Origin of the sequence: Sphingomonas sp. CL5.1 (genome assembly GCF_013344685.1) — a bacterium.
Taxonomy (GTDB): domain Bacteria; phylum Pseudomonadota; class Alphaproteobacteria; order Sphingomonadales; family Sphingomonadaceae; genus Sphingomonas.
Window position 1 is genome coordinate 2,452,538 of sequence record NZ_CP050137.1, and the last position, 57,671, is coordinate 2,510,208.

Annotated in this window: 52 protein-coding genes (2 of these 52 running past the window's edge); 18 read left to right on the top strand and 34 right to left on the bottom strand. The window is 63.4% G+C overall.

Annotation, left to right across the window (positions count from 1 at the left end; all coding sequences use genetic code 11):
* Both F9288_RS11895 and F9288_RS11900 read left to right on the top strand, forming a co-directional pair.
* Positions 1-69, top strand: partial view of an SDR family NAD(P)-dependent oxidoreductase gene (locus tag F9288_RS11895; RefSeq protein WP_174836986.1) — the final stretch only. 852 nt of this gene lie to the left of the window's left edge; only the last 69 of its 921 coding nucleotides appear in the window; the start codon falls outside the window, past its left edge; its stop codon occupies positions 67-69.
* A 5-nt stretch (positions 70-74) separates the two neighbouring features.
* A complete protein-coding gene (locus F9288_RS11900) occupies positions 75-527 on the top strand; it encodes a MaoC family dehydratase (protein ID WP_174836987.1) in 453 nt (150 codons plus the stop codon).
* Between the two features lie 59 nt (positions 528-586).
* Here F9288_RS11900 and F9288_RS11905 read toward each other — a convergent pair whose 3' ends face one another.
* A complete protein-coding gene (locus F9288_RS11905) occupies positions 587-1,789 on the bottom strand; it encodes a Rieske 2Fe-2S domain-containing protein (RefSeq protein ID WP_174836988.1) in 1,203 nt (400 codons plus the stop codon).
* A 309-nt stretch (positions 1,790-2,098) separates the two neighbouring features.
* Here F9288_RS11905 and F9288_RS11910 point away from each other — a divergent pair, with 309 nt between their 5' ends.
* Positions 2,099-4,507 (top strand): TonB-dependent receptor, encoded by a 2,409-nt coding sequence (locus tag F9288_RS11910; protein ID WP_174836989.1) that lies wholly within the window; start codon positions 2,099-2,101, stop codon positions 4,505-4,507.
* 150 nt (positions 4,508-4,657) lie between these two features.
* Here F9288_RS11910 and F9288_RS11915 read toward each other — a convergent pair whose 3' ends face one another.
* Both F9288_RS11915 and F9288_RS11920 read right to left on the bottom strand, forming a co-directional pair.
* Positions 4,658-5,479, bottom strand: a complete 822-nt coding sequence (locus F9288_RS11915) for an SDR family NAD(P)-dependent oxidoreductase (RefSeq protein ID WP_174836990.1) — start codon at positions 5,477-5,479, stop codon at positions 4,658-4,660.
* A 46-nt stretch (positions 5,480-5,525) separates the two neighbouring features.
* Positions 5,526-6,401, bottom strand: coding sequence for an alpha/beta hydrolase (locus F9288_RS11920; RefSeq protein WP_174836991.1), 876 nt, complete (start codon positions 6,399-6,401; stop codon positions 5,526-5,528).
* 125 nt (positions 6,402-6,526) lie between these two features.
* On the opposite strand from F9288_RS11920, the gene F9288_RS11925 reads away from it, so the two are divergent.
* A complete protein-coding gene (locus F9288_RS11925; RefSeq protein WP_174836992.1) occupies positions 6,527-7,336 on the top strand; it encodes an IclR family transcriptional regulator in 810 nt (269 codons plus the stop codon).
* On the opposite strand, the gene F9288_RS11930 is transcribed toward F9288_RS11925, so the two are convergent.
* From F9288_RS11930 to F9288_RS11950, 5 genes are all read right to left on the bottom strand, one after another.
* Positions 7,291-9,249: an NAD(P)/FAD-dependent oxidoreductase gene (locus tag F9288_RS11930; RefSeq protein WP_174836993.1), complete on the bottom strand. Its 1,959-nt coding sequence runs from the start codon at positions 9,247-9,249 to the stop codon at positions 7,291-7,293. The genes F9288_RS11925 and F9288_RS11930 overlap by 46 nt on opposite strands.
* Positions 9,250-9,442: 193 nt before the next feature.
* Positions 9,443-10,231, bottom strand: a complete 789-nt coding sequence (locus F9288_RS11935; protein ID WP_174836994.1) for an enoyl-CoA hydratase/isomerase family protein — start codon at positions 10,229-10,231, stop codon at positions 9,443-9,445.
* Positions 10,232-10,233: 2 nt separating this feature from the next.
* On the bottom strand, positions 10,234-12,414 hold the full coding sequence (locus F9288_RS11940) for an acyl-CoA dehydrogenase (protein WP_174836995.1): 2,181 nt from the start codon (positions 12,412-12,414) through the stop codon (positions 10,234-10,236).
* Positions 12,411-14,066 (bottom strand): AMP-binding protein, encoded by a 1,656-nt coding sequence (locus tag F9288_RS11945; protein WP_174836996.1) that lies wholly within the window; start codon positions 14,064-14,066, stop codon positions 12,411-12,413. Before F9288_RS11945 ends, F9288_RS11940 begins: the two co-directional genes overlap by 4 nt.
* A 78-nt stretch (positions 14,067-14,144) precedes the next feature.
* On the bottom strand, positions 14,145-15,488 hold the full coding sequence (locus F9288_RS11950; RefSeq protein ID WP_174836997.1) for an MFS transporter: 1,344 nt from the start codon (positions 15,486-15,488) through the stop codon (positions 14,145-14,147).
* A gap of 129 nt (positions 15,489-15,617) precedes the next feature.
* On the opposite strand from F9288_RS11950, the gene F9288_RS11955 reads away from it, so the two are divergent.
* From F9288_RS11955 to F9288_RS11965, 3 genes are read left to right on the top strand one after another with little or no spacing between them, the layout of a single operon-like run.
* Positions 15,618-16,499, top strand: a complete 882-nt coding sequence (locus F9288_RS11955; protein ID WP_217482507.1) for an NAD-dependent epimerase/dehydratase family protein — start codon at positions 15,618-15,620, stop codon at positions 16,497-16,499.
* 34 nt (positions 16,500-16,533) lie between these two features.
* Positions 16,534-17,478: a zinc-binding alcohol dehydrogenase family protein gene (locus tag F9288_RS11960; RefSeq protein ID WP_174836998.1), complete on the top strand. Its 945-nt coding sequence runs from the start codon at positions 16,534-16,536 to the stop codon at positions 17,476-17,478.
* The gene (locus F9288_RS11965; protein ID WP_174836999.1) at positions 17,468-18,580 is read left to right on the top strand and encodes a phosphotransferase family protein; all 1,113 of its coding nucleotides are present in this window, start codon (positions 17,468-17,470) and stop codon (positions 18,578-18,580) included. Before F9288_RS11960 ends, F9288_RS11965 begins: the two co-directional genes overlap by 11 nt.
* Here the strand turns inward: F9288_RS11965 and F9288_RS11970 are convergent.
* From F9288_RS11970 to F9288_RS11995, 6 genes are all read right to left on the bottom strand, one after another.
* The gene (locus F9288_RS11970) at positions 18,577-18,954 is read right to left on the bottom strand and encodes a VOC family protein (protein ID WP_174837000.1); all 378 of its coding nucleotides are present in this window, start codon (positions 18,952-18,954) and stop codon (positions 18,577-18,579) included. The two genes, F9288_RS11965 and F9288_RS11970, sit on opposite strands and share 4 nt — an antisense overlap.
* Positions 18,951-19,349, bottom strand: coding sequence for a Zn-ribbon domain-containing OB-fold protein (locus tag F9288_RS11975; RefSeq protein WP_174837001.1), 399 nt, complete (start codon positions 19,347-19,349; stop codon positions 18,951-18,953). The genes F9288_RS11970 and F9288_RS11975 overlap by 4 nt, the downstream gene beginning before the upstream one ends.
* Positions 19,346-20,431, bottom strand: coding sequence for a thiolase family protein (locus tag F9288_RS11980; RefSeq protein WP_174837002.1), 1,086 nt, complete (start codon positions 20,429-20,431; stop codon positions 19,346-19,348). Before F9288_RS11980 ends, F9288_RS11975 begins: the two co-directional genes overlap by 4 nt.
* Positions 20,432-20,529: 98 nt before the next feature.
* Positions 20,530-21,024, bottom strand: a complete 495-nt coding sequence (locus F9288_RS11985) for an aromatic-ring-hydroxylating dioxygenase subunit beta (RefSeq protein ID WP_174837003.1) — start codon at positions 21,022-21,024, stop codon at positions 20,530-20,532.
* Positions 21,021-22,316: a Rieske 2Fe-2S domain-containing protein gene (locus F9288_RS11990; protein ID WP_174837004.1), complete on the bottom strand. Its 1,296-nt coding sequence runs from the start codon at positions 22,314-22,316 to the stop codon at positions 21,021-21,023. Before F9288_RS11990 ends, F9288_RS11985 begins: the two co-directional genes overlap by 4 nt.
* On the bottom strand, positions 22,316-23,884 hold the full coding sequence (locus F9288_RS11995) for a class I adenylate-forming enzyme family protein (protein ID WP_217482508.1): 1,569 nt from the start codon (positions 23,882-23,884) through the stop codon (positions 22,316-22,318). Before F9288_RS11995 ends, F9288_RS11990 begins: the two co-directional genes overlap by 1 nt.
* A gap of 241 nt (positions 23,885-24,125) precedes the next feature.
* On the opposite strand from F9288_RS11995, the gene F9288_RS12000 reads away from it, so the two are divergent.
* A complete protein-coding gene (locus tag F9288_RS12000; RefSeq protein ID WP_174837006.1) occupies positions 24,126-24,911 on the top strand; it encodes an aldolase/citrate lyase family protein in 786 nt (261 codons plus the stop codon).
* A 34-nt stretch (positions 24,912-24,945) separates the two neighbouring features.
* On the opposite strand, the gene F9288_RS12005 is transcribed toward F9288_RS12000, so the two are convergent.
* The 5 genes from F9288_RS12005 to F9288_RS12025 are packed head-to-tail and all read right to left on the bottom strand — an operon-like array spanning position 24,946 to position 32,173.
* Positions 24,946-26,292, bottom strand: coding sequence for an MFS transporter (locus F9288_RS12005; protein WP_174837007.1), 1,347 nt, complete (start codon positions 26,290-26,292; stop codon positions 24,946-24,948).
* 4 nt (positions 26,293-26,296) lie between these two features.
* A complete protein-coding gene (locus F9288_RS12010; protein WP_174837008.1) occupies positions 26,297-27,649 on the bottom strand; it encodes an MFS transporter in 1,353 nt (450 codons plus the stop codon).
* Positions 27,642-29,177, bottom strand: a complete 1,536-nt coding sequence (locus F9288_RS12015; protein WP_174837009.1) for a class I adenylate-forming enzyme family protein — start codon at positions 29,175-29,177, stop codon at positions 27,642-27,644. The genes F9288_RS12010 and F9288_RS12015 overlap by 8 nt, the downstream gene beginning before the upstream one ends.
* A gap of 47 nt (positions 29,178-29,224) precedes the next feature.
* Positions 29,225-29,995, bottom strand: coding sequence for an enoyl-CoA hydratase-related protein (locus F9288_RS12020; protein ID WP_174837010.1), 771 nt, complete (start codon positions 29,993-29,995; stop codon positions 29,225-29,227).
* 18 nt (positions 29,996-30,013) lie between these two features.
* Entirely contained in the window at positions 30,014-32,173 is a 2,160-nt protein-coding gene (locus tag F9288_RS12025) for a TonB-dependent receptor (protein WP_174837011.1), read from the bottom strand.
* A gap of 339 nt (positions 32,174-32,512) precedes the next feature.
* Between F9288_RS12025 and F9288_RS12030 the strand changes: the two genes are divergently transcribed.
* Positions 32,513-32,833, top strand: a complete 321-nt coding sequence (locus F9288_RS12030; protein ID WP_174837012.1) for a 2Fe-2S iron-sulfur cluster-binding protein — start codon at positions 32,513-32,515, stop codon at positions 32,831-32,833.
* A gap of 17 nt (positions 32,834-32,850) precedes the next feature.
* Here F9288_RS12030 and F9288_RS12035 read toward each other — a convergent pair whose 3' ends face one another.
* From F9288_RS12035 to F9288_RS12060, 6 genes are all read right to left on the bottom strand, one after another.
* On the bottom strand, positions 32,851-34,206 hold the full coding sequence (locus F9288_RS12035) for an MFS transporter (RefSeq protein WP_174837013.1): 1,356 nt from the start codon (positions 34,204-34,206) through the stop codon (positions 32,851-32,853).
* A 122-nt stretch (positions 34,207-34,328) separates the two neighbouring features.
* Positions 34,329-35,450, bottom strand: coding sequence for a S9 family peptidase (locus tag F9288_RS12040; RefSeq protein WP_174837014.1), 1,122 nt, complete (start codon positions 35,448-35,450; stop codon positions 34,329-34,331).
* A 22-nt stretch (positions 35,451-35,472) separates the two neighbouring features.
* Positions 35,473-36,705, bottom strand: a complete 1,233-nt coding sequence (locus F9288_RS12045; RefSeq protein WP_174837015.1) for a CaiB/BaiF CoA-transferase family protein — start codon at positions 36,703-36,705, stop codon at positions 35,473-35,475.
* A gap of 10 nt (positions 36,706-36,715) precedes the next feature.
* Positions 36,716-37,876, bottom strand: coding sequence for a 2-methylaconitate cis-trans isomerase PrpF family protein (locus tag F9288_RS12050; RefSeq protein WP_217482509.1), 1,161 nt, complete (start codon positions 37,874-37,876; stop codon positions 36,716-36,718).
* A 7-nt stretch (positions 37,877-37,883) separates the two neighbouring features.
* Positions 37,884-38,426, bottom strand: a complete 543-nt coding sequence (locus tag F9288_RS12055) for a VOC family protein (protein WP_174837016.1) — start codon at positions 38,424-38,426, stop codon at positions 37,884-37,886.
* Positions 38,426-39,595, bottom strand: a complete 1,170-nt coding sequence (locus F9288_RS12060; RefSeq protein WP_174837017.1) for an alpha/beta hydrolase — start codon at positions 39,593-39,595, stop codon at positions 38,426-38,428. Before F9288_RS12060 ends, F9288_RS12055 begins: the two co-directional genes overlap by 1 nt.
* 106 nt (positions 39,596-39,701) lie before the next feature.
* Between F9288_RS12060 and F9288_RS12065 the strand changes: the two genes are divergently transcribed.
* Positions 39,702-40,586, top strand: coding sequence for an enoyl-CoA hydratase/isomerase family protein (locus tag F9288_RS12065; protein ID WP_174837018.1), 885 nt, complete (start codon positions 39,702-39,704; stop codon positions 40,584-40,586).
* Here the strand turns inward: F9288_RS12065 and prpB are convergent.
* The 4 genes from prpB to F9288_RS12085 all read right to left on the bottom strand — a co-directional run bounded on the left by prpB (position 40,569) and on the right by F9288_RS12085 (position 44,103).
* The gene (gene prpB, locus F9288_RS12070; RefSeq protein ID WP_174837019.1) at positions 40,569-41,471 is read right to left on the bottom strand and encodes a methylisocitrate lyase; all 903 of its coding nucleotides are present in this window, start codon (positions 41,469-41,471) and stop codon (positions 40,569-40,571) included. The two genes, F9288_RS12065 and prpB, sit on opposite strands and share 18 nt — an antisense overlap.
* A gap of 1 nt (position 41,472) precedes the next feature.
* A complete protein-coding gene (locus tag F9288_RS12075; protein ID WP_217482510.1) occupies positions 41,473-42,459 on the bottom strand; it encodes an MDR family oxidoreductase in 987 nt (328 codons plus the stop codon).
* Positions 42,460-42,529: 70 nt separating this feature from the next.
* The gene (locus F9288_RS12080; protein WP_174837020.1) at positions 42,530-43,363 is read right to left on the bottom strand and encodes an IclR family transcriptional regulator; all 834 of its coding nucleotides are present in this window, start codon (positions 43,361-43,363) and stop codon (positions 42,530-42,532) included.
* A gap of 140 nt (positions 43,364-43,503) precedes the next feature.
* Positions 43,504-44,103, bottom strand: coding sequence for a VOC family protein (locus tag F9288_RS12085; RefSeq protein WP_254620858.1), 600 nt, complete (start codon positions 44,101-44,103; stop codon positions 43,504-43,506).
* Between the two features lie 455 nt (positions 44,104-44,558).
* On the opposite strand from F9288_RS12085, the gene F9288_RS12090 reads away from it, so the two are divergent.
* Together F9288_RS12090 and F9288_RS12095 are read left to right on the top strand one after the other, a co-directional pair.
* Positions 44,559-44,963 (top strand): hypothetical protein, encoded by a 405-nt coding sequence (locus F9288_RS12090; RefSeq protein ID WP_174837021.1) that lies wholly within the window; start codon positions 44,559-44,561, stop codon positions 44,961-44,963.
* A gap of 530 nt (positions 44,964-45,493) precedes the next feature.
* Positions 45,494-45,640, top strand: coding sequence for a hypothetical protein (locus F9288_RS12095; protein WP_174837022.1), 147 nt, complete (start codon positions 45,494-45,496; stop codon positions 45,638-45,640).
* Positions 45,641-45,851: 211 nt separating this feature from the next.
* On the opposite strand, the gene F9288_RS12100 is transcribed toward F9288_RS12095, so the two are convergent.
* Positions 45,852-47,351: a class I adenylate-forming enzyme family protein gene (locus F9288_RS12100; RefSeq protein ID WP_174837023.1), complete on the bottom strand. Its 1,500-nt coding sequence runs from the start codon at positions 47,349-47,351 to the stop codon at positions 45,852-45,854.
* A 98-nt stretch (positions 47,352-47,449) separates the two neighbouring features.
* On the opposite strand from F9288_RS12100, the gene F9288_RS12105 reads away from it, so the two are divergent.
* Genes F9288_RS12105 through F9288_RS12115 form a run of 3 tightly spaced genes read left to right on the top strand, consistent with a single transcriptional unit; the run spans position 47,450 to position 50,690 of the window.
* A complete protein-coding gene (locus F9288_RS12105; protein WP_174837024.1) occupies positions 47,450-48,727 on the top strand; it encodes a MaoC family dehydratase N-terminal domain-containing protein in 1,278 nt (425 codons plus the stop codon).
* Complete coding sequence (locus F9288_RS12110; RefSeq protein ID WP_174837025.1) at positions 48,724-49,512, top strand: enoyl-CoA hydratase-related protein; 789 nt, start codon at positions 48,724-48,726, stop codon at positions 49,510-49,512. The genes F9288_RS12105 and F9288_RS12110 overlap by 4 nt, the downstream gene beginning before the upstream one ends.
* Positions 49,509-50,690, top strand: a complete 1,182-nt coding sequence (locus tag F9288_RS12115; protein ID WP_174837026.1) for a DUF1679 domain-containing protein — start codon at positions 49,509-49,511, stop codon at positions 50,688-50,690. Before F9288_RS12110 ends, F9288_RS12115 begins: the two co-directional genes overlap by 4 nt.
* On the opposite strand, the gene F9288_RS12120 is transcribed toward F9288_RS12115, so the two are convergent.
* The 4 genes from F9288_RS12120 to F9288_RS12135 are packed head-to-tail and all read right to left on the bottom strand — an operon-like array spanning position 50,691 to position 54,446.
* The gene (locus F9288_RS12120) at positions 50,691-51,467 is read right to left on the bottom strand and encodes an SDR family oxidoreductase (protein ID WP_174837027.1); all 777 of its coding nucleotides are present in this window, start codon (positions 51,465-51,467) and stop codon (positions 50,691-50,693) included. It lies immediately after the preceding gene.
* Positions 51,464-51,817, bottom strand: a complete 354-nt coding sequence (locus F9288_RS12125; RefSeq protein ID WP_174837028.1) for a hypothetical protein — start codon at positions 51,815-51,817, stop codon at positions 51,464-51,466. The genes F9288_RS12120 and F9288_RS12125 overlap by 4 nt, the downstream gene beginning before the upstream one ends.
* A 17-nt stretch (positions 51,818-51,834) precedes the next feature.
* Positions 51,835-53,286: an aldehyde dehydrogenase gene (locus F9288_RS12130; protein WP_174837029.1), complete on the bottom strand. Its 1,452-nt coding sequence runs from the start codon at positions 53,284-53,286 to the stop codon at positions 51,835-51,837.
* The gene (locus F9288_RS12135) at positions 53,283-54,446 is read right to left on the bottom strand and encodes a cytochrome P450 (RefSeq protein ID WP_174837030.1); all 1,164 of its coding nucleotides are present in this window, start codon (positions 54,444-54,446) and stop codon (positions 53,283-53,285) included. The genes F9288_RS12130 and F9288_RS12135 overlap by 4 nt, the downstream gene beginning before the upstream one ends.
* Positions 54,447-54,573: 127 nt before the next feature.
* On the opposite strand from F9288_RS12135, the gene F9288_RS12140 reads away from it, so the two are divergent.
* The 3 genes from F9288_RS12140 to F9288_RS12150 all read left to right on the top strand — a co-directional run.
* Complete coding sequence (locus F9288_RS12140; protein WP_174837031.1) at positions 54,574-55,125, top strand: TetR/AcrR family transcriptional regulator; 552 nt, start codon at positions 54,574-54,576, stop codon at positions 55,123-55,125.
* A gap of 73 nt (positions 55,126-55,198) precedes the next feature.
* Positions 55,199-57,541 (top strand): TonB-dependent receptor, encoded by a 2,343-nt coding sequence (locus F9288_RS12145; RefSeq protein ID WP_174837032.1) that lies wholly within the window; start codon positions 55,199-55,201, stop codon positions 57,539-57,541.
* 129 nt (positions 57,542-57,670) lie between these two features.
* On the top strand, position 57,671 holds a 1-nt sliver of the coding sequence (locus tag F9288_RS12150) for a FadR/GntR family transcriptional regulator (protein ID WP_174837033.1). The gene runs 782 nt beyond the window's last position; just 1 of its 783 coding nucleotides falls inside the window; the start codon is cut by the window's right edge — 1 of its three bases falls inside, at position 57,671; the stop codon falls past the right edge of the window.

Consider the following 57,671-nt stretch of genomic DNA (forward strand, 5'->3'; position numbering starts at 1 on the left):
GAGATTGGCAAGATCCTTGCGACGGACTTGTTCGGCACGCGAGCGCCCGGCCTCCGGATGGGAGGCTGAGCGCGATGACGACCTTATTGAGCCGCGAGACACTGCCAGGGCTGGTCGGCAAGACGCTCGGGCCAGGCGACTGGGTCGAAGTGACCCAGGAGCGCATCAACGAGTTTGCAAACGCCAGCGGCGATCACCAGTGGATTCATGTCGATGTCAAGCGCGCCAAGACCGGCCCGTTCGGCACCACGATCGCGCACGGGCTGTTGACGCTCTCGATGATCGCGGCCCTGAACCAGGGCATGTTCAAGTTCGACGGGTTCAAGATGGGCCTGAACTACGGATATGAAAAGGTGCGCTTCCCGAGCACGGTGCCGGTGGGATCGCGGCTTCGCGTCACCGCCAAGATCCTGAGCTTCGAACCCGTAGGGCAGATGTTCCAGACGATCGTCGAATACACCGTCGAGCGCGAAGGGGCGGACAAGCCGGCCTGCGTCGCGCAGATGGTCTTCCGGCACGTACCCTAAGCTTTCCGCGAGACACGTCGAGGCCGCCGATCGCCTAGCGATTGGCAGCCTCGCTACGTTCAGGCTGGTTCGGAAACGGCTTGCCATTCCTCACCCGCAGGGACCACCCGATCGACGGGAAGCGCGTCGTCGGCCGTCCATTCCCCATGATTGGGGGCCAGAGGTGGCAGGCCCTCCCGCTGGTTGCGCAGCGCCCGCAACAGCAACATTCGCGCCTGGACGATCGCCACGTCGCTCGACGACGGATGCTCGCGGGTGCGATCGACGATGGGGCTCATGCTCACCTGGACGACGATGTCCTCCTCGAGCAGATTATCGGTGAAGCCAGTGAAATGGCCCGCCGCCATGGCGGCCCGATCCTGTCCCCAATTGTCCTCGCGTGATCCTTTGAAAGGCGCGAAGTTCCGCGGATCCAGCCGGTCATTGCCGATCAGCGCCTGAACGCGCGGAGACTTGTTGTCGAGAACAAGCGATTCCGAGAAGTAGCCGAAGAACAGCAAATGGTGCGTGTCATCCACCGGCACGCCGATGAAGATTGATCCTTCGTTGCGCCCCGTACCGGGCACGAGGTTGACAAAAGGCGCGACGAACTGCGTGGTTCGCACATAGGTCGAATCGTCTTCCATCGGTCTTACGGCGGAAGCGCTGAGTCCGAACGGGGTTCGCGCGATCTCGTATCGTGGCGCCACCGCCTTGAGTGCTAGTCCGATCGTGGCACCGCCGGAGACGCTGGCCGCAAGCCGCGGCACCCAGCTCTGGTGCAGCGTGCCGACATGCGCGGAATCGAGCGAGCCCTCGACGCCCTGCAGCCAGTTGCAATCGACCTTGGTGACCGTCATCCAGACATGGTCGTCTGGCAGGCTGAAGAAGGGCAGTTTGGGGAGTTCCGCGGCCGGAACCTCGCCGAGCCAGACCCAGACGAGCCCGCTTTGTTCGCGCACGGGATATTGGCGCGTGCGGATCCTCTTCAGGAATGCCCCAGCATCGCCATGGTGCGTTGGGGCCTCGACTACGCGGCCGGAAACATCGACTGCCCAACCATGAAAGATGCATCGCAGCACGCAGCCCTCATTTCGCGCGAGCGCCATGGACACGCCACGGTGCGGGCATGCCTCCTCGATGAAGCCGATGCGCCCATCCGGCGCGCGGAACGCGACATAGTCCACCCCGAGGAGCCGGACGCGGAGGGGCGCCTCGCCCGCGACCAGCTGCGAGGAGATGGCGAAGGGAAACCACGCCCAGCTTCGCAGCAGTTCACCCATCGGCGCGTCTCCTTCGACGCGCGTAAGGGCATCGTTTTGCTCACGACTCAGCATTTCACCGTCTCCCAGCCATGGTCCGTTGCCGACTTTCCTGATCTTACGGTCCACCTTCGGCCTGTCTGTCCCCCTTGGGGGGATTGCCCCAATCGGCCGTCAATCTACGTCTCGGTCGGACGAAGGTACGTGTGAATTGGGCGGTGTTTCTTCCCGACGGATCCGAGCGACCAACTCGGCGGCAGGGTTCCACTCACGTCACGCTAGGCCTGAGGATTGGCAACGCCAACCGCAGTAAGGGGAGAGGACGGAGACATGATCAAGATTTCCAAGATGCGCGCGGCCGCATTGGGTGCTTCCGTAGCACTTGGCGCGATCGCTTGGCCCTCGTTGGCGCTTGCGCAGTCGGAGCCCACTGCCGCGGTTGAGCCGCTGGCCCAGGCAGCACAACCCGCCGAAGCAGCACCCGACGCCCATATTGGGCAGGATGGCGAAATCCTGGTTACGGCCCGCCGCAAGGAGGAAAGCCTTCAGGCCGTCCCAGTCTCGGTCGTTGCGCTTTCGACGGAGACGCTGCGGACGCAGAACGTGCAGTCGCTCGTCGATCTGCCGCGCCTTGCCCCGGGGCTGACGGTCACTCCCACCTCGCTGGGGACCACGCGCCCTGCCTATCAGATCCGCGGCCAGCGCGCGAACGCGACCCGCATCACCGCCGATCCTGCAATCGTCGTCTATTTCGCCGAAGTCGGCACGGCGCGCTCGGCCGGTTCGGCGCAAGCGGTATTCGATCTGCAATCGGTTCAGGTTCTGAAGGGTCCCCAGGGGACCCTGTTCGGCCGCAACACCACCGGCGGCGCGATCCTGCTGACGCCCAACGCGCCATCGAGAGACTTTGAGGGCTACGGCCAGGTTTCGGCAGGCAGTTTCGGCATGCGCGATGTGGAAGGCATGATCAACATCCCGATCAGCGATGTCGTCCAACTCCGCGTTGCCGGGAAGTATCACAAGATGGACGGTTACTTCAGCAACGTTCTCCGGCCCGGCGAGCGTAGCTGGGACGAAGACAACAAGTCCTTGCGCGCAACGCTGCGGATTACGCCGGGTGGGGGCGTGACTTCCGATTTCATCGGTACCTATTTTCACAGCGACGTCGTGGGCTTCCAGCCGAAGCTGATCGGCTTCAACCCCAGCACCTTCCCCGTCGCCGCACTTGCGCCCGCCGTGCAGGCCGAACTCAACGCCAGCAATGCACTGGGCTTCTATGAGTATCGGGAGCTGTTCAAGGCACGCAACAGGGACAAGGTGCTCTCGATCCAGAACAATACCACGATCGATCTCGGCTCTGACCTCGGCCTGCTTGGTTCGGTGCGCCTGAAGAACATTATCGCCTATCGCGATATCGAGAATAATTTCAGCACATTCGCCGACGGTTCCGGCCTGGGCATATTCAACACCTTCGGCAGCTATAACGGCTATCAGTTCAGCGAAGAGTTCCAGTTCCAGGGCGAGAACGGCAATGTCGACTATATCCTCGGAGCCTTTTATTCGACCGAGAAGGGCGACGATTTCACCAACGCCCAGACTTTCAATGCGCTGCCGCTTAACTTCACCGACCTGACCGGCAAGAACGACAGCATCTCGGGGTTCGCGCATGCGAACATCAAGCTGCCGGGGGTCGTCGAGGGCCTGAGCGTGTCGTTTGGCGGGCGCATCACCAAGGATACGCGGACGATCGATTCGCATGTCCGCCAGCAGCGCGCGCTGTCGGCAACCGTCACCCAGCCTTATGTGTGCCTGGCGAGCGGCGCACCCGTGGTGATCGCAAACCTGACCGACCGTTCGCTGTGCTCGTTCAAGACCAATGCGACGTTCACTCAGCCGACCTGGGACGTCAGCCTGAACTATCAGTTCACCCCCGATAACCTCGTCTATATCGCGCATCGGCGCGGATATCGTGCGGGTTCCGCTCGATCCGCAACGTCGCCGGACGTGCGTCCAGAGTTGGTTAACGACATTGAAATCGGCTCGAAGAATCAGTTCCGCTTGGGAGACACGTCGGTCCGCTTCAATCTCGCCGGCTATTACGGTGCGTATAAGGATCTCCAGCGCAACATCACGCTGGTGCTGAACGGCGTCACCGCCGCCCAGGATCGCAACGCCGCCCAAGCGCATGTCTATGGACTCGAGACCGACCTGAGCATCAACATCAACCGGATCGTCACGCTGTCCGCGTCCTATGCGCTCACCAAGTCGCGCTACGACAACTACAGCAACGTGTTCGTCACGCCCGCCGGGCCGGTCACGGTCGACAATTCGAGCGCGCGCTTCTCCTACGCGCCGGAAAACATGTTCACCGGAACAGCCAAGTTCAACGTCCCAATGGCGTCGGAAAGCGGCGAGGCATCGCTTTCGATGACCTATAGTTACCAGAGCAGCTTCCAGACCACGGATTCCAATTCGGCAAATTGCGGCCCCGGTAATATCGAGCTCTGGTGCCTCAACCAGGTCGGCGTCACCGATGGCTACGGGCTGCTCAGCGCACGTGCCGACTGGCACCGGCCGTTCGGTGCGCCGTTCGATGTCGGGGCGTTCGTCACCAATCTCACCAACGAGAAATATTATGCCGGCAAGTTCGCGCTCGTGAACGTGATCGGCCTGCTGAGCGCGTGGCCCGGCCAGCCCCGGATGGGCGGCGTCGAGCTTCGGATGTCTTTCGGTAAGTAGCGGATAGATTCAGACGAATGGTTCCCACAGGAAACGGCACAAACACAGAGAGTTGCCGTTCTTTTCGTGGGACTCATCCGTTGCGTTCTGAGCACTAGGTTCGCATATAGCCAAAAGGGGAAAGGGGCGTTCGACTGAACGCCCCTTTTTCTATTCCGCCAGCTTGCTGGGTCGCGAAGCCTCGGTCGGCACGTCGAAGAGCCAGGCTGCCATCCAACCACCATCCACCGGCAGGGTCTGCCCGGTCACATAGCTGGCAAGGTCCGAGGCAAGGAACAGTACGCCCTTGCCGATCTCGTCGGTGGTACCGCGGCGCTGCAGCGGGATGCGGCGGTGGAAGGGGCTGGAGGGATCGTCTTCCGACGCCTGCTTGGGGAGCCGCTGCGTAATGATCGTGCCCGGGGCCACGGCGTTTACCCGAATGTCGGGGCCCCATTCCACGGCCATCGATCGCACGAGGTTCATGAGCCCGGCCTTTGCTGCCCCATAAGGCGCGTGAAAGGGCGCCGAGGTGAGGCCGCTGACCGAATTGACGGCGATGACCGCGCCCTTGCGTCCCGATGTCAGCATTCGCCGCGCCGCTGCTCGCGCGCTGTAAAGGACCGATTTCAGGTTGAGGTCGAGCTCACGCGACCAATCCGCGTCGGTAACCTCCAGCAATGGCTTCCAACTCGATGCGCCGACGATCGTCACCATGATATCGACGGGGCCCAGCGCGGCTTCGGCCTGCCCGGTGGCGCGCTCGACCTCGCCTTCGTTAGTGATGTCCGCCACGAGTCCGATAGCTTCGACCCCTTGCGCGATGAGCCGTGCCACCGCTTCCTTGGCGCGGGACTCGTTCATGTCGACGATCGCCAGGCGGCAGCCGGCGCGGCCGAGGTACAGCGCGGAGCTTTCGCCCATGCCCTGGCCTCCGCCCCAGATGATCGCCGTCTTGCCGTTGAGGTCAAACATATCGGCGGTTCCAGTCATTTTATTTCGTCCTTCTTGCCGCCGTCCTTTGTTGGGAACGGCAGGGTTATCGCTGCGCGAACTGGCGCTTTAGAAACTGGATGCTCGCCTCGAGGCCCGCCGTTGCTCCGGGCCAGTGGGGCCCGAAGGTGGGGGCCACATGCTGCATATCGGGAACGACGCGGCACTCGACGTCAACACCGGCGGCAGCCAGGCGCGTCGCGAAAGCGAGGCTGTCGTCCAACAGCACCTCGACTCCCCCGGTCAGGAGAAAAGTGTCCGGCAAAGCTTCGAGCGGAGCGAGGAGCGGGGAGGCGAGGGGATCGTCCACGGAGTGCCCCTGGAGGTACATCTGCCGGGCTTCCATCGCCATCGCCTGCGAAAATAGCCGATCGGTTGACGCTGCACGGTCATAACCCTCGGAAACGATACGAAGGTCGAGCCATGGCGAAACCAGGAAAAGTGCATCGGCGGCGGCACCGAGCAGACACAGGCCGACGGCCAGATTGCCGCCCGCCGAATCCCCCCCGATGACGAGCGGTCCATCGGTTTTCACTGATGCGAGCGCGTCCTGCAAAGCTAGCAAGGCTGCGGGGAAGGGATTTTCAGGTGCAAGCGGATAGGCGGGCATGATGACTTCGCAGCCCAGCCGCGCGGCGAGCGTAGCGGCAAAGGGCTGGCTCCGCGCCGGAGACCCCAGCCGGAAGCCGCCGCCATGCATGTGGAAAAGCACGCCCCGCGGATTCGGCGGGGAACAGGAAATCCCAGAGAGCGCGCCCAGTCTGACTTCGCGCGTGGCGATGCTGGCTTCCACCGGATAGCCGCCCGGCAAGGGCATGGTACGCCGTTCGAGCAAAGCTTCCGGCGCGGCGTATCCGGGCCGCGCCGGAGGCAGCGCAAGGGAAGGCGCAGCCGGTGCGCGGCGAGGCTCCTGATCGTTCATTTCTCGCGACATCCCTGCCTCTGCGGCATTAGAAGTTCCGAAGGCCCGAATAGGCGGCGCGATCGCCTTCGCTCAACGCCCGTTGAAGGGGACAAGCGTGGGGTTTGAGGGTAGGGGAGAAGGCGATGAATCACGATCCCCTTGGCGGCAATATCCGGCATACCAGCAGCGACATCCGGCACCCCGGAGAACGGCGGAACATCTCCAAGTCGGCGGTTCGGGCGCTCGACGTGCTCGAGCATTTCGCGGCGGCCCGCCGGCCGCTGCGCGCGACCGACATCGCGAACGCGCTCGATCTGCACCCGTCCAGCGCCGATCAATTGCTCAAGTCGATGGTCGATGCGGCCTATCTGCTCATTGATGCCGAAGGAAAGCTCTATCGCCCTTCGCCGCGGTTGATGCCGTTCGCCAATTGGCTCGCCGAGAATTATTTCGGTGGGGATGCGCTGAGCAAGCTGGTCGCGTCGGTGGCGGCGCGCACTGGCCAGATCGTGACTCTCGCCGCGCCGCAGGGCGGGTGGCTGCAATTGGTGGATGTCGCCATGCCGCCGGCGCTGACCGGGCTGGTGCGCAAGGGCAGTCGGGTCTCTATCACCAGTTCGACCCTCGGGACCGCCTTTCTCGCCGCGCATGATGACCGCGAGATCGAGCGATGGATCGAGCGGACGCCTGAAGCCTGGCGCATCGATGCCGCCTTGCGTGCCGAGATCAGGGCGTCGGTCGATGCCGCGCGCGTCAGCGGATACGCCTGCGGTCTCGGCGACAGCCTGTTTTCGATCGCGATAGCCCTGCCCCGGCCGGCGGCGGGTATCCGACTCGTGCTCGGCCTTGCGGGACAACCGGAGCATGTGGAGCCGCGAACTGCGGAGTTCGGCGCGCAATTGCGCCGTTATGCCGATAGCCTGATGGACGAGGTGGATTCCGTTACCGGCTGAATAGTCAGGCGTCCGCTCAATGTCATGTCTGAGAGGTCGGGCTTCGCCAGCATTTCGTGCCAGACCTGGTAGTGCCACGGCATGTTGACCTGAAGGCGCCCGTCCTTGACGTAATAGTTCCTGTCGGTGGACTGGGTGTCAGTCAGCCAGATCAGCCCGGTGGCTGCCTCGTCCATGCGCTCGTTATAGCCCTCGAACGCTGCGGGGGTCACTTCCACCGCGGCATGGCCCCGCTCGATCGTATCGACGATCAGTTGCGCGACATATTTGGTCCACATCTCGATCTGGGTGGGGATCGTGCCCCCGCCGCCGCTAACGCTCTGCGAATTGGGGCCATAGAGCACGAAGAAATTGGGGAAGCCGTCGATCATCATACCGAGATAGGCGCGGGCGCCGTCTTTGCTCCACCGCTCCTGGAGATGCGCGCCGTCCCGCCCGACATAGTCGGATGGCCAGACATATTTCTCGACGCTGAAGCCGATCGCGGAGACGATCATGTCCACCTTCCGCTCTGCGCCATCGGCGGTAACGATACCGGTGCGCGTCAGGCGTGCGATCGGCGCAGTGACCAACTCGACATCCTGCTTGAGCAGCGAGCGATACCAGCCATTGTCGACGATCAGCCGCCGCGAAAAGGGCGCGTGCTGAGGCACGAGCTGTTCGACCAGATCGGCCCGCCCTTCGACCTGCTGGACGATATACTGCGTCATCGCCTCGCGCAGCGCGTCGTTCGGCTGGTTGATCAGACCGCCCGAGGCCTGCCATTCGGGATCGGGGACGAGGAACTGATAGAGGTTAAGCACAGGCAGGGTGCCGGTATAGCGCGTCCAGTTCCAATAATAGGGCATGTTCTGGCGCAGCCAGCTGTCACCGGAGCTCATCGCTTCGCCATAGCGTTCGCGAGGCGAGATCCATTGCGGGGTGCGCTGGAACACATAGGTCTGCTTCGCGTCGTCCGAGATCCGGCCGAGAAGCTGCACCCCGGTCGAGCCGTTCCCCACCACGGCCACCGCCTTGCCCGAGGCGCTATGGCGCTCGTCCCATTCGGTGCTGTGAACGATTTCGCCTTCGAACTGATCGATGCCCTCGACTGACAGCGCGCGTGGCGTCGAAAACAGGCCCGATGCGCTGATGACATGGTTCGCGGCTACCGAAACCCGCGTCCCGGTTCCATCCACGATATCCAGCCGCCACAGCGAGACGACTTCATCGAAGCGCCCCCCTTTGATCTCATGGTTGAAGCGGATCTTTTCGAAGACTCTGAATTTGCGGGCGATATGCTCGAGATAGGCGCGGACCTCGGCTTGGCGTGCGAAATGCTCGGTCCAGGGATAAAGCTTTTCGAAGCTGAACTCGTACATCGCGCTGGGAGTGTCGACGCGGGCATCGGGATAGGTGTTGATGCTCCACGTCCCGCCGATCTCGGAGCGGCGCTCGTAGATGACATAGGGAATCCCGAGGCGCTCGAGCTGGACTGCCATGCCGAGGCCGCTGAAGCCGGCGCCCACGATCACCACCTGGAAGTCTTCCGGGAGGGGTACCGGCTCGTCGCTCCAATTGGCGCAGCGCGGATAGGCATCGAAAGCCGGGACCGGCTTGCGGATATCGAAATCCTTGTCGCTGATCGGTTCGCCGCCGGCGACCAGTTCCATCATATGGCGGAGATGTTCGTCGCTCGGCACAGTGCGCAGATGGCTCTCGGGCGTGTCGCTTAGAAACGCGACGGCCATGTCGATCAGGGCCTCGCGATGCTCCGCGGCGACCACATAGGTGGTGCCTGCGCCGGCGCGCACCTCGATGCGGTTGACCGGGATCGCTGCATATTCCGGGTCGCCCGTGGCTTGCAGGAGCGCGAGGCGCAATGCGTTGAGATCGGCCTCCTCGACGGCCTTCCGGATGAAATCGCGATCCATTTGTGAAAATCCTAAGTTTATGCAGCGTAATTCCGATGTGTCTGTAGCGACGCATCGGAATTTCGGTCATCATCTTAAGATCGTCAACGCAATGTGCGGCATTGGCGCGAAATACATTGTGGCGAATTATTTTACATATAGACGGATAAAATTCAGGATATTGGTGAAAATTAATCTATTCTATTTCTCATTTTCAGTCAGACTTGGAGAATCGCGCACGAAGCGCTGCGAAGACGCGCGTCTGCTCTTCGCGATCGAACAGGCTGCTGTTCGCGAGCCGTTCTACATTGCGCGCCTGGGTGCGGTCCAGATCGACCGCGAGCTCGATCGCGAGCTTGGCGGCGGCCAGCGCCTCGGGCGGCTGCTTGGCCAGCGAAAGGCAAAATTCCTCGACCAGGCGGTCGAACTCGGCCGCCGGATAGACTTCGTGCACCAGGCCCACAGTGCGCGCCTGCTCCGCGCCGATCGACCGATTAGCCATGATCATGTAGCGTGCCCAATGTCCGCCGATCATCCGCACCAGTCGGCTGGTGCCGCCGGACCCCGGGATCATCCCCATGTTGAGCTCGGGGAGCGCATAATGCGCGGTATCGCTCGCGAGGCGGAAGTCGCACGACAGCGACATTTCCAGCGCAGCGCCGAGGCATGGGCCCTGGTGTGCCACGACGATGGGCTTCTCGATCGCTTCGAATTCGTCGTAGAGCCGATGCCAGGCGCTTTCGCGATAGCGGCGGCGAAATCCTGAAGGGCCTTCGTCCGCCGGTCCGGCGCCGAGCGCGGTCACGTCCATGCCCGACGAGAAATAGCGACCCGTGGAACGGATCAGCAGCACGCGCAAATCCCCATCGTTCGCAAAAGTCTCGAACGCATCCCGCAACGCCGCCAGCATCGGCCGGGTAAAGGCGTTGTACTTGTCCGGGCGATTGAAGGCGAAGGTCAGGACCGCGCCGTTGCGACCCAGCCTGGTATATGCGTCGGTCATCGTCAGCTCCTCGTTCGCGGCAGGCCCAGGCCCGCTTCGGCCACAATACTGCGCTGCACCTCACTGGTGCCCGCATAGATCGTGCTGGGCACCGAGCGGCGATAATCCTGCTCGATCCGCCCGGTCGGGGAAAACGCCTGCAGCAACGTATCGGGTGCGGCGAGCGCCATCAGTTCGGAACCGCATTTGATCCAGCTTTCGCTGCCAAAGAGCTTGGCGGACGGGCCATAGTGCTTCTGCGGCTTGCCGACGCCAAAACCCCACGCCGTCCGGCGGCTCAGTACGTCGACGACTTCGAGGCGCACTGCGGATCGCGCCAGCCCCGCACGAATGGCGGGACTGTCGATCGCGCGGCCGCCATGGCGCTGCGCATCGCGCGCCCATTCGAGCGCACCCTCGAGCATATTCTTGATCGCGCCGACATAATGGTCGCCCGATCCCTGCTCCATGGTCAGCGCGGCGGCGAGCACCTTCACCCCGCCATTGACCTCACCCAGCCGATAAGCGTCGGAAACCCGCACGGCTTCGTAAAATGTGGTGTTGGTCCGCTCGTTGCCGATCGTCTTGATCTCGTCGCAGCGATAGCCCTCGACATTGAGCGGCAGCGCGAAGAGCGTGATGCCGCCATGCTTGTCTTCGCTGGTGCGCGTCAGCATCAGCGCATATTCCGCGAGATGCCCCTGCGAGGTGAACATCTTTTGCCCGTCGATGATCCAGTCGTCACCGTCGCGCACCGCCTTGGTGCGGGCCGCGAAGATGTCCGAGCCACAGGACGGCTCCGAATAGCCCAGAGAAGCATAGGCTTCGGCCGAGGCGAGCTTGGGCAGAATCTCCGCCTTCGCTGCTTCCGAACCGAAATGGAGCACCATCTTGCCCAGCATGTCGGATACCGAAATGACGACATGGCCCCAGTCATATTCGGTGAATACTTTCTTGATCGCCGAAACCGAGAAGCGGTCGCAGGCGCTGCCGCCATGTTCGACCGGCCAGTCAGGGTAGAGCAGGTTGATCGCTGCGAGCTTGCGGTAGAGTTCGGGATCGAAGAAATCGTCGGAGACGAATTGCTGCTCGCGCCGCTTGAACGTGGCATGCTCCTCGAAGATCGCGCGAACCGTCGCCGCGATCTCGAGAGAGCCCTGCGGATATTCGAAGCTGATCGCAGTGTCGCCCGCGTCCGGCGGCGCAGGCGTGGGTTCGGACCAGAGGCGATCAGCGATCACGGGCAAATCGTCGTCCGGATTGCCGGCGAGCAGCGACCATTGGGTGACGCGACGGAAATAGATCTGCGCGTCATATTCCATCGTCATGCCATAGCCGCCGAAGACGCGCATCGCCTTGATCACGGCGGGGCGGCAGGCTTCGGCCGCCCACCAAGCGCTCATCCGCACCATGGCACCGGCTTCGGCATTGCCGTTGCTCAGCGTTTCGACGGTACGCCACACGAGGAGCGCGGCACCTTCGACTTCGCAAAACGCTTCGGCCAGCGGATGGGCGAGGCCCTGATAGCCGCCGATCGGCTTCCCGAAAGCATGGCGTTCCTTGGCATAGTCGGCGGCGAGAAGGATTGCCTTGCGCGCAGCGGCGGCCGTCGCGGCGGCGTTGAGCAGCTTCCATTCGTCGATCGCCGCGTCATAGGCCGCGACCGCTTCCGATCCCGACGCCAGCAATTCGCCAACATCCGGCCCGATGACGATCCGGCGCGCCGCGCTGGAACCGATATTGGATTCGCGCTCCCCGAACGGCCCGGCAGCGATGCGCACGTCCTCGCCGCTTAGGAACAGGATACTGTCCGCGACTCCCGCCGCCGCGATCAGCTGCGCGCTGCCGTCAGCGGGGCGCAGCGCGAGCGTAGCGATCTTGCCTTCCGCGATGCCTGCCACATCGCCGCCGAGACGGGCCAGCAGGCGGGCGGCGACGATGACATCGAGCGCCGGGATCACGGGAACGAATTCGCCAAAGACTTCGGCGATGACCACGGCGTCCATCAGGCTGGCGCCGGCGCCACCGTGCTCCTCTGGAACCCGGAGCAGCGGCAATCCCATCTCGGCGAACGCCTGCCAGGTAGCTGCGTCGTGGCCCTGGGTTTCGGCTTCGCGAATGCGTGCCGGGGGCGAAGCCCTGGTGAACGCGCGCGAGAGCGCGTCCTTCAGCATTTCCTGATCTTCGGACAGTTCAAGATTCATGCGGGGTCCCTTTCCTGTGCGGCGAGCGATTTGACGCGCTCGCGCAGCTCGGTTTTCAAGATCTTGCCGGCCGGCGTGCGCGGGAAATCCTCGACGATCACCAGACGCTCGGGCGTCTTCTGGCGCGCGATACCGGCAGCCGCGAAGTGCGCGGCGATATCGTCGGTGGAAAGTGCGGTGGACGGTTTGAGCCGGACGAAAACGCCGACCTTCTCGCCCATCCGTACATCGGGCCAGGCGACGACCGCGGCCTCGACCACCGCCGGGTGAAGCGTCAGGACATCCTCGACTTCCTTCGACGAGATATTCTCGCCGCCGCGAATGATGATGTCCTTCTTGCGATCAACGATGCGCAGATAGCCGTCGGCATCGAGTTGACCCATGTCCCCCGTGTAAAACCAGCCATCCTCGGCGAACCCGGCGGTGTTATGCGCCGGGTCGATATAGCCCTTGAAGAGCTCCGGGCCCATGCTGACGATTTCGCCGGAGATATCCTCGCCGACCGTTGCGCCCTCGTCGTCGACGAGCCGTATCTGCACGCCGGCCAGGAGGCGGCCATCGGTAGTGGCGCGCTTCTGGAAGGGATCGGTGGGAGTCGCGCCCGAAATCGTGGGGTGCTCGGTCGAGCCATAGGTGCGCGTGCCGGGCCATCGGTGCTGTTCGCAACGCTCCATCAAGGTCGATGGCACGCTGGCGGCGCCTACGGAGAGCTGCACCATGCCCGTGGGGAAGAGTTCGGCGGCCCGGTCGAGCAGGAACGAAACCATGAACGGCACGCCGCCTGCCCGATCGGGGCGATGACTCTTGATCAGGTCGACGGCGAGATCCTCGTCCCAGGCATCCATCATCAGGCATGGGTCCGCGGCCAAGAAGGGCCGCAATGCCGCGATCACGCCGGCGCTGTGTCCGGCTGGAAGCGGAAGCAATTTGGGACGCCCTTCGGGCGAGGGGACGGTCGGAAAGAGGGGGACTTCCGCGCCGAAGCTGTTGTGTGTGTGGACCACGCCCTTGGGCGCCGAGGTCGTGCCCGATGTGAACATGATCAGCCACGGATCGTCAGACGTCGCGGTCAGGGCAGGGAGCTCAAGCGCGCCACGGTCGAGATCGCGCCAGCGTGTGACCTGGCCCGGCATGGATTCGTCCCCGACGACGATTACCAGCTCGAGCGTCGGCACGTCGCCGAGGGCGCCGATGCGCGCGCCGTAATCGATCTTCTTCCAGCGATCGGGAACCACCACCGCCTTGGCGCCGACCGTGTTGATGATGAACGCCATTTCGGCGGGGCCGTAGATGTGGACCATCGGCACGAAGATCAGCCCGAGGTGCAGCGCGGCGAGCAGCGTCAGCGTGCCTTCGCGCCAATTGGGCATCTGCGACACCAGCACGTCGCCTTCGCGGAGCCCGAGACGGTGAAAGGCTGCGGCAATTTCATAGCTCTCGCGGAGCAGTTCGGCGGCGGTTGCCTGCGAAGGGCGTTCGCGCGATCCGAAGACGATGGGCACGTCGGGATGCACGGCGACGCGTTCGGCGATCCGCTCGCCGGTAAGCTGGGCGCTGTGAAGGCCGGCCTGGCGCCAGGCTTCCAGATAGGGTGCGCGTTTGCGCCAGTGCGGAGCGCTGTCGAGAGCGGCTAGGGCTTGCTTGAAATCCATCTTTATCCTCTCCTGCAACGTGCAGGTCGTCTAGAGCCGGGCTTGTCGTATGCCGGCTCCTGGTTGCAATGGTGAACCTCAGCTTACGAGATCGGCCTTCAAGGTCTTGCGGGCAGCGAGGAAGCAGCAGGCTGCCGGTATCGCGATCAATACCGAAAACGTGAGCGCCCATCGGATGCCGCCCGCTTCGTCCAGTCCGTGGCTGGCCAGGACGTCGCTGAGCAGGCCGACTGCGAGCGGGCCGAACCCCAATCCGACCAGGCTGATCACGAACAGCAGTACGGCAGTGGCAGTGGCGCGCATCGAGGGCTGAACAAGGCCCTGCACGATCGCATAAGCCGGCCCGTAATACATCGCGTTCAGCGTGCCGGGCACCAGCAGCAGCGCGAACGCAAGGGGCAGCGAATCGACCATGAAGGCCGCGACGTAGAAGGGCGTGCCGATGAGTACCGCGATCGCCGGGATGGTCATATGAGCGCGAATGTCGCGACGGGCGAAATGATCGGCGAACTTGCCGCCAAGGATCGAGCCGAGCACGCCGGACAGGCCGAGGACCAGCCCCAGCACGACGCCGAGGAAGCCGACCGGCTTGAGTCCGAAGCTGCTGGCCATCGCGTCGAGCTCGGCGGCGTGGTTCCGGAAGAAGAATGAACCGAGAAAGGCGTGCACGCTGTACTGGATGAAGGCCTTCATCGTCACCGCAGCTACGATGAACCGATAGGTACGCTTGGCCATCAGGACCTTCAGCGTCGTTGCGAAGGTTTCCTTGCTTTCGCCTGGCGCTGGCGCAGGCCGACGGGCCGCCTTGGTGCGAGGCTCGAACAGGGTGAACGCGACAAAGAGTGCGATGAGCAGGCCCGGCGCGCCGGCGACGAAAAATGCGGCCCGCCAACCCCAATGGCTCGCGACAAGGCCACCGATCACCATGCCGAGCAAGGCACCGGCGGGCGCCCCGGCCATGTAGATGGCAACCGCCGACGATCGCCGCTCGCGCGGGACGTAATCGGCGATCAGCGACAGGGCAGGCGGGGTGCAGCTAGCCTCGCCCGTGCCCACGCCGACCCGCGCCAGCGCGAGATGCGTGAAGGTCTTCGCAAAGCCGCAAAGGACGGTGAAAAGGCTCCAGACGGTGATCGCCGTCGCGATGATATAGGGCCGGTGGCCGCGTTCGGAAAAGCGCGCCACGGGGATGCCCACCAGCGTGTAGAATAATGCGAATGCCAGCCCGCTGACCGCGCCGACTTGCCAGTCCGCCAGCCCCAGGTCGCGCTTGATCGGCTCGGCGAGGATCGACAGCACCTGACGGTCGAGGAAGCTCAGCATGTACACGACCATCAGCAGGCCGATGGCGTATCTCGAATAAGCCGGGCTCGGCAGCGTCGGATCGGACAGCACGGAATTGTCGTCGACGCGATCGGACATTATCCGCGTTCCTTTGAACTTACCTCAGCTGACGCTATTTCTCCCGGCGGTCCACGGCGCAACAGTCCCTTCGCAGGGTCTTTGAAATCGTGGCGCCTGCCGGCAGTGTCTGGACACATGAAAGTCCTTGTGATCGGCGCGACCGGCTATGTCGGGTCGCATATCGCACAGCGGATGGCGCTCGCCGGACATGAGGTGTCGGGAATCGCGCGTTCCGTCAGCGGCGCGGCGCGCGTCACGGGGCTGGGGGCACGTCCGGTTATCGGCGACCTGACGGACCTTGCCAGACTCGATCAGGCAATCAGTGACGTCGAGGCAGTGGTTTATGCAGCCCAACTGCTTCTTGAGCCCGAGCACGATACGCTCGCCGCGCTAGTCGAGCGGCTGGCCGGCAGCAGCAAGAGCCTGATCTTCACTTCGGGTACCGGCGTGCTCAGCCAGAAGACCGACGGGGACTGGTCCGAAGCCAGCTTCGCCGAGGACGATGATTTCGTGCCCTCGAAATGGCTTGCCCGGCGGGTCGAGACCGAGGCCTTCGTGCGCAGCGCGGTGGATCGCGGCGTGCGCGCCATTGTCGTGCGGCCGCCTATGATCTGGGGCAATGGCGGTTGCGGCCTGATCGAGGCGTTCTACGCTTCAGCGGCGCGAACCGGCGAGGTTTGCTATCTTGGCCGAGGGCTGAACCTCTATTCGAACGTCCATGTGGAGGACCTCGCGGAAGTATATGCGCTGGCCCTCGAGCGCGGCATCCCCGGCGCTCTTTACCATTGCGTCGCTGGGGAGGTGGCACACCGCACGCTGGCCGAGCGGGTTGCGCGGCAGCTCGGATGCCCCTTGCGGAGCGTCGGTTTCGAAGAAGCTGTCGAGATCTGGGGCAAGTTCCTTGCGCTCATCATCATGAGCACGTGCAGCCGCACGCGCTCGCCGAGGGCGCGAATCGAGCTGGGCTGGGCGCCGCGCCATTTCGACATGCTGTCCGACGTGACACATCCCGCCTACCGCTCCGTCTGACGGCCGCGGGGGCGATTCTAAACCGGAGATTGAAATGCGCGCTGCAGTCGTGGATGCTCTGAATACCGTGCCCTATCTGACCGAAGTGCCGGAGCCGTCCGAGCTGCCGGGCGCGTCGCCGATCCGCGTCGAATGGGCCGGCCTCCAGCCTACCGATGTCTTGCGCGTCCGCGGAATCTATAAGAGCCCGGTATTCCCCTACATCATTGGCGGGGAGGGCGTCGGGCGGCGTGCTGACGGGACTCGTGTCTATTTCGGCCACTCCGTCCCGCAACAGGGCGCGATGTCCGAGATCACGATGGTTCCCGATGCGGAGATCTGGCCGATCCCCGAGGATGCGGATGCGCAGCAGGTAATCGCGCTCGCCCTGGCAGGGATCGGCGCGATCATCCCGCTCGAGGAGGCGCGGATCCAGCCGGGCGAACGCGTCCTCATCTTGGGCGTGACAGGGCCGGTGGGCCAGATTGGCGCGCTGGTCGCGCGCCAGCTCGGCGCGGGAACGATCATCGGGGCGGCGCGCTCGATCGACGCGCTCCAGCGGCTCAAGGATCGCGACATCGTGGATGCGATCGTGCAGCTGGGGCAGGGCGATGACGATGGTGCATTGGCCGCGGAAAAGGGCGAGCGCGGCTATGATGTGGTGCTCGATCCGCTATTCGGCGCGCCAGCCGAAGCGGCGATGCGATCGGTCGCCGAGGGCGGGCGGCTGATGAGTATCGGTACGCGGGCCGGGCGCACGATGACTCTCACGCTCACTGAACTGCGACGGCGGCACCATCATGGCGTCGATACGGGCGAACTCATCCGATCCGCTGCAGAGCGCCAAGCCGCGTTCGAGCGCCTGCTGGCTTATGCCAAGGCCGGAAACTGGTCGATCGACACCGTCACATACGCTTTGGAGGACGTCCAGGAGGCATGGGCCGCGCAAAACGGCAGCCCGCACGCGAAAATACTCATCAAGGTAGCCCATGACGCTTGACCGCGAACAGCGCCTGACCGCTTGGCTCCGTACCCAGCCTGGGTTCGGTGAGCGCTGCGAGATCACCTCGTTGCAGCCACTCGCTGGTGGCCAGTCGAGCGAACTCCTGAGCCTCGTCTGCCGTCGTGCGCCCGACCTTCCAGAGAAACGGTTCGTCATCCGCTTCGAACAGCGCGGGAAGCAGCTTTTCCTGACTCCGGACATCGTGCGCGAATATCGGATGATCGATGGCATCGCGCGGCACAGCGCGGTGCCCGTTGCGCCAATGATGGGCGTCGAGGGAACCGGAGAGGTGCTCGGCGCGCCGTTTCTCGTGATGCGCCAAATCGAGGGTCGGGCGCCGCTTGGGCGTCCCTCGATGCACGTTCAGGGACTGCTGACCGAGCTCGACGCCGGGCAACGGGCCACGCTGGCCTTTAATGGTCTCGATGCGGTCGCCGGGATCCACGCGATCGACTGGCGGCGCTCGCATCCTTTCCTGGTCGAACCAACGGCGGATGGGCGCGGCATCGACCGGCATCTGCGGCAGCTTTCCGTCTGGTATCGCTGGGCAACCGCTGGACGGGCCTTTCCGATCACGGACCAGGCGCTCGACTACCTGCAACGTCATCGCGCGAGCTTGCGCGACGAAGACGATGTGCTGCTCTGGGGAGATGCGCGGCCGGGCAATATCCTGTTCGAGCCAGACCAGTCGATCGCGGCGGTGCTCGATTGGGAGGGCGCCCTTATCGGGCCCCGAAGCCTCGACGTCGGCTATTGGCTCATGATGGACCGCTTCCATGCCGAGATGATCGGGTGCGAACGATTGTCCGGCTGGCCGAGCGAGGCCGAGGTCGTCCGCCATTATTCCAATGTCGCGCAGGTCGAGGTGCACGATCTGGATTATTTCATCCTCCTCGGTGCGTTCTTCATCGCCACCACGCTGATTCGGGCGACGGATATAGGGATCGAGGCCGGCCGCCTTCCGGCAGATACCCAGATGGCGCACGCGAATACGGCCACCCAGATCGTTGCCGAGCGGCTCGGCGTGCCGGTGCCGCCACTATCTCCGGAATTTAGCGCCTATCGCGGGCTGACATCAGTGCAGGGCGCACGCTGCTAAAGATATTGGGCGACCTCGACCAGATTACCGTCCGGGTCGCGGAAATAGACCGACATCATCGGCCCCATGGCGCCGGTGCGCGCGATCGGGCCCTTTTCGATTTGCACGTCGCAGCGCTCGAGATGCGCGGCGAATTCGTCGATCGGCGTGGAGGTGACCAGGCAAAAATCCGCAGCGCCGGGCGTCGGACGGAGGGCTTTCGGATCGAACGTCCGGTCCGCCTGATGGACATTGATTTTCTGCTGACCGAATGCCAGCGAGGTCGGCTTGCCATCGGGCGAATGTCGCGTGAAGCTCAGCACGCGACAGTAGAATTCACAGGTGGCGTCGATCGACGTCGCTGTCAGAACGAAATGATCTATGCGATCGATCATTCCGCGGATTGAACCAGGCGAAACGTGGCGATCACGCGGTCCTCGACGGGCAGCAATTCGACCTGAAGCCGCGCGCCTATGGCGGGGGGGGCTTCACCGAACAGCGGCGCGAACAGGCGCGGTCCTTCATCCAGTTCGACGATACCTCCGCAGACCGGCAGCCGCTCGGTAAAAGCCGGATGATGCGCGGTGTGGAGCTTGGTGAAGCTGTAGATCGTACCCCGGCCGCTCGCTGTCTCGGCGGTGAAATCGCTGCCACCGCAAACGTCGCACGCCAGAACCGACAGATGGGCGGTATCGCAGGTGCTGCAGCGAAGCACTTCGAGCCTGCCCTGATCGAGCGCCGAAAAAAAGTGCGCGGACGCCAGGTCCGGTTCCGGTATCGGGATCGTCATGTCCAATGTTCCGAAGCGCCGAAGATCATGCCGGCATGATAGTCCAATCGTCCACCGTCGTTGGTGACCAGGATCGTGCCCGCGCGTTTGCATTGGCGTTCACCGGCAGCGCCGCGCGCCTGAAGAACAGCCTCTACGACCGGAGTCATGCCCTGGAGATAATAGCCGGAGAGGTGACCCCCTCCTGTATTGATCGGCATCCCGCTGCCTCCGGGGCCTGCTGCGCCATCTGCGTATGCGGCTCGAGCCTCGCCGGCGCCGTAGAAGCCGTAAGCCTCGAGAGAAAGCAGCGGCATAATGCTGAATGCATCATAGAATTGGCAGATGTCGATTTCCGCAGGAGACAGGCCTGTCGCTTCGAACAGCGTGCGTGCGGCGATGGCGCCCCCATGCGTGAGGGAACGGTCGAAACCATGGCGGTCGGGCGTCCCGGGATGTCCCTCGGCGCTGGCCAGGATGTGCACCGCGGGCTGCGCGCCATCGGCCGCGCGGTCGCGCCGGCTGACGATCACCGCGACCGCGCCGTTGACCGGGGCTGCGCAGTCGAAGAGGCGCAGGGGCTCGGAGATGTAGCGCGCGGCGAAATAGTCTTCGCGCGTTAGCGGCTTGCGAAACGTCGCATCGGGATTGAGCGCAGCCCAGGCCCGCGTCGCGATCGCCACATCGGCGAGCACCTCCTCGTCCAGGCGGTGAAGCGCGAAGTAACGCTGGGCGCTGAGCGCATAGACCGATGCGCCCCCGAACAGGCCGGCGCTGTAGCGCAGCCCCTCCATGCCGATGCCTGTCTTGAGCCGCCCGAAGGCCGCGCCCATTCGCCTGCCGGGTGTCACGGGGGTATCTGCAAATACGCACGCGACCACCTCCGCCATGCCGGCAGATACGGTCAGCGCTGCGGTCTGGATCGCGGCAAGCGCGCTTGCGCCCTCACATAGCGCGATGCGGTTGAGCTTGAGGTCGCGCAGGCCGAGCGCGCGTTGAAGGTCGAGCCCGAGCACCGCGTCGCTCGCGCCGCTCGTGCGGCATATCACCAGCCCGTCGATCAAGGCGATCGCCAGTCCGGCATCCGCCGCTGCGGCGATCACGGCCTGGCGCGCCAATTCCGCTGCGGTTCGGCTATCCCCTCGGTTCAGGCCGGCGCGGCCCAGCCCGATGATCGATGCGTTTGGCCCGCCGCGCACGGTCAGACGAGAAACGCCAGATTGTCGATCGCCTCAGCGCAATTGACGAGGACGACCGTCTTGCGCTTGATCCGGAAGCCATTCTCGGCCGGTGCAAGCATATGCGTCGTGCGTCCAGCCCAGGTGGTCAGATTGGCGCGTCGCGATTCGATCAGGATGAAGTTCGACTGCACTTCTACATCGTCTCCGTTCCGGCTGATCTCGATGTTGGAGATCAGGCGGCGCAGGCTGGATTTTGGCGCCTGCGAATGGCGGACCCCGGTGTTCAGCTGCCGGATGCGGCTCGCGAGCCGCGCGCGGTTGTCGTAGATGTACGAGACCTCGCGGGCGGGGTCTGCATCCTGGCGCCGGGGGACCCAATAGAGCGTGTCTTCACTGGCCCAAAGTGCTTCCCACTCGTCATAGCGGTGCTCGTCCTGCAGCCGCGCCTCGAGATAGAGGAACTGTTCGACGGCGGTGTCGCTTAGCGTGCTTCGTTCGAGAGTTGCGGTCGTCATTGGCTGACCTCCTGCGAAGCGGCCATTACTTCACGATAATGGGTCCAGAAACCGCGCTGGCTGGTCTCGTCCATCAGCCCGGCGAGCTTGACGCCGTTGGCGAGCACTTCTTCCTTGCCCATGCCACGCGACAAGATGATCCATTCGGGTTCGAGGTTGGCGACGCCCATCTGGGTCAGTTCGCCGATCTCGGCATCGTCGGCTATCAGCATTCCGGCGGGTCCCATCGCGCCTTCGCAGCGGCGCAGCGTCCGCGCATTGAGATCGTCGGCTCCCTCTAGGAAGACCGGGATGGTGTATTGGATCGAATGCTGCGGGCTCACCGGCTCGATCACCATGATGTTCATCTCGGCGAGCGAAAGGTTGGGAAAGAGCATCGAATGCGGCGGTCCCTCGATCAGCCTGCGACGCGCGTCTTCGGGACCATAAGCGTCGTTCATCGCCTTGACATAGCCCGGCAACCGTTCGGGATCGATGCCGCCGGTCCAGCGGAACAGCCGATCCCCCGCAGCACGATAGTCACTTGCATGGTCGATGTCCGAGTGCCCCATGCCGAAATCGCGCACGCGGGTCGGCGAGGTCGGCTTGCGGTCCCGCACGGTAGCGAAGGTGCGGTTGGCGGCGATCAGGGAACCATGGACCATCGGCGCGTGATAGCCATCGACCTGGTTCTCGACGATCATCTTCCAGTTGGAGCGCATCTTGTGCTTCATCCAGCCGGCGGAGAGCTGGATGCGGCCGGTGGGCGAAAGCCCGAGGAGGGCATCGATCAGCTCGGTTGCATGGCCGAGATGCTCGCGCAGCGTCAGTTCGTTGGGGATCAGGTTGACGAAGATGAATCCGCCATAGCTATCCATCCGCGCGACCGGCGTGAGGCCGGCATCGGCCTTGGAGAAATCGGCCGGGTAGGCGGCTTCATCCGGCAGGCCGATCAGGCGGCCGTCCAGCGCGAAGGTCCATGCGTGGTAAGGGCAGGCGATCCGCGAGCGATGCCCTGACGATGTCTGGCACAAGGTGGCGCCCCGATGCGGGCAGCGATTGTAGAAGACGTGGACTTCCCCGTCCTTGCTGCGAACCGCAATGAGCGATTGCGTGCCCACGCGGCGGACGACGAAGTCGCCGGTGTTTGGGATTTCGCTGTCGTGCGCGACGAAGCTCCAGCCTCGATGGAAGATCTGCTCCATCTCGTCGGCGAAGATCTGTGGGCTGGTATAGAGCGAGCCGTGGAGCCTGCCGTCCTGAACCAGATGCCGGTAGTCGATCACCGACTGGATTTGGGGTGCGGTTGCCATCACGCCGTTTCCTTCTCGATCGCCCAGGGCAATTTGCCTGGTTCGGCGAACATCGCCTGGATTGCCCGCTTGTCGACCTTGTCCGTGTTCCCACGCGGGAGTGAGGGCAGGATCGCGATGTGCTTCGGCACCTCGAATTTGGACACGTTCTCGCGACAATGCTTGTCGAGGGCTTCCGGAGTGACGCCGGCGTCGCCCCGCACGGTCACGGCTGCCACGACCGCCTCGCCCCATTGCGGATGGGGCATGCCGAACACCGCAACCTCGGCGACGCCCTTATACTCGGCCAGCGCGTTTTCGATCGCCGTCGGATAGACGTTGAAGCCGCCGCTCACGATCATGTTGTGCTGGCGGTCGCCCAGGAACACGTAGCCGCGCTCGTCCATCCGCCCGAAGTCGCCGGTCTTCAGCCATTTGCCGAAGACCGTATTCGCGTTGAGCTCGGGCAGGTTCAAATAGCCCTGCATGACCGTGTCGCCGCCGATCCACACCAGGCCCAGTTCGCCGCGGGGGACTTCCTTGCCCTCATCGTCGCGGATCTGGATGTCGGCATGCGGCATTGCCTTGCCGACCGAGCGAAGCAGCGCGAAATCACCGTTGAGGGCTTGCTGGTGTCCGGGATTGTCGAGCAGGGCAACCGCGCCGGTCGATTCAGAGACGCCGTAACGGTTGAGAAACTCGCAGCCGAGCGTCGCATAAGCGTCGCGGATCAACGCGGGCGTCGCCGGCATTGTGCCGTAGCAGATTTGGCGCAGCGACGAGGTATCCCAATGGCCGGTCTTCACGTCGTCGACGATGCGGCGCAGCATGGTCGGGACCACGGTCACGGTGGTGACGCGGTGCTCCTCGATCAGGTCGAGGAAGCGCTCGGCCTGGAAGTTTTCCAGCACTGTGGTCATTCCGGTGATGATGTTCATGCACATCGTGTTGATGTTGATGCCGGCCGGATTGGTGACGTAAACGCGCACGTCCTGCTTGGTGTAGCCGTTGACCATGTTGTTGAACACGAGCGACGTCAGCAGGTTGCGGTTGCTCAGCAGCACGCCCTTGGGATTTCCCGTCGTTCCCGACGTGTATCCGATCGCGCCTACGCCCTCCTCGTCGAGCGGTGGCAGGTCCGGATTGGCATCGGTGCTGGCGACCAGCTTCTCGTAGTCTAGCGGCAGGTCATGCGGCCCGCCGAATCCGATGATGATGCGTCCCTCGGCCGCAAGCTCTTCGTAATGTTCGGCAAGATTGGCGGCGCACTTGGCTTCGACGAAGATCGCGCGTGCATCGCAGTCGCGGATGACGTGCATCATTTCACGCGTAGAATAGCGCCAGTTCAGGCCCGCCCGAACCGCGCCGGTCTTCATGCACGCGAACCAATGCTCCGCGATTTCAATCCGATTGTGCGAAAGGATCGCCGTTCGCGTTCCTTTGGTGATGCCAAGATCCTGGAACACCCGCGCGAGCCGGCTGGATCGCTCGTGCATCTCCGCCCAATTGCTGCGGCGATCGGCATCGATATAGGCTGTATCATTGGGAAATTTTTCGGCGCAGCGTCGCACGAAGTCGCGGAGGAACATTACTGGCCCTTTCTTGTGGTATCTGAACCAAGGATTTCCGCTGACCTAAGCGTATCGGCACCCAAGGTGTTAGCCCGCAGATGCTTTGTAAGGCATTGGGTTTTTCAATGGGCTTTCGGGCCGACGCTCAAATATAGCGCCAGCTGAATGCCCTCGTGCATAACGGCGATGGGTTTTCGCTATCGCTCGATATCGCATATTTCGCTGGCGGCGCACGGGCATTGCGGGGGATTTCCGTTCCATGAACAACCGTTTCAAACAGGCGCTCATCGAGAAACGCGCACAGGTCGGCCTTTGGCAAGGCTTGGCGAGCCCTTATACGGCGGAAATCTGCGCCGGGGCCGGCTTTGACTGGCTGCTGTTCGACGGAGAGCATAGCCCCACGGATCTGCCCATGCTGTTGTCGCAACTGCAGGCGATCGGGGAAACTTCGGCGGAGGCCGTTGCCCGTCCGCCGGTGGGCGAACCGTGGCTGATCAAGCAATATCTGGACCTAGGTTTCCGCACGCTGCTCATCCCGATGGTGAACAGCGCGGCGCAGGCGGCCGAGCTGGTCGAGGCCTGCCGCTATGCGCCTGCGGGAATCCGTGGCGTCGCGATGAGCCGGGCATCGCGCTGGGGGCGTGACCGCGACTACCTCTCGCGCGCCGATAGCGAAATCTGTCTCCTCGTACAGGTGGAAACCCGTGCAGGTATCGATAATGTGGAAGAAATCAGCGCGGTCGATGGGGTGGACGGCATCTTTATCGGTCCCGCCGATCTGTCTGCGTCGCTTGGTTATCGCGGCCAGCCCTCGCATCCTGAAGTGCTAGCGCGGATCGAGCAGGCAATCGCGCGCATTCGCGCCGCCGGAAAGTCTCCCGGCATATTGAGCGCCGACGTCGCCGCGGCGCGACACTATCTGGAGCTGGGCTGCCTGTTCGTCGCGGTCGGCACAGACATGGGCCTGCTGGCGCGGGCAACCGATGCGCTGGCGGCCGAGTTCGGCCGGGGGCCGAGCGCACCACTCCCGGTCGGGACCTATTAATGCGCTGAGGCTCGAATTGTCCCCGGCGTTATTGTTACGTTCTGACTTGCAGCGCATCCCGAAAACGCGGAAGCGCGGCCGCTAGCGCGAGGAAAGCGACAGTAGCCGCGCAGCCGAGTACAATCGCCAGCGCCTTGCCGATCGCCATTCCCGAATCATCGATAGAGGTGGACAATATCGCCACCAGAGTCGGGCCGATGCCGAAACCGATCAGTGTGATGAGCATCGTGAACAACGCCGAGACGCGGCCGCGCAATTCGTTCGGCGTGATCAGTTGGAGCGCCGCAGCCGCCACGCCGAGGAACGTCATCGCGAAGAAGTAATGCGGGATCATACCCACGGCGAACACAGTGAGATCGCCCCACAGCAATCCGATGATCGCGGCTGGAACCGCGAAGGGCAGGGTGAACAGAAAAATCCGAAGATTGATGGTCGTATCGCCCTTGGCAGCCTGGCGATCCACCCACCATCCGGTGGCAATCTGCCCAGGCAGTCCGGCGAAGATCAGCAGCGCGGCGATGGTGATTCCGATGTGCACGGGCGCGACGTGCAGCGTACGCCCCAGCACGGTCGGCGACCAGGCGAATGTCGAATTGACGATCATGCTCAGCGCGCCAAAGGCGATGCAGAGCTGGGCCAGCAATGCGGCATTGGCCTTCAGGAAACGAACCAGATGCGCGGTGCTGCCGGCCTCAGGAGTCGAGGTGCGGCCGAGGCGCGCTGGCTCGGGGAAGAGGAAGGCGAGGAGCGCAAGGAACGGGGCGGGCAGGCCGGTTACGAAGAATACGAGCCTCCAGCTATGTAGTTCGCCGATGATCGGCAGCCAGATACTCGCATGGGTCGTGCTCCACGCGACGACGATGCCGCCCGCGAGGATGGCGATCGCACCTCCGGCCAGACCGCCCATAATGAATACCGACATGGCCAGTGAAAGGCGGTGGCGCGGAAAGGAATCGGATATCATCGAATAAGCGGCGGGCCCGAGCGCGGCTTCACCGACGCCCACCAGCATGCGCGCGATGAAGAGTTCGGAGAAGTTCGATGCAAGACCGCATGCAGCAGAGGCGAGGCCCCAGAGCGCGACACTTATTCCGATCAGCGCCCGGCGCGAAGTGCGGTCGGCGATCCATCCCATCGCGAGCCCGATTGTGGTGTAGAAGATGGCAAAGGAAAAGCCGAGCAGCAGGCTTGCCTGTACATCGCTGATGCCGAGGTCGCGGCGGATCGGATCGACCAGCATGGTCATGATCTGCCGATCAACCATCGCAAACACCGAATAGATGAAAAGGACCCCGATCGTGAGCCACGCCACCGCCGGCGAGGGTCTGGCGGACGGCTTGGCGGACGCCATCACTTCGAGGCTGGGAGACGCGGCAGACATGGTTTCAGGCTCCGTGGCGCGGGGTTTCTGGGTCGCCTTGCCGCGCCAGGACGGCTCGGACCGGGGCCAGCGCGTATCGCAGGCAAATCCAGGCGAGCGGGATCGTCAGGCAGGTGGTGGTTGCCAGCGACATTCCCAGCTTGGTCTCGTCCTGGAAAACATAGTCGGTCAGGAATGCAGTGAAGGTCGGGCCCGCGCCCAGCCCGAGGAATGTAAAGAAGCCGAGGAAGAGCCCCGTCACCTGCCCGCGTAGCGTCGGGGGAACGAACAGCTGCAGCGTGGCGCCCATGAAGACGACGAATTGCAGGGCCACGACCTGCATGATCCCATAAGCAATGAGGAACCACCAGGGGTCGGTCAGGAAGAACGCGACGGCCCCTACCGGGATAGCGGCGGCGAGCAGCCAGGTGAAGAAGCGCAAATGCGCGTCGCGCATGCCGCGGCCATAGAGCCAGTCGACGATCATGCCCTTCACGATCATCGAGCCCGCCCCGAACAGGCTGATTACGCTGAGCGCAGGCCCGTATTGCGCAGGATGCCATCCGAACTGCCGGCTCATATAGGTCGGCGCCCAGGAGGTAAGGCTGTACATAGTGATGGAGATCGAGGCGAAGCCGACCGCCATCGGCACCAGCGCGCGCGCCTCGCTGCGCAGGAACGGGATCAGCGGCGGACGATCCGCCGAGGCGTTTATGGAGGCACCGCGCAGCGGTTCGCGGAAGGTAAAGATCAGCAGCGCGAGGAGCACGCCAGGCAACCCTGTCAGCGCAAGCGCGATCTGCCACGGTTCCATGTTCCCAACGACCGGCCAATGGGTGTGCTGGATCGTCGCGGCGAAGGCGATACTCACGCCGCCGATCGCGAATGCGAGCGCGGCACCGAGCTTTGCGCCCATCTGATAGATGGCCATCGCCGTAGTCAACCGTCGTCGCGGAAAGCGATCGGTCAGCAACGAATAGGCTGCGGGCGTCAGCGCCGCCTCGCCCGCACCGACGCCGACGCGGAACGCGAGAAGCCCGGCGAAACTGGCGGCAAGCCCGCTGAGGCCGGCTGACAGCGACCACAGGGTCACGCCGCCAAAGATCACCTTCCGGCGGGACGTGCGATCGGCGGCAAGGCCGAAAACATAGCCGAAGATACAGTAAGCGACACCGAAGGCGGGCCCGATGATCAGCCCCATCTGCACGTCGGACAGCCCGAGCGTCGCCTTGATCGGATCGACCAGCATCGAGATGACGATCCGGTCAACGAAGGAGAGCGTGTAGAGCAGCAGCAGCACCGCCAGCATCCACCATGCCTCGTTCTGCACGCGTTCCGGGCTGGCATCGAAGGTGCGGGGCGTCGTGGCTTCAACCACGGGTCGACTCGAGCGCTGCGGCGCGCGCTTTGAGGGTCTGCTTGTCGACTTTCATCATGGGCGTGAGCGGCAGGGCGTCGACCAGCACGATCTGGTCCGGTGCCTTGTAGTCGGCGAGCTCGGATTTAACCTTGGCCCTGACGGTCTCTAGCGAGGGCGGGTTCGCGGGATCTGCCGGAACGACGAACGCAACACCGACCTCGCCGATTGCCGGTGCTGGTGTGCCGATGACCGCGACCGCCGACACATCGGGCATTTCGCTGATTACGCGCTCAACCTCGATCGGATAGACATTGTAGCCGCCGCGAATGTACATTTCGTTGGCGCGGCCGGCGAGGATCACATTGCCCTGCTCGTCCAGTCGGCCGAAGTCTCCGGTGAGCATCCAGCCATCGCCGATCAGCGTCTCGGCGGTTCGCTCGGGATCCTTCCAATAGCCGATGGTGATCGCTTTGGAGCGAACGGCGATCCTGCCGACAGCGCCGTGCGGCACCTGGTTGCGATCCTCGTCTAGGAATTTCAGTTCCACGCCGACCTGCGCGCGGCCGACGGTGCGATACTGGATCTCGGCGCTGTCGCCGATCCGCGTGCCGGTCATCGATGGGCATTCGGTCATCGAATAGCGCACGATCAGCGGTACCCCGATGGCACGCGAAACCTGTTCGATCAACTCGGGCTGCGCCGGTGCCGTGGCGGTTATGCCGACCTTCACGTGCGAGAGGTCGGCGGCGGCCAGGCCGGGATGTGCCAGCAGCTTGGTCCATTGCGTCGGGACCGCTCCGGCGATGTTGATCCGCTCCTCGACCAGGAGTCTGAGCATCGCATCGGCGCGCCACGGCGTCGGCGCCACGATCAGCGTCATGCCGAAAGCAACCTGTTCCCATCCCTTCGACATGAAGCCCGCATGGGCAAACGGGACCGAGCTGAGTTTCCGCGCCAAGGGTGCGGCAACCGGGCCTGCGGTCCTGACGGCGTTGCGGAGATTGTTGTGCGTGAAGCACGCTCCCTTGGGCATCCCGGTGGTGCCGCTGGTCCAGATGATGACCGCGATGTCGTCAGGCTGGCCGGCACGGGGTGTCGCCTTCGTGGGGGAAGTGCGAAACGACGCAAGCTCGGAGCGGCGAACCACATACGGGCCGGCATTTGGCTCGAGCCCATTGTCTTCGACGATGATGAGCGCGGCTTCGGATCGTTCGACCACGCCTTCGAATTCGCGGCGGCCCAGCCGTACATTGACTCCGCTTGCAATGGCGCCGAGCAGTTGCGTACCGGCGAAGCAGACCGCGAAGTCGATGCCGTTCTCGATTGCGATCAGGACGATATCGCCCGCCTTTACACCGCGATCTGAGAATGCCTGCGCAACGCGCAGCGACTGATCAACCCACGCGCCATAGTTGATGCGGTCATCGCCATCGACAAAGGCTTCCTGTGTCGGAAATGTCTGCTCGGCGGCCAGGAGCAGATCAGTGAAGGTTGGCAGGCTCGGGTCGAGGAGCGGCGGAGCGTCGGCACTGTTCTGGTCTTGCATCGGATAACTTTCGTATGCGCGAGTGGCCTCTGCGGCGCGCTGCGCCGTCACGTTTTCGGCACCGTATTCGGATCGGTCGCGAATAGGCCAGTCCGCCCGGCCCGCCAGCTTTGTTTCATGCGTTCTTCGATTTCGAGCGCCTCGTTCAGCGAAGCCCCGTAGCCCTCGAACATGGCGCCAATCTGCCCTTCCACCGAAGCGCGCGGATTGTCAGCAATCTGCCTTGCGATCTCCACGGCGCGTTCGGTGACATCGCCCTCGACGACCTCGTTGACGAGCCCCCAGTCATAGGCGCGCCCTGCGTCGATGAACTCGCCCGTCGACATGATCTGGTTGGCGCGGCGGCGCCCTATCGCGCGCGGGAGCAGCGCGCTCATGCCCCAGCCGGCGATAAGCCCGACCTTCGCATGCGTATCGGCAAAGCGCGCTTTAGCCGATGCCAGGATGAAGCTGCAGGAGAGGGCGACTTCCAATGCTCCGGTGGCGCATGGACCATCGACTGCAGCAATTACCGGCTTTCCGAAAGCTCGCAGCGCCTCTCCCGGATGCGGACGGATCGGTTGCGCGCCGGCGCGCAGTTCCTTCATATCGGCGCCAGCGGAGAAGCACCCGCCCGCACCGGTCAGGACGACAACGCGGATATTGTCGTCCTTCCCGGCTTGATCCAGGCAAGCGACCAGAGCCTGCTTCATCGCGTTCGACAGCGCGTTTCGTGCTGCCGGCCGATTGAAGATGATCAGCCTGATCCCTTCCAAATCGGTGACGACGAGCTCGTCCGACCGGCCGGCTACAAGTTGGACGGCGAGCATCGTTGTCATCTATCGCTACCTTCGCTCTCAAAACTTGAAGGCAGCCGAGGCACCAAATGTCCGCGGACGCTCGAACCCGGCCTTATCTGCCGTCGCGGTGGACGTCATCTGCGAATACACTACCTCGTTGGCAAGGTTTCGCACGAATACGCTCAAGCGCAGATTGTCCATACCAGCAGGCGAGAACGAGATATCGCCGTTGATCATGGTGTATGCGGGCTGGGTGAGGCGGTTTTCGAAGTCCCAATAATATTTGGCGGAGTGGAAGATATTTCCGGCTACGCCGAAGGTGCCCACGTCCGTATCATGCGACCAATCGAAATTGACGCCTACCGTGGAGCGGGGCGCGCGGATCATGTCCTTGCCTGAGGCATCATATGGAGCGATCGAAGAGTTACCCAGCGTAGGCATTGGACGGAAGATCTGGGCGGTCGGGAAGCTGTCATACTTGGCGCGGAGATAGGTACCGTAGCCGCGGATATTGAAGTTGCGGCTCACCCGAACTGTGGCTTCGAGCTCGGCGCCATCGACCTTGGCGGATGCCGCGTTGAAAAGCAGCACCAGCGTGGTGACCGGGTCACGCGCCGATTGCTGGATGTCCGTATAGTCATAATGGAACAGCGAGCCGTTAATGCGCAGCCAGTTGAGCGGATCGGTCTTGAAGCCAATTTCGTACGAGTCGATCGTTTCAGGACGCGTGGGCGACGCGGCGGCCACGGTCGTCGCGAAGCCGTTATAGACGCCGCTCTTGAAACCGCGGCTGTAGCTTGCGTAGACATTGGCGCTGGGGCTGAATTTATACTGAGCCGAGAAGCGGTAGGTTACCTTGTTGTTGCTCGACTCGCGGAAGGGCACGGCGATAGCAGTCGCCGTGTGCGCCTCATAGTTGCGCTTTTCCGTGCTGTAGCGCGCGCCGGCGATCAGCGAGACAGGGCCGAACCGCAGCGTTCCTTCACCGAAGCCTGCGTAGGACACGACCTCTTGTCGCGTGAACGTGCGGCTTACGAGTGCGCCGTTCGCATAGCTCTCCAGCCCGTCGAACGAGCCTTTGCCTGAGAGTTGAAATGCGCCGACGATCCAGGAGAATGCACTATCGCCGGTCGAAAGCGCACGGATCTCGTTTTCGATATAATAGGAACTCTGCGGCGCGATTACCGAACCGATCGGCTTTGTCGTCGCATCGCTGTCGGTGATGGATACGGCCTTGCTGTTGATATAGGCAGACATGGTCTCGATATTGAAACTCTCGAGGGTCAGTCGGGTCTGCAGCGATGCGGAATAGGTCTTGGACTTGGCGTTTGTGGGCGTGTCGATCGCCGTCTGCCATGGACCGGTGGGCAGAATCGGCACGGGCGCGCGGGCGCCCGTCGAGTTGCCACGGAAGGGCTGCTCGCTGACCGACGAGGAATCGGCGTAGCGGGTGTAGTTGCCGGTCAGCACCATGCGGAAATTGGCGGTCGGCTCGATCAAAATCTTGGCGCGAGCCACTTCCGAGGAGCGATCGCCGCGATAGCCGCCGTTGACCAGATCCTTGATATAGCCGGTATCACCACCGATGCTGCCGGTCAGGTCGATACTGACGCCGGGCGCGATGCCGGTCGAGATATAGCCCTGGAGCGATTTCTCACCATAGCTACCGACCCGGGCGACAACGCTGCCCGACAGTTCTTGCGTAGGGTCCGGCGTGATGATGTTGATCAATCCGCCAGTGGAGTTCCGACCGAAGAGTGTTCCCTGTGGACCACGCAGCACTTCGATCCGCTCGACGTTGACGAGGTCGAAGCCGAGCGACGACATCACCGGCTGATACACGCCGTCGATGTAGAGCGAGACGTTCGACTCATCGCCGATATTGGCGTTTCGCGTGCCGACTCCGCGGATATAGGGCTGGAAGCTCGAATTGACGCGGCTGAAGACCACGGAGGGCATCGACTGGGTCAGCTGGCGCGTGTCGGTCACGCCCGAGCGAGCCAGGCTATCGCCGCTCACCGCAGTGACTGCGATCGGCACGTCCTGCAGGCGCTCTTCGCGGTGTTGCGCAGTGATGACGATGTCCTGGATGCCGCTCTGGTCGTCCGATTGCGCTTGGGTCTGCGCGGCGCGCGTTGCATCCTGCGCCCACGCCGCACCTGGCGTGATCAGCGCCACTGCGATTGCAATCCTGCTGGTGAAAATGCGATTCGACACTTAAACCCTCCCCGATTTTGCCTGCGCCAGGCACGTGTTGTTTTGGTGCCCTTCGGAATCCGGCGTCCATTGGATGGAGGGGAAGGGCGTGTCGCCTAATTTCCCCCGTGAGCCCCGACGAGCAACACCGCGCTCGCGCTAACCGTCAGCGGCTTTGTCTATGGCTGGAGGATCAACTCGCCCGGGCTCCGACCGCGTCACGCCCCACGGGGACAGACATTCATTGCCCAATGGCTATGCCCGAGCCGGCCCGTGCTGGGTGAATCGCTAGGCTGGGGATTCTGTTTTGCGCGCTCGGCTCCGAGTAGAGGCGCGCGCGACCTCATGAAAGTAGGTTTGATGGCGAAGTTGACGGTTGTTACGCGAGACGGTTCTGCGCACGAAGTAGAGGCCGACGCCGCGTCTGGTTATTCGCTCATGGAAATCATTCGGGATCACGGCTTTGACGAGTTGGAAGCCACCTGCGGCGGCTGCTGCTCGTGCGCAACTTGCCATGTTCACGTCCATCCCGGCTGGATCTCGCGCCTCTCGGCCATTTCGGAGAACGAGATCGACCTTCTCGACGGAGCAGCCGAACGCGAAGAGACATCACGATTATCGTGCCAAGTGCCTTTCACGTCCGAGCTGGACGGAATCACGGTCACAATCGCTCCTGAATGAGCGCGCTGACCGTCGGGTCAAGCGACTATAGCCTTTTCTGCCTCTTCCACGGCGGCGCGGACATATTTGCGCCCCCAGAGAATCGCGATCACCGCAAGCGGCGCGAAAATCGCCAAGGTGATGGCGATGCCATGGCCGATCCGCTTGGTATCATGCAGGATGTGCTCGGAGATGACAGCTGGCAGCAATGCGCCGAAAGTGGTACCCAGCAGCGCCACCACCATCAGGAAGAACAAGCCCGACAGCCGCCCGCGCATTTGCGGAGGTGAGATCATTTGTACCTGTGCCGCCGCGATTCCGAGGAAATTGACCGTCAGACCCTTGGCAAGCGCGATCGCGGCCAGAAACAATGCGATACTGTTCGACATCAGGCCGACGAACACGATCGGCGATGTGATGACCAATACCCATAGGTAATAAGTGAGGTGCGCGTCCTTGCGGCCTTTGGCGTACCAACGGTCAATAATCCAGCCCGCCGCCAGGAGCCCGGCTATGGCGGGGAGGCTTTGAGCAAGCCCCAGCGCTACGCCATATTCGGCCGGATTCATCTTGAAATGGCGCGACATATAAGCGGGCGCCCATTTGATAATGCCGCCCACGACGATGTTCATGCCGCCGAACACGACGATAAGCGTGAGGACCACTTGCCATTTCGACCGAATGAAGCCGAACATCTCTGCCCAACTGACTTGCCCGTGACCGTGCGAGATGTGCCGCGACGGCTCCGCGAAGGGGAAAATCAGCAGTGCGAGAAACAGTCCGGGCACCCCGGTGAAAAGGAAGGCGCATTGCCAGGGAGCCATATCGCCGATCAGCGGAACGCGGATGTAGTCGAGGTGGAGCAGCGAATTGACGATCCAGCCACCGATCATGAGCGCCAAGCCGGTGCCGATGAGGTTCCCCATCGAGTAGATCGACAGGACGGTCGCCAGTCGTCGGCGCGGTACCGTGTCCGCGATGATCGAATGAGCGCTGGGATGCAGCGGCGACTCAAATAGGCCGACGGCCGCGCGCGCCAGGAACAGCCAGACGAAGCCGGTGGCAAAGCCGCAGGCGGCTTCCGCCATACCCCACAAGATAACCGCCAGGAAAAGGATCCATTTGCGTGGATAGCGATCTACCAGATAGCCCATTGGTAGTCCGCCAAGACCATAGGCCACGGCGTAGGCGACTCCCATGAGCAGCCCGATCTGTGTGTCGCTGAGCCCAAGGGAATCCTTGATCGGATCGACAAGCATCGCAATCACCGTGCGATCGACCACGGCGAAAATGCAGAAAATGAGGAGAACGGCGATCAACGCGGCGGTGCGAAACGTCGAGACCTTCCCGACGGGAGCACTCGCGCTTCCAACTTCAATTGCTGCCACCGTCATTTACGCGTCCTTATGTTATGGAAGGCATGCTGCAACCCGATGACGCCAGCAGGCAAGTCGCTTGCAGCACTCTCGGCCATAGGATTTGCCGATGATCATCCGCCTCGTAGTCGGGCGGGCCATCAGCGAATCTTGCTCCATTGGGCAGCGAGTTCCGCAACCTCCGCCAATTGCCGGGGGAGGCGGTAGAGATAGTGCGACGCGCCGACAATGCGATGATTCTCGACCCGATCGCCGCCCGCTGCGGACCAGCGCGCCACATCGCTCGGGAAGATGCCTGCGTCCGCGGTATATTCGAGTTGCAGGACGGGAATGCTCGTCTTCGCCAGATTATCCGGTCCGTCCGCGTTCGAGAGGTGCGACCATTGGCTGAGCCAGGAAGTCAGCGTGGTGAAGCGCGCAAGGTTGTTCGCCGAGAGATTGGCCTGTTGCGGCGTGTCGCCGCGGTTGCCGCCGGGCGCGCGGTCGTTGGGGTCGAGCCCCCGGTCGACGAAGCGCGGATCGGCATAAGTGCGATGAACGACGAAGGCCTCATCGCGGGCGCCACCGGGCCGTTCACGCAATATGTGCAGGCGCTCGACCGCCCAGGAGGTGATGCGTTCGCTGCGCGCGCGTTGGGCGGCGCGAACGCGCGCGACGAAATCGCTGGAAAATGGTGCCGGATTTGCTGGTGCGAAAATGTCCAGCGCCGGATCGCCGACATCGGGATTCCGCTCGTCGATCACCGCCGCGTCGATATAGGTCGTCATCAGTGTCGAGCGACCGGGATGCCCGGCAAGCAGGATCAGGCCGTCCGCGGGCGGCATCTCCTCTGCGACGAGATGTACCGGATCCCCGGCAGGCGTATGCGTGAGGGTGATCCGCTCGGCCTGCGCCTGGTAGAGGGCAGTCAGCGACGCGCCACCGGAATTGCCGAGCAGCACGACACGCTCGAAACCCTGCTCGCGAAGATAGCGTACGCCGGCGCCGAGATCCTGGATCGCATTTTCCATGATCAGCGTTTGGTCGCCGCCCGCGTAGCGCGTGTTGAGCGCGAGCACTGCCAGCCCGCGCGCGTTGAGCGGCTCGATAAGATAGTGGCTCATCATGCTACTGGACGGATGGATCAGGATGGCCGCGACGCGCGCGCGGGCTGGCGCCGCGAGCATGCCGTAGATGCGCGGTGCGTTGAGCTGGAGTCCCGATTGGGTCTCGAACGTCGCCCCGATCCGGATCGGCAATGCGACGTGGCGGCGTTCGATCATGCGAGGTCGGCCGGGGTCGCCGTCACACCGCCTCCTCGTCGACCGCGTAGCCGGGCTGGGATGTCACCCCGCGCTCGACCAGAGCCGCAATCTCCTGCTCGCTTAGCCCGGCCTCCCTCAGAATCTCCACGCTATGCTCGCCCAGACCGGGCGGTTGGCGGCGGATCGAAGGCTGCGATTCGCTCCAAGTGGAGGGTATCCGGACCTGGCGGACCTTGCCTTCGGTCGGGTGATCGACAACGGGCAGGTAGCCGACTGCCATCAGGTGCTCGTCCTCCATCAGCGTGTCGAGATCGTGCAGCGGCGTCACCGGAATGTCCGCCGCGAGGAGCACCTCCAGCCACTCCGCGCTCGTCCGCTCCCGCATCGCTTCCGAGACATAAGCATAGAGATCATGCGCATGATTGGTCCTGGTGCCGATATTGGCGAAGCGCGGATCGCTACGAAACACCTCTCCCTGGCCGATCAGCTCCATGAAAGTGCGCCAGTGCTTGTCGGTATAGATGATCGAGCAGATGCGTCCGTCTTTGGTCGTGTAAGGACGTCGCTCCTTGGTGAGCGTGCGCTTGTAGCCCGCCGGCCCCAGCGGCGGCTCGAACGTCTTGCCGCCCATGTGATCGCCTAGTACCCACTGTGCCATCGTTTCGAACATCGGCACTTCGATCTGCTGCCCGCGGCCCGACTTCTCGCGATGGATCACCGCGGCAAGCAAGGCGACCGCGCTCGATACGCCGACCGCGCGGTCGTTCATCGCCATCGGCACATAATGCGGTTCTTCCGAACCCGCCTGGACCAGCATCGACGGCAGCGCGGTGACGCCCTGGATCAGGTCCTCATAGGTGGGGCGCCCGTCATAGGGCCCGCCGGCGCCATAGCCGACCAGATTGACTAAAATCAGCCGCGGATTGCGTTCGCGGAGAGCATCCCAGCCGAGCCCCAGCCGGTCGAGCGCGCGCGTGCGGACGTTCGTCACGATCGCGTCGACTCCCTCCGCGAGCTTCAGCAGCGCTTCCTTGCCCGCCGGGTCCTTCAAGTCGAGCACGATGCTGCGCTTGTTGCGGTTGGCGTGGAGGAATACCCAGCCCATATTCTCACCGCGCATCGGCGTGACGTGTCGGGTCGTGTCGCCCTGGTGCGGCTCGATCTTGATGACGTCGGCACCGAGGTCACCCAGGATCTGGGTCGCAAACGGCCCCATCACGACCGAGCTCATGTCGATGATGCGAAGCCCGTCGAGCGGCGGTGGCGAAGTCATTCCAGTCTCCTCAAGCTAGGATGGGCACCAGTACGTTACCCTCCATCAGGCGGCGCGCCGTCCGATAGGCGACCGCACTGTGCGTTCGAAAACCCCCGTCGGCGGCAATCACCTCGGCCGCCACCGGCACCACGCCCGAAGCGGTTCCGATCCGGAGATCGCCCTGACCGCGTGCGCTGTTTGCTAGGGCATCATGTACGATCGTGCCGGGGATGCGGGCAGCGACCGCGACACACAATGCCCCGGTGAGGGGGACCGCGCGATGCGACTGGCCCATCGAGATCATGCGCACGCAAAGATCGAGCGAGCCGCTATCCAGCGATGCGCCATCGAGCGTGCGCATGGTGCGGGCCGGCGCGACCAGCGCGATTTTGGGGCTGGATTGCGAGTCGTGGCTGACCGCCTCGGGCGTCGCGCCGAAGCCCATGCGAACCCCTGCCGCCGCGCGGATCGCTTCGAGAAGCGCCCGGCTGGCGACATCGGCATCCAGCTCTTCTGGCAACTCGGCTCCCGTCAACCCGAGGTCGGCGGCGCCAACGAACACGCAAGGATTTACGGCATCGACGAGCGAGGCCCGGATCGAGCCGACGCCGGCGATGTCGAGTAGGTCCACCGGCTGTCCGCTAGGCAGCAATCGCCCGGTGCGGCTGCCGTCGGGATCGACGAATTCGAGCCTGATCGGCGCGCCGCCGAAACTGAGGCCGGGGATCACCAGCGCGCCATCGACCCGTGCCTTGCCATCGCGGACGGGGACGTGCGCGCGGATGACCTTGCCGGTATTCACGGCGTGGATACGCACGATCGCCATGGCGCCCTTGGTGGCGATCAGTCCTTCATCGACCGCGAATTGGCCTGCCGCGGAGGCCAGGTTGCCGCAGGTCCCGCCATAATCGACCAGCGGAGCGCCGACCGAGACCTGGACGAAGGTATAGTCGAGATCGGCGCCCTCGCGGGTCGGCGGCCCGATGATGACCGCTTTGGAAAGCGACGACAGGCCGCCGCCCATGCCGTCGAGCTGGCGTCCGTAGCTGTCCGGACTGCCGAGCGCGCGCAGGAAGATCGCATCCCGGGCAGACCGGTCTTGCGGCAGATCGCGGACGTGGAAGAACAGCCCCTTGCTGGTACCGCCGCGCATGAACACGGCGGGAATCGAGAGCATGCCCGCGGTCATTCCACTCTCAAAGGGATGCCTCGCCCGCAAGCTTCGCCCGGCGTGCCGCGAACTTCGCGTCACGAAGCGCCAGGCTAGCATGCGCATCGGCTGCCAGCTCTGCCAGTTTCTCGGCGCCCGCCGTCTGGTAGGCCAGCTCGAGGCGGATGCCATTCGGGTCGAAGAAATAGATCGAGTCGAAGATCTTGTGATCGACGATGCCGAGCACTTCGATCCCGTGCGCTTCCAGCCGCGCCTTTGCGACGGAGAGATCCTCGCGGGATGCGACGTTCATCGCGAGGTGATTGACCCAGGCCGGTGTCTTCGGGTCGGGCGTGTATTCGGTGTCGTCGAGCAGGTCGAAAAAGGCAAGGCAGCCGCCGTCCTGCATCTGGAAGAAGATGTGGAAATAGGGATGATACTCGCCCGTCGACGGGACATGTTCGTGATAGACGGTGTGCACCAGCGGCATGCCGAGAATGTCTTCGTAGAAATGCCGCGTCTCCTCGGCATTCCGGCATCGATAGGCGAAATGGTGCAGCGACTGGACCGGATTGGGGGTCGTATTCACTACTGACTTGCCCCTTGCGCGCCGTCAGCCAGCCCCCACCGCCCCATCCACGATCGGATCGTGTTTACCGCCATCGGGAACCCCTCGGGCTGGTTGTAGAAATAGTGCGTCATGCCCTTCAGCGGGAAGAAATCGACGAGATGGGCAGGTGCGGCATCGCGGATCGCGCGGCCATGGACCATCATCGTGCCCTGGTCTGCCGTCATTGGCATCATGCCGATCGGCACCGATACATGCGGCAGGTTCTTCAGGCTGTCGCCGTTCGAATGAGTCGGGCTCCAGATGCTCAGCCAGTTGCGCAGCGTCGACATCCGCCCCATCGGGCCGGGCGCTTCGTTCGCGGCGCGCGCATCGCCCCAGATCGTGCCGACGGCGCGATCATCGGGGTCGATGGTCAGATCGAGGAAGCGAGGGTCGGCAACGGTGCGGTGCGTGATGAACGCGCGGTCGCGGATTCCCAATCCGGTGAGGCGCTTGAGTTCGGCGACAACGAAATCCTCGATGCGTTGGACGCGTGCCTTCTGCCTCAGCCGATATTCCGCGAGCCAACCGCGATCAAAAGGTGGTTCGCGCCCCGGAGCGTAGAGGTCGAATTCCGGGTCTCGCCGGTCGGGATCGCGCTCGTCGATCACGGACGGATCGATGAATTCCTGGTAGAGCTGGCTGCGCGAGGGGCTCGCCGCGATGAGCAGCAGTGCGTTGGCGGGTGCCAGCCGCGTCTTGGTAAGATCGGGCGGATCCCCGGCGGGCGTGGCGGTGATCGTGGGGTTCTCGGCCTGGCGCTGGTACAATGAGACTAGCGGGCCGCCGCCTGAAAAGCCGCACAGGATCACTTTCTGCCAGCCGTGACGCTCGCGCACCCAACGGATCGCTGCGTCTATATCGAGCAGGCAGTTTTCCAGGATGACCACGGCATCGTTGCCCGCGTAGCGCGTGTTCAGGCCCAGGATGGGGATGCCCGACGTCGCAATGGGCTGCAGCAAATGGTGCCCGTGAAAGTTCGACATCGGATGGACTATGATGATCCCTGTCGTCGCGCGTGACCCGGCTATCCGGACGAGATTGCCGTAGACGCGCGGATAGAGGCGCGCGATCCCCGAATGGAGTTCGAGACCGGATTGAATTGTGCCGGCCTCGATCGGGATCGCCTGAAGCAATTCTTCGAGCACGCTCTCTCCTAAAATTATGTATTGTTAAATCTATTACGTCTATGGGAGATTGCACAGCGATCGCAGGGGTGTCAAGCTGGCCTCCGGATCCGAACGGGAGTGACTGATGGCGGAGCGTTACGATCACATTCTCTATGAGGTGGAAAATGAAGTCGCGCATATCGTCCTCAACCGCCCGGAGAAGCTGAACGCGCTTGGCATGGGGCCGGGGTCGAGCCGGGACGAGATCGCGCGCGCGCTGACCATTGCCAGCGAAGACGAATCCATTGGTTGCGTGCTGATCCGTGCGGCCGGGCGTGCCTTTTGCGCCGGGGGCGACCTCAGCCGGGTCGGCGGCAAGATCGTGTCCGACACCGCGCGCGACAATCAGATTTTCAACGAAGACGTAATTCGCTTCAACGAGTCCGTGCGCCGGGTGCGTAAGCCCGTGATCGCCGCGGTCCACGGCCTGTGCCTGGGGACCGCGATGGGCTTCGTTGCGCAATGCGATTTCGTGATCGCCGCGGACACCGCGCGGTTCGGATTGATCGAGGGGCGCATCGGCCATCCCGGCGCGTCCGATCTCGTTCCCGTGATCGGAGCGGCCTGGACGAAATATCTGATCTTCACCGGCGAGATGATCGAAGCCTGGCGCGCCGAGCGCATCGGCTTGGTGCTTGCGGTGGAACCCGAGGCGTTGCTGCTAGAGCGCGCGGTTGATCTTGCCGAGCGCTTGGCGCGGATGCCGCGCGAGGCCTTGCACCTCAACAAGGCCTGCATCGAAGGCGTGCTCGAGAGCAGCGGCCGCGCCGCGGGAAGGGTCGCCGGTCGCGCGCACGATGCTATCACCAAGACGATGAGTTCGGTCGCGAAAGCCCCCGATGGTCGTTATTTCGAGGATATCCTCCGCGCCGAAGGCATGGAGGGGCTGAAGACGGCTCGCGCCGGGCAATATTCCACGCCTTGGCTGCCGGCATCCGGGAGTAAGTATGAGTCAGGAAGGAAGCGTTGAGCGCTCGATTGACGCGTCCAGTTCCTCATACTCGCCATAGCCAAGCGTCTCGTAGAGTTCGGCTCGCGTCTGCATGGCGTTCAGCTGCGCGGCGGCGCTGCCGTCCTGCGCCAGCGTGGCGTAAAGGGACTCTTGCGCGCGTGCGGCGACCCGGAGGGCGCTGACCGGCCAAATCACCATCCGGAATCCCATCTCTGCGAACTCGTCGGCGGTGAAGAAGGGGGTCTTGCCGAATTCGGTCATGTTGGCCAGCAAGGGCGCCTGCACCCGGGTTGCAAAGGTGCTGAACATCTCGGCGTCGTGCAGCGCTTCGGGGAAGATCGCATCCGCCCCGGCGGCGCGGTAGAGATTGGCGCGGTCGATCGCAGCCTCCAGGCCTTCCTGCGCAACGGCGTCGGTGCGCGCGACGATCACCATGTTGCGACGGGCACGGGCGGCCGCGGCGATCTTCGCGGCCATCTCGTGCGCATCGGCGAGCTTCTTGTCGCTCAGATGACCGCACTTTTTCGGGAGTATCTGGTCCTCGATCTGCACGGCTCCGGCGCCCGCTTCCTCGAATCGGCGGACCATGTGCATGGCATTGAGCGCACCGCCAAAGCCGGTGTCGCCGTCGACCAGCATCGGTAGATCCGCTGCGTGGAAGCATTGCCGGATGTGGAAGCACAGATCGTCGATCGTCGTGGTGCCGAGATCCGGAAGCCCCATCGCGGCCGATACTGCGGCACCCGAGAGATACAACGCTTCGAAACCCGCACGCCGAGCCTGGATCGCCGAGAGCCCGTTATAGACGCCCGGCATGCGGAGGATGTCGGGCTGTTCCAGTAGCGCGCGGAAGCGCTGGCCCGCCGGGATTGTGGAACGGTCGGCCGCAACCAGCGACACCATATCAGCGCGTCACGTCGATCACGATCCGTCCGCGCGTCTGGCCGGCCAGGATCTGGGGCGCGAGTTCGGGGAGCCTGCTCATCGGTTCGACGGAAGTGATGCTGGCAAGCAGGGCGGGTTCGAGATCCCGCGCGAGCCGCTGCCACGCGCGTGCGCGCTTGGCGAGGGGCGCCATAACCGAATCGACGCCAAGCAGAGCCACGCCGCGCAGGATGTGCGGAAGGACCGTGGCGGGAAGGTCCACGCCGCCGGCCAGGCCACAAGCCGCGACCGCGCCGCCATAGGCTGCCTGCGAGAGGACCGTCGCCAGCGTTGCGCTGCCGACCGAATCGACTGCCCCCGCCCAGCGCTCCTTCGCCAGCGGCGGTCCTTTCTCCTGCAATTCCTGGCGCGCCACAAAAGCGGTCGCGCCGAGGGAGGACAGGTATGCATGCGTCTCGACGCGCCCGGTGGAGGCCGTCACCCGGTAACCGGCCTTGGCCAAGAGTGCGATGGCGATCGATCCGACGCCGCCAGCGGCACCGGTGACCAGCACTTCGCGTTCGCCCTTGCCGACGCCCCAATCCTCCAGCGCATCGACGCAGAGCGCGGCCGTGTAGCCGGCGGTGCCGATCGCCGCTGCCTGCTCCAGCGAAAGCGCCTCCGGCAGGCGGACCAGCCATTCCGGTTTTACGCGCTGGTAACGGGTGTAACCGCCCTGCTCGATTTCCGACATGCCCCAGCCGTTCACGACGACCCTGTCGCCCGGGGACCATTGCTGCGATCGAGATTCGACCACAGTGCCGGCGATGTCGATCCCGGCGATCATGGGTAGGCGCCGGGCGATCTTCTTGCCCAGCACCGCCATCCCGTCCTTGTAGTTCAGGCTCGAAAAACTGACTTCGACCAGAACGTCGTGGTCGGGAAGATTCGCCAGCGTCAGGTCGCGCTCGCTGGCCACCTGCTTGCCATCAACGTCCTCGATCATCACGGCGCGGAATTTGGGCATCAGGTCCTCGATATGCAGCTTCGATCGGGTAAAATTACGGATAGGGCATTCAAATAGCAATATATGTAATTCAATGAACTGGCAGCGTTGTTGTCATCATCGATGCGAAGCCGAGTTCTGCTGAGATATCTGCGGCAAAATTTCGCAGCGAGACTGCTATTGCACTATCGGGAGAGACATTGAGTTCGCCAGCGGGGCCAAGGGTCGAGAGTGCTGCTACCAGCGCACCGCGATGGTCGAATATCGGTGCGGAAAGCGCATTGACGGTAGGATTCAGTCCGCCTTCCGTCGTGCCGAGTCCAGCCTTGACGACATCGTCAAACACCTTGTCGATTTCGAGTTCGGAGGGTGCGTGCCGCGACTCCTCGCCAAATAGCGCACCGACATCGCGGTCGATCAGCTTTTGCGTGAGAGTCCGTGGCAACCAGGCGCCAAAAACGAGCCCGGTGGCGGAACTCAGTATTGGCATGACCTCGCCGACGCGCGTGCCGATCGTGATTGGGCGACGTGCCTCTTCGACGGCAATGATCGTCGGCCCCTCATGGGCCCAAACCGCAAGCGCAACCGAAAATCCCAGGTCGGCGCAAATCAGCGGTAGCCGCGAGCCCCCGAGGCGGACGACATCGATCGATTGAATAGCGCGTAGACCCATCAGGCGTGCCATGGGCCCCAATTTGTACCGGGCGGTCGCTTCATCGCGCTCCACAAGCTGCGATCGGATGAGGCTGACCATATAGCGGTGGGCCTTCGCCGGAGGCATCCCGGCACTGGCGGCAAGCGTCTTCAGCATCGGCGGCGGCCTGTCGAAGGCATGCTCCATCAGCGCAGCCATCAGCCGCATGCCGATCTCGAGAGACTGGATGCCGAGCTTTCCGTCCTCTGTGTTTGCGGACTGCAACTCCAATTCGGAAGCGTCGTGAACGGGTTTTGAACTTCGAGGCAAACGGGCTGACTCCTTGTGGAGACGGGATGCTAGGAAGGGCTCCGGTCAAAGCCAAGCCAGCATGGGAAGGCGACTTGAAATTCGCGATTCCCGCCGTCCGATTAGTCGTGCGCTCCGGGGCGAGACAATCGTCGTTCCTTGATCCACTCCACAACACTGTTACTGCCGCCGTCCTGGGCGCTTCGCTCTTTCAGTTCCTGCCATCTCGCGACGTCCTGGGCAGCCTGCGCGCCATGCAGCTTCCATTCGGGAACGACATCCGCCGTCAGTTCAAGGCGGAGGCCGTTGGGGTCGTGGAAGTAGATGCTGTAGATGATCCCATGCTTCACGGGGCCGACATAATCGATGCCCTCTGCAGCCAGATGCCGGGCCCAGCCGTTGACAGCCTCGACCGATCCAGCATCCAGCGCGAGGTGATTGAATATATCGTAAGCGGGATGCGATGGAGCTGGGGCAGGCGGCAGATCGAGGGATTCGAAAAATGCGATCGTCGACCCATCGGCCATCTCGAAGAACAGATGGATGTAAGGGAAGGGGTCACCGGTCGATGGAATGGCATCATCGATGACGGAACTGACCAGCTTCATGCGCAGAACGCGGGTGTAGAAGTCCACCGTCCCGCTTACGTCGTGCGTGACATAGGCCGTATGGTGCACCATCCGCGGCGGCCCGGAGTTCAGGGTATCCTGCTGGTTCCGCACGTTGCCTCCGTTATCGATTCCGAAATTGGCATTCGCTGGGCTTTACCCCAACCGGCCGTGATTAAACATCATCATTCAGCGTATCGTTATAGAAAATATTCGTGCGACGCCAGTCGATTGGTTCGATGTGCGCGGCCGCATAAAACCGGGCTGGGATCGATCGACGAGATTACGCGACAGGCAGGACGGGTATAGGAGTTGATCACCGACTTCCTCGCGGAATCCTTACGTCGGTTGAACAAAATCAAATAAATCAGGTATCTTTTTATCCAATCCTCTCATTTGTTTCGGGCGAACTGAGTCGCCTGGCCACTCTGGAGGATCGCCATGTTGGAAAAGCTATGCCCCTTCGTGTTCAGCTGTGATGCTCATGTTGCGGAACCCCCGATCTGTTCGTCAAGAACGTGCCCAAGAATCTACAGCAATATGTCATCCGCAGCGAGGCGGATGGTAATATGCGGATCACCAAGATCGGTGACCAGATCATCTTGAAGATCTGGATCAATTTCCATACCCACAAGACCGGCGCCAGCGACGCAACCTTCAACGAGCAGGCGGCGGACAGGTTCTGCACCGACTCGAAGGACAATTTCGTTTCCGATTGCGCGGCCGATACCCGGCATCGTGGCGCACGCGATCTACAACTGCGTCTGGCTGATATGGACCGTGACGGCGATGATGCGGAACTGGTATTTCCTTCGCTCGGCCTGATGCTCCCCCGCATTGCCCACCGCGAAGCCCAGAGCGTAGCCTGCAGGATCTGGAACGACTGGGCCTGGGATTATTGCGCACCGGTTCGTGATCGCCTGATCCCGGCGGCGATGATTCCCCATGCATCGACTTTGAAGATGCGCTCGTAGAGTGCAAGCGAACGGCTGAAAAGGGATTTGCAACGTTCTGCCTCTGGGAAGGCCTCAACAACTACAACGATCCGCGCTGGGATTCGATTTTCGGTTTTGCTGGAGGCATGGGAATTCCGCTGGTTTTCCAAACTGGCGTCGGGGATATCAACATCCGCGCTTTGAAGGGGCCGGTGGGGCACTCTACAATTATACGCGCCAGATCAACGACGCGGTTGATGTAATCACGCAGTTGGTTGCTGCGGCGTTCTCGATCGCAATCCCAAGTCCCACATTCTCTTTGCGGAGCACAGCGCCGGCTGGCTTTGGGGCCTCGCTGAGCGCATGGACGAAGTTTACAACGAGCACGCTCCGTCGATCAAACCAAGGCTATTCCGCCTGCCGACCCAGATCGTTCGCGACCAAGTCCATTGCGCGCTGCAGAATGACGGCAACTCGTCGATGGCGATCCGTAAGGGAATAGGTATCGGAGCTCTCCTGTTCGCAACCGATTACCCCCACGCTGGACATTTCCGTTCTCGAAAAACGTCGTGGACAAAATGGTCGCCGACAATCCTGAAGTATCGATCGAGGAACTCGTCGCCGTTCTTGGCGACAATGCGGCGACGCTGTTCAGTCGTGCGAACCTTCAACCCATGGTCCAAGCGCGCAAAGCGGAAGTGATGGCGGCAGCCTGAAACACATATCAAAGCCTGTTCCCGGACTACCCGTCGATTCATTCTCCGATGGGGTCCTTTTTGAGGCGTAAGGCCGGCGGCGTTGATCGCCGCCGGTGATTTTCCTGCCAATGATCGTTGTGCCTTTGGGGCGATCTGCTTGGCGCATCGGAATCTACCGCCTGAAATTAGCGAATCCGTCGCTGACCAAAAAATTGAAAAATGCGTACGACTAGGTTTGCGCCGCTGCTTTGCGCGCTTCAGCGGCAGCCTCGAGGAGAGGTTTCAGATCTCGCTTCAGTACCTTGCCGTTAGGATTGTGCGGCAATGCGTCGAGGATAAGGATCGTGCGCGGCACCTTGTTGTCGGCAAGGTGCTCGCGGCAGAAGGCAGCGAGTTCCTGTTCGCTCACCGTTGCGCCGTTCGCGAGCGTGATCGCCGCCGCGATATCTTCGCCGAGCACCGGATGATCGATTCCGACGACCGCCGCATCCTTCACGGCGGGGTGCTGGTGAAGCACCGTTTCCACCTCCAATGGCGTGATGTTGTAGCCGCCGCGGATAATCAGCTCTTTCGAGCGGCCGCAGATGATCAGGTCGCCATCTGTATCGACGAATCCAAGGTCCCCGGTCCTGGTCCAGCCGCCACGGAACGACGCTGCCGTGGCTTCCTCGTCCCGCCAATAGCGGCGCGGATGCTTCTGGAAGCCGTAGATTTCCCCTACCACACCGGCCTCATTGATTACGGCGCCATCCTCGTCGCGGACCTGCATGTTGGCTGGGAGACGGCCGACGCAACCGGGTTTCAATACCTGTTCCTGGCTCGATGTGCCGACGCCGACTCCGCCTTCGGACATGCCGTAGCTGTTGCGCATCCTGATATGCGGCCAGAGCTTCAGCGCGCGCACGACGGAGTCGTTCGGCAATGGCGCGGTGCCCGTCATCAGATAGCGCACGCCGGCGAAATCGTAATTGGCCACCTCCGGGTGATCGAGGATCAGCCGCAGCATCGATGGTACGAGATAGACGAGGTTCGGCCGCTTATCGCGTACCAGCTCAAGGAAGCCCCTGGGATCGAATTTGGGCTGGGTATAGGCCGTCGCCCCGCCGCGCGCGGGCAGCATGACGATGCCCAGATTACCGCCCGATCCGGTCAGCGGGAGCGCGTGGAGCGTCGACCGCGATCGATCCATGTTGGTGCCGGTGACGCCGGTCATCAGATCGGGGTGGGAGACCACGACGCCCTTGATCTTGCCCGTCGTGCCCGACGTGGCGAGAATCTCCGCATCGGCCGCAGGGTCGAGCGCGGCCTGGTCCGGCAGGGCGGGGAGATCGCGCGGCATCGCATCCGTGGTCCACACCCGTTCCATCCCCAGTCCCTCGACGAGTCCGGGGATGTCGGTGATCGCGAAGCGGGGTTCGATCAGTGCGGCATAATCACGCACCTCCTTGGCGGAAAAGCGCGTGTTGATTGGCACCGCGATTCCCCCGGCGCGAAACACCGCGAACACCGCGATCGCCATCTCCACCGCATGCGCGTTGCTGATCGGCAGGAACACCCGGTCCCCCGGAACCAGACCCGCAGCGGCAAGGCCGCCGCCGATTTCGTCGGCTTCGCGGTCCCATTCGGCGAAGGTGATCGCGCGCCGCGTGTCGTCATGCGCGATATCGTCGCGCTGGTGCACGGCACGTACCTTGAGGGCGTCACTGATACGCTGGACCTTGCTTGTCATCTCTCGCCCCCGAAACCCTTCAATCTGCCAGATCGCTCTTGCGTGATAGCGCCATCGTACATTACCTAGTTATACAAGACGATCAAGGGAGAGGACCGATGGCCACGAATATTCTTGAATCCGACGAGTGGCGGAAAGCGGTCGACTATTCGATCACCGACGAGGATATCGAGCGCCAGCGCCAACTCCTGGGTTTCGATCAGGCGGCGTCCACCCGTGAATATATCCAGACCGCGACCGAGGATAACATCCGCAATTTCGCGCATGGCTGCGGCGACGACAATCCATTGTTCTGCGATCCGGATTATGCGCGCGGCACGCGCTGGGGCGGGGTGATCGCGCCGGGAATGATGGTCGCGCAGATCAACGCGCCGATGAAGGGCGACCCTGTCCCCGATGAGATCAAGCGGCTGCGCAAGAGCCTGTTTAAGGGCGTCCACGTCTTTGTTTCCGGCTCGACCTGGGATTTCTATCGCCCGGTGCGCCCCGGCGACACGATCTACAGCTTCAACGGCGACGAAAGCTGTGAGGTCAAGCAGAGCGAGTTCGCCGGGCGTTCGGTGATCAAGGTCCGGCGTGACGTTAAGGTCAACCAGCGTGGCGAGGTGGTCGCCGTCTATCGTATCCTGAGCGTGCTGACCGAGCGCAAGACCGCGGCGAAGAAGGGCAAATATGCTGCGATCGAGCCGCAGACCTACATCGACGATGACATCGCCGCGATCGACGCGATCTATGCCGATGAGCAGGTGCTAGGCGCGGGCAAGCGCTGGTTCGAGGATGTCGAGCCGGGCGACGCGATCGGCAAGATGGCCAAGGGGCCGTTGACGGTCACCGACGTGATCTGCTTCCACGCGGGCGGCTACGGTTTCGTGCCCTATGCGCCGACGGTCGGGCGGCTGGCCTACAAGAACCGCAAGCGCATCCCGGCTTTCTATATCAAGAACGAGCACGGCATTCCTGACGTCGCGCAGCGACTACATTGGGACCCGAAGTGGGCGCAAGCGATCGGCAATCCGATGGCCTATGATTACGGCGTGATGCGCGAGAATTATCTGTTCCATTTCCTGTCGGACTGGGCGGGCGACGACGGCATCGTCGTTCACGTCCATGACGAGATCCGCAAATTCAATTATATGGGCGATACCCAGACGCTCACCGGGCAGGTGCTGGCGAAACGCGAGGAGGGCGGGCGCAATCTGGTCGATGTGGCGGTGAAGTTCGTCAACCAGCGCGGCGATGAAACCGTGCGTGGCACGGCGACGATCGCGTTGCCGTCGAAGGGCCAGCCGTTTCCGCTCTATCCCGAAGTGCCGCAGGAACTGGCGGAGAAAGCCGCGCGCATGATGGCGCGCCATTGGGAATTGTCGCGCAAATGAGCGGCGAGCTGCTGATCGCGGACGATGCCGGCGTCCGCACCATCACGCTGAACCGGCCGGACCGGCTCAACGCGCTCAACGGCGCGCTGATGGCACCGCTCGCCGATGCCTGCGCGGATGCGGCGCGTGATGTGTCGGTGGGATGCGTGATCGTCACCGGGGCGGGGCGCGGCTTCTGTTCGGGCGGCGACCTGAAGGACGGCGGGGGCGACCGTGCCGTGGTGCCGCCCAACCGTGACAGCGGCGCGCGCACCGAACAGGGCTTCACCCGGTTGCGTGGGTTCATGGAAACCGCGCGCCTGCTCCATGAGATGTCCAAGCCGACGATCGCGATGGTCAACGGCCCGGTCGCGGGCGCGGGGATCGGCATCGCGGGCGCATGCGACCTGCGCTTCGCCGCCGAAAGTGCGACCTTCCTCACCGCGTTCGACCGGATCGGCGCGGGCGGCGATTTCGGCTCGACATGGTTCTGGACCAAGATCCTCGGCACCGGAGTGGCGCGCGAATTGTTCCTCCTCGGCGAGAAGCTTTCGGCGCAGGAGGCGTTCGCCAAGGGGATCTATACCCGGCTGTTCGCGGACGGCGACCTCGCGGCGGAGACGATGAAGGCCGCACGTCGGCTCGCCGACGGGCCGCGCATGGGGTTCCGCTATATGAAGGCGAACCTGAACATGGCTGAGGATGCCGTGTTCGAGGCGGCGCTCGATCACGAGGCGCTCAACATGACGCTTTCCACGCAGGCGACGGCGGCGATCTGGAAGGCCGCGCAGGGACAGAAATCGTGATCGATGGCCCGGCGCTGCACGCTCATGCGCTGACCTCGCTGGAGGCGGCGGACATGGCGCTGGCGCACGCCGATCTCGCGATTGACGGGCCGTATCTCGCCGAGCATGTGACCCGCGCTTTCGTCGACACGGCGATTGGCGGTCGTGTGCCCGGTGCGGCGCTCACCGACCTCGTGGTCGAGGACGCGCACGACGGCATGACGATGCGCCGAAAGTGGCGGCTGGAATGGAATGAGGCCGGCGCCGCCGCCGGGCTGCCCGGATCGATCTTCGTCAAGGCGACGCCGGACGGCCCGTATCTGCGCGAGACGCTCGCGATGCTCCACATGGCCGAGCATGAGGTGCGCTTCTACGACGAGGTGCAACCCGAGGTGCCGACGATCGCGCCGCGCGGCTGGTTCGGGCGGAGCTATCCCGGCGGCCGCTTCTTGCTGGTGGTCGACGATCTGGAAGCCAGCGGGTGCCATCCGTTCTGGAGCAAGGATCATTGCCCGCCGGAACATGCGCGCGCGGTGGTGACGGCGCTCGCCACGCTCCATGCGCGTTTCTGGCAATCCGATCGGTTCGACGGCGACCTTTCATGGGTAAGGCCGCGCACGCGCAAGCTGGGCGCGGCATGGCATCGCCGCTCGTTCATCGATGCGCGAAGGGCGTTCCTGGCGAGCGATCACGCCGCGACGCTGCCGGCTTCCGTTCGCGAGACCCTGGAACTGTGGTCGGCCCACGATCAGGCGGTGTACGATTATTGGGACAGGCTGCCTGCGACATTGCTGCACGGCGACAGCCACCTCGGCAACACCTACGCTAAACCCGATGGGAGCGCAGGGTTGTTCGACTGGCAGGTGATCTTTCGCGGGCCGGGGCTGCGCGATCTCGGCTATTTCATGCTCTCGGCGCTGTCTGATGACGAGCGCCGCGCGGAGGAGCGCGGATTATTTGATCATTATTGCGACGAACTCGATCGGCGCGGCATCCACCTCGATCGCGCGAAGGGGTGGCGCGATCTGTCATTGCTGACGCTCGACAGCATGGACGCGGTGATGAAGACGATCGTGCGAGGCGGCTATGGCCATGCGGCGAGCGGGCTCGAGCGCGGCCTGCAATCGCGCATCGGTGCGATGATTGACCGGGATGTCGCAGCGCTGCTGGCGACCGTGATCGCCAGCGGCGAACTCTGATCAATTCCGCAGAATGAAACCTCCATCGACGTTGATCACCTGACCCGTGATCCACGATCCCGCGGGCGAGACGAGCAGGAGCAATGCGCCGACGAGTTCGTCCGGGTCGCCGCGCGGTCGCATCACCACGCGCGCCTCGGCCGCCTGAACATAGGGGCTTTCCGCCGGCGTCAGGGCGCGGCCGGCGTCGCTCATCGTCATGCCCGGCGCGATCGCATTGACCGCGATCCCGCTGCCGCCAAGCTCGGTGGCGAGCGTGGTGGTGAGGCCGAGCAGCGCCACCTTGCTGACGCCATAGCTGGTCTGCGCCGGGAAGGCCCCCGCAGATAGTTGGTTGACGATCCGGCCGCCGCCGCGCGCGACCATCGAGGGGACGACAGCTTGCGCACAATTGAGCGCGCCGGTGAGGTTGACCGACAGCAGCCTTTCCCAGGCCTCGGGGCTGGTCTGGATCGTCGGGGTGCCGACCGCCTCGATCATCAAAGCGGCGTTATTGACGAGGATGTCGATCCCGCCGAACTTTTCCACCGCGGCTGCTGTCATCGCGTCCACCGATGCGCGGTCGGCGATGTCGACGCGGAGCGGCAGCGCCGCCGCGCCGATCTCGTCGGCGACGGCCTTCGCGCCATCGGGATTGAGGTCGGCGACTACCACATTGGCGCCCGCCGCAGCCAGCCCCTTGGCATAGGCCGCGCCGATCGAATTGCCACGTCCGCCCGCACCGGTGACGATCGCCACTTTTCCATCGAGGCGGAACTGATCGAGCGAAAAGGTCATGGACGAACTCCTGTTGCGGGATGATGCTGGCCGAGCAGGATCGCGCGCGGATCGCCGCGTGTAGTCCAGACGAGCCAGGCGAGATACGCGAAGGTGAAAGCGCCGCCACACATAATGGCGAGCAGGGCGGTGATGAGCCCGGTCGCGACGTTGCGTGCGCGGTAGAGCATCCAGGCTGCGATCAGCAGCAGGTGCAGGCCGAAATCCACATTGAATTGCGCGCGCCACGGATGCGCCATGTCGCCGAAGAACACCGCCCCCGCCGCCGACGTGCCCATCGCTGCGATGGCGTGCCGGCTCACCCACAGCATGATCACCCATGCGGCGAGCAGCGGCGCGGCCAGCAGCACGCATCGCGCCTGCCGGCTCATGCGATCGCGACCGTCTTGTAGCGGAGGAACTCATCGATCCCGGCGCGTCCGCCCTCCTTGCCGAAGCCGGAGATGCCGATCCCGCCGAACGGCGTGTGCGGATTGATCTGGACCGCGCCGTTCACATAGACGCCGCCCGCATTGAGTCGCTCCGCCAGCCGATGGACTCGCTTCAGATCGTCGGACTGGATATAGGCGGCGAGCCCGTATTCGCTGTTGTTGGCGATCGCGACCGCTTCATCCTCGTCATGGAATTTCATCACCACCAGCGCGGGGCCGAAAATCTCAACCTGCGCGATCTCGCTGTCGGGATCGGCGTCGGCGATGATCGTCGGCTCGATGAAATTCCCCCCGGCCAGCGCGCCGCCGCAGCGATTGCCGCCGAGCACGAAACGCCCGGAGCCAGTTGTGCGGACGCGATCGAACATTCCCATCACGCGATCGGCGGCGGCGGCGTTGATGAGCGGGCCGACCATCACGCCTTCCTGAAGTGGATCGCCTACCGTGAACTGGCGCGCGATGGCCGCCAGCTTCTCCAGTACCACGTCATAGATGTCGGCATGGACCAGCAGCCGCGTGGGCAGGGCGCAGCCCTGTCCCGACAAGACGCCGATCGTCCAGAAGATCGCGCGCTGGCAGGCGGCGTCGATATCGCAGTCGGGAAACAACAGGCTGGCCGACTTGCCGCCCAGTTCCATGACGCTCGGCTTGATGGTCTCCGCGCAAGCGGCCATGATCTTGCGCGCGGTGATCGGGCCGCCGGTGAAGCTGATCAGACCGACCTTCGGATGGCGGACCAGCGCTTCTCCCGCCTCGGCGGTGCCGGGCATGATCGACAGGACGCCATCGGGCACGCCCGCCTCGCGCGCCAGCCGCATGAAGAGATCGGGAGCGAACGGGGTGATTTCGGCCGGTTTGACGATCACGCAATTGCCCGCCGCCAGCGCGGGCGCGACCTTCATCGCGAGGCTGATCACCGGGCCGTTCCAGGTGATGACGATCCCCACGATGCCGACCGGCTCCGGCGCGGTGTAGGCGAACTCGCCGCGCGTATCGAAGGTCGAGATCAGCTCGCCCGACAGTTTGTCGCACCAGCCGGCATAGTAGCGCACCCAGGCGATGGCCGTGTCGGTCATGCGTTCACCGGCCACCAGCGGCGTGCCGCCGTCGAGCGCGGCCATATGCGCGAATTCGGCGCGATGCCGCGTCATCAGGTCGGCGAGCCGGATCAGGATATCCCGCCGCTGCTCGGGCGGCGTGCGGCGCCAGTTCTCCCGCGCCGCTTCGGCAACGGCGACGGCGCGCTCGATTTCGGCCGCGCCCGCAAGCGGGATGGCCGCCTGCACCTTGCCCGATACCGGGTTGACGTGATCGTGCGTACCGCCCGACCCGATGGCAAGCGCCTCCGCGCCGATGTGCAGGGCGACATTGGGAGTCTCGACGGTCATTTGCTGTGGTCCCATATGAGGTGGAGCGCATCGAGCGCGTAAACCGATCCGCCGCGCGTGCGCGGCGGCGGGGCGTTTTCAGCGAGGCGGAAATGGCCGATCCGCGCGAACCACTGGCGGTAGAACACCGTCAGTTCCAGCCGCGCGAGATGCAGGCCGAGGCAGGTGTGGATGCCCGATCCGAACGCGGCGTGCTTGCAGGGTTTGCGATCGACATCCACTTCGGCCGGGCAAGCGTTCATCGCCGCATCCCAACCTACCATGGCGAGCGGAGCGAGGATCATGTCGCCCGCCTTGAGCGACGCGCCGAGCAACTCGGTCTCCTGCGCGACATAGCGCGGGATCGATACGAAGGCGTAGCGCCGCAGCAATTCCTCGACCGCGTCGGGGATACACGCTGGATCGTCGATCATCCGCTGGCGCAGGGTGGCGTCGCCAGCGAGATGGCGCATCCCGAACGACATGGCGTTCACCACCGTATCCAGCCCGGCGACGAACATCAGGAAGCCGATTGACCGCAATTCGTCGTCGGTGAGCGCGCGCCCTTCGAAATCGGTGGCGAGCAGGCGGCTCATCAAATCCTCGCGCGGCGCGGTGCGGCGCGCGTCGATGAGCGCGTTGATCTTGCCGTGGATCTGGAGCGCCAGCCCCATGCGCGCCTCAGCGCTCGCCTGGGCGTCGAAGAAGGCGAGGACCAGATCGCGGAACTCGTCGAATTCCTCCAGCGGAAAGCCGAACAGCTCCATGAACACGCTGATCGGCAGGTGGGAGCCGATCGACGCGACGAACTCGCAACCACCGTTGTCGCGCACACCCTCGATCAGCGTTTGGGTCCATTCGGTGATGCGCGGTTCGAGCGGTGCGATGGCAGCCTTTTCGAAATAGGGGCGGAGCAACTGGCGATAGGCCCGATGCTCGGGCGGATCGAGCGATTCGGGTATCATGTGCGGCTGGAAATCGTTCTTCGGGATCGAGAGGTAACGGCTGGAGAACTTCTCCGGGTGACGACAGACCTCGATGACGCCCTCGGCGGTAGTGACGACCCAATGGCCGCCGTTTTCGGGCGTCCAGAACACCGGTGGCGCGGTTTCCTTGAGCGCCCAATAGCGGGCGTGAACATCGTCGAGCAGGGCCGGCTCGGCATAGAAATCGAATGCCACAACGGGTGCGCGCGCATCTGCCGGTTCTTCGCTAGGCATGGTCGGGATATCCTCTCCGGTTTCCCCGGTCGGGATTAAGTAAACGGCTGTTTACTTGACTGTCAAGCGAGCGGTAGAAGGGCAATTGATGGCGAAGCGGGATGCAGGGGCGACACGGGCGAGAATCCTTCGGGAGGCGATCACGGCGTTCTCGACGGTTGGCTATGCCGCCACTGGAGTGCGCCAGATATGCGAAGCGGCTGGCGTCAGTCAGGCGCTGGTGAACCGTTATTTCGGATCGAAGCTCGGCCTGTTCCGCGCGGCGATCGATGCGACGCTGGATGTCACGATCATCACCGCGCTGGGTCGCGAACATCTTGCCGAAAAGTTGGCGGCGGCGTTTGCCGCATCGCGGGCGGATGCGCCCAATCCGCTGCCGATGATGATGTTCGCCGCTGCCGACCCGGACGCACAAAGCGTCGCGCAAAGCGAACTTGAATCGCGCATCCTCGATCCGCTGGCGGCCTTTCTCGGCGGAGCGGATGCCAGGCAAAAGGCGAGCCGGCTCATCGCGATCGCCGCCGGCTTCTTCACTTATCGTATTCTCTATCCGCTCGCCGCGTTCAGCGCCGCGCCGGAAGACGGGCAGCGCCAGTGGCTTGCCGAGGCTTTCGCTACCGCGCTCGGCGATCAGCAATAATCAGGCTTGCCGATCCTAGATGACCTAGTTATACAAATAACACAACTAGACGGTAACTTTTGGGGAGGGCCTGATGGTCGATTCTTACGGCGCCGCGCAATTTGCGCGTGGTTTCCGCATGATGCTTGCGCTTGGGACTGCTGTTGGGGGGCTGTACACGGCGCAAGCGGTCGCGCAGACCACTCCGGCCTCGCCGCAGGATGAAGGGCAGGGCAGGTCCACGGGACTTTCGGATGTCGTGGTGACGGCGCGAAAGGTGGCCGAGAACCAGCAGAATGTGCCGGTCGCGATCACGGCATTCTCAGGCGATACGCTGCAGAAGCAAAATGCAGTAACATTCAAGGACGTTGCGAATTTCACGCCGGGCTTCGTGATGCGTGAATCTCCCAACAACTCCTCTGCCGTTGCGCTCGCGCTACGCGGACAGTTCCAGAACGACAGCCTCGCAACGCTCGATCCATCGGTGGGGGTCTATGTCGATGGCGTCTATTGGGCGCGTCAATATGGTCTCAACGCCGATCTGCTCGACGTGCAGTCGGTGCAGGTGTTGAAGGGGCCGCAAGGCACGCTCTTCGGCCGGAACACCACCGGCGGCGCGATGCTGATCCAGACCAACGATCCGAAGATGGACGAGATCAGCGGCATGGTGCAGGGCAGCTACGGCCGCTTCAACGAGCGCGTTGGGACGGCGGTGCTCAACCTTGGTCTGAGTGACAAGTTCGCGGTGCGCGGCGCGATCCAGATCAACAAGCGCGATGGCTATATCACCGATCGCGCGTCCGGGCAGGAATACGGCAATCGCGACAACCTGACCGGGCGGGTGAAGGCGAAGTTCGAGCCGACCGATGGCATCAGCCTCGTCGTGTCGGGCGAATGGTTCCGGTTCGATCAGGATACCGCGCGCTTCATCACTTATGCCGCGCCGAGCGCGCTGGCGCGGTTTCCGGGGTTGACCAATGAGATCCAGGCCAATCTGACGAACGTCGACACGACGATCGTCTCCGCGGCGCCCTATCGTAGCGACCCCGTGCCATATCAGTCGGTGCGCACCTATACCTATAATGCTACGCTGGCGGTCGACACGCCGTTCGGCCAGGCGAAGCTCATCGGCGGCTATCGCCGCGTGAGGGGGGCGAATGCGCTCGATCTCGACGGTGGCAGCGCGCCGATCGCACTCACCACGCTCGACCAGAATCTCCGCCAATGGTCGGTCGAGGGGCAATTGACCGGTAAGTTGTTCAACGACGCGGTCGATTTCGCGAGCGGCATCACCTTCCTGCACGAGGACGGCTACGACCGCTCTTATTCGTACAGCGATACCCAGTCGATTCCGGCGCCGCGGATTGCCACCCGTTTCGTCGGACTCGTCGATTCCGATGCGGTCGGTTTCTATACGCAGGCGACGTGGCACGTCACCCCGCGGCTAGGGATTACCGGCGGCATACGTTATTCTATCGACGACAAACGCGTGAATACGCGCAGCGCTGCGGTGCTCGTCGCCAATCTCGCGCCGATCGCCTGCATCACGGCAGGAACGACGCCGGCCATCGATTGCGACAAGCATCGCGCCGACACTTTTAGCAACGTGTCGTACACGGTCGGCGTAGATTATAAATTGACCGACGACGTCATGTTCTACGCCAAGCAAAGCCGCGGTTTCCGGGCAGGAGGCGAGCAGCTACGTGCGGCAGGGGTCGTGTCGCTTCCCTTCAAGCCCGAGATCGTCAATGAACAGGAAATCGGCCTGAAGAGTGAATTCCTCGATCGCCGCGTCAGGCTTAACCTGTCAGCCTATCATAACACGCTCAACAACGCGCAGCGCTCGGTGATCACCAGCATCGGCGGCGTGGTTCAGACGATCGTGGAGAATGCCAACGCCCGCAATTATGGCGCTGAAGCAGAGCTTAACGCCGAGATCGCGCGCGGATTGGTGTTGTCGGGAACCTATTCGTACAACGATCCGAAATATACGAAATATCTCGGCGTTGCGGGCGCGACGACCGGGGTCGACAAAGCGGCGTTGGGCGTTCGCTTCGATGGCCTTGCCAAGAATCAGTTCACGCTGGGTGCGGACTATCACACCAAGCTGGCCAGCAGTTCGCTTGGTCTGAACGTCAATTACAACTGGGTCGGATCCTATGCCACCGCGCCGGATTCGGTCGGCACGCTTGCCTATGCGGGATACAGTGCCGCCGAAGCCGCAAAAGTGGTCGCGGCGACAACCAAGCCTGGAGCCGGTTTCCTTAACGCGCGCGCGACGATCGGGTTCGCGGACGACCGCTTCGAACTCGCGGTGTGGGGGCGTAACATCTTCGACAAGCGCGTTATCGTACATGCCTTGTTCGTTCAGGAATATGTCTCGGCGCTCCGCAATGATCCGGCAACCTACGGCGTGACGGGGACCGTCCGCTTCTGACCTCGAGCCGGCGATTTCGGTGCGCCGTCAATGATGCGGCCACCGGAATCGCCGAGGGCAGGTTGGTGATTGTCGACGGGAGTGATAGTGGCGGAGCCTAGCCTCACGTCACGGAATCGATCCATCAAGA

Excerpts from the sequence above, each read along its gene's own strand:
- F9288_RS11995 (WP_217482508.1), bottom strand. The coding sequence starts at position 23,884 with ATGTTCCTCCGCGACTTCGTGCGACGCTGCGCCGAAAAATTTCCCAAT.
- F9288_RS12075 (WP_217482510.1), bottom strand. The coding sequence starts at position 42,459 with ATGCCCAAATTCCGCGCCGTGATGATCGAGGACGTTGATGGCAAGCAG.
- F9288_RS11925 (WP_174836992.1), top strand. The coding sequence starts at position 6,527 with ATGAATCACGATCCCCTTGGCGGCAATATCCGGCATACCAGCAGCGAC.
- F9288_RS12030 (WP_174837012.1), top strand. The coding sequence starts at position 32,513 with ATGGCGAAGTTGACGGTTGTTACGCGAGACGGTTCTGCGCACGAAGTA.
- F9288_RS12020 (WP_174837010.1), bottom strand. The coding sequence starts at position 29,995 with ATGACAACGATGCTCGCCGTCCAACTTGTAGCCGGCCGGTCGGACGAG.
- F9288_RS12140 (WP_174837031.1), top strand. The coding sequence starts at position 54,574 with ATGGCGAAGCGGGATGCAGGGGCGACACGGGCGAGAATCCTTCGGGAG.
- F9288_RS11900 (WP_174836987.1), top strand. The coding sequence starts at position 75 with ATGACGACCTTATTGAGCCGCGAGACACTGCCAGGGCTGGTCGGCAAG.
- F9288_RS11935 (WP_174836994.1), bottom strand. The coding sequence starts at position 10,231 with ATGACCGACGCATATACCAGGCTGGGTCGCAACGGCGCGGTCCTGACC.
- F9288_RS12040 (WP_174837014.1), bottom strand. The coding sequence starts at position 35,450 with ATGATCGAACGCCGCCACGTCGCATTGCCGATCCGGATCGGGGCGACG.
- F9288_RS12105 (WP_174837024.1), top strand. The coding sequence starts at position 47,450 with ATGGCCACGAATATTCTTGAATCCGACGAGTGGCGGAAAGCGGTCGAC.
- F9288_RS12065 (WP_174837018.1), top strand. The coding sequence starts at position 39,702 with ATGGCGGAGCGTTACGATCACATTCTCTATGAGGTGGAAAATGAAGTC.
- F9288_RS11945 (WP_174836996.1), bottom strand. The coding sequence starts at position 14,066 with ATGGATTTCAAGCAAGCCCTAGCCGCTCTCGACAGCGCTCCGCACTGG.
- F9288_RS11960 (WP_174836998.1), top strand. The coding sequence starts at position 16,534 with ATGCGCGCTGCAGTCGTGGATGCTCTGAATACCGTGCCCTATCTGACC.
- F9288_RS12120 (WP_174837027.1), bottom strand. The coding sequence starts at position 51,467 with ATGACCTTTTCGCTCGATCAGTTCCGCCTCGATGGAAAAGTGGCGATC.
- F9288_RS12090 (WP_174837021.1), top strand. The coding sequence starts at position 44,559 with ATGCGGATCACCAAGATCGGTGACCAGATCATCTTGAAGATCTGGATC.
- F9288_RS12100 (WP_174837023.1), bottom strand. The coding sequence starts at position 47,351 with ATGACAAGCAAGGTCCAGCGTATCAGTGACGCCCTCAAGGTACGTGCC.
- F9288_RS11985 (WP_174837003.1), bottom strand. The coding sequence starts at position 21,024 with ATGACGACCGCAACTCTCGAACGAAGCACGCTAAGCGACACCGCCGTC.
- F9288_RS11990 (WP_174837004.1), bottom strand. The coding sequence starts at position 22,316 with ATGGCAACCGCACCCCAAATCCAGTCGGTGATCGACTACCGGCATCTG.
- F9288_RS12145 (WP_174837032.1), top strand. The coding sequence starts at position 55,199 with ATGGTCGATTCTTACGGCGCCGCGCAATTTGCGCGTGGTTTCCGCATG.
- F9288_RS11920 (WP_174836991.1), bottom strand. The coding sequence starts at position 6,401 with ATGAACGATCAGGAGCCTCGCCGCGCACCGGCTGCGCCTTCCCTTGCG.
- prpB (WP_174837019.1), bottom strand. The coding sequence starts at position 41,471 with ATGGTGTCGCTGGTTGCGGCCGACCGTTCCACAATCCCGGCGGGCCAG.
- F9288_RS12005 (WP_174837007.1), bottom strand. The coding sequence starts at position 26,292 with ATGTCTGCCGCGTCTCCCAGCCTCGAAGTGATGGCGTCCGCCAAGCCG.
- F9288_RS11905 (WP_174836988.1), bottom strand. The coding sequence starts at position 1,789 with ATGGGTGAACTGCTGCGAAGCTGGGCGTGGTTTCCCTTCGCCATCTCC.
- F9288_RS12050 (WP_217482509.1), bottom strand. The coding sequence starts at position 37,876 with ATGACCGCGGGCATGCTCTCGATTCCCGCCGTGTTCATGCGCGGCGGT.
- F9288_RS12000 (WP_174837006.1), top strand. The coding sequence starts at position 24,126 with ATGAACAACCGTTTCAAACAGGCGCTCATCGAGAAACGCGCACAGGTC.
- F9288_RS12130 (WP_174837029.1), bottom strand. The coding sequence starts at position 53,286 with ATGACCGTCGAGACTCCCAATGTCGCCCTGCACATCGGCGCGGAGGCG.
- F9288_RS12015 (WP_174837009.1), bottom strand. The coding sequence starts at position 29,177 with ATGCAAGACCAGAACAGTGCCGACGCTCCGCCGCTCCTCGACCCGAGC.
- F9288_RS11965 (WP_174836999.1), top strand. The coding sequence starts at position 17,468 with ATGACGCTTGACCGCGAACAGCGCCTGACCGCTTGGCTCCGTACCCAG.
- F9288_RS11910 (WP_174836989.1), top strand. The coding sequence starts at position 2,099 with ATGATCAAGATTTCCAAGATGCGCGCGGCCGCATTGGGTGCTTCCGTA.
- F9288_RS11975 (WP_174837001.1), bottom strand. The coding sequence starts at position 19,349 with ATGACGATCCCGATACCGGAACCGGACCTGGCGTCCGCGCACTTTTTT.
- F9288_RS11970 (WP_174837000.1), bottom strand. The coding sequence starts at position 18,954 with ATGATCGATCGCATAGATCATTTCGTTCTGACAGCGACGTCGATCGAC.
- F9288_RS12035 (WP_174837013.1), bottom strand. The coding sequence starts at position 34,206 with ATGACGGTGGCAGCAATTGAAGTTGGAAGCGCGAGTGCTCCCGTCGGG.
- F9288_RS11940 (WP_174836995.1), bottom strand. The coding sequence starts at position 12,414 with ATGAATCTTGAACTGTCCGAAGATCAGGAAATGCTGAAGGACGCGCTC.
- F9288_RS11950 (WP_174836997.1), bottom strand. The coding sequence starts at position 15,488 with ATGTCCGATCGCGTCGACGACAATTCCGTGCTGTCCGATCCGACGCTG.
- F9288_RS11930 (WP_174836993.1), bottom strand. The coding sequence starts at position 9,249 with ATGGATCGCGATTTCATCCGGAAGGCCGTCGAGGAGGCCGATCTCAAC.
- F9288_RS12110 (WP_174837025.1), top strand. The coding sequence starts at position 48,724 with ATGAGCGGCGAGCTGCTGATCGCGGACGATGCCGGCGTCCGCACCATC.
- F9288_RS11915 (WP_174836990.1), bottom strand. The coding sequence starts at position 5,479 with ATGACTGGAACCGCCGATATGTTTGACCTCAACGGCAAGACGGCGATC.
- F9288_RS12045 (WP_174837015.1), bottom strand. The coding sequence starts at position 36,705 with ATGACTTCGCCACCGCCGCTCGACGGGCTTCGCATCATCGACATGAGC.